Source organism: Micromonospora sp. NPDC049559, assembly GCF_040676675.1.
Classification (GTDB): Bacteria; Actinomycetota; Actinomycetes; order Mycobacteriales; family Micromonosporaceae; genus JBFAPK01.
Genome location: NZ_JBFAPK010000004.1, coordinates 279882 through 336156 on the forward strand (window position 1 = coordinate 279882; position 56275 = coordinate 336156).

Below are 56275 nucleotides of genomic sequence, written 5' to 3' on the forward strand. Positions count from 1 at the left end.
GTACCGGCTGGCCCGGCAGCGGCGGCGCCGCGCGCGGGTGCCGGGTGGGCGGGTCCGGCCGGAGGTGCTGCGGGTGCTCGACCTGATCGTGGACGCGCCCGCGGTGGTCGTGGACCACCGTCTGGACGTGCTCGCCGGCAACCGCCTCGCCGGGCTGCTCTACGGTCGGCCGTTGCCGGGGTTGAACACGGCCCGGCACATCTTCCTCGAGGAGGCCGAGCGCGGCCTGTACGCGGACTGGGAGCAATGCACTCTCGACGTGGTGGGGCACCTGCGGTTGGCCGCCGGCAAGTATCCCGAGGATTCCCGGTTGGCGTCGCTGGTCGGCGAGTTGGCGATGGGCAGTGAGCGTTTCCGCCGGCTGTGGGCCCGTGCGGACGTGCGGGCCCGCGCGCATGGGCGTAAGGCGTACCGGCATCCGCTGGTGGGGCTGTTGGAGCTGCATCAGGAGAACTTCGCGTTGCCGGACGGGTCGGGCATGGAGTTGTTGGTGTTGTCCGCGGCGCCGGGCAGCGCCGCGGCGGACGGGTTGCGTCTGCTCGCGGGCCTGGGCGGGGACGGCGCGGTCGGGCATCCCGTGGTGCGCGCCCGGGTCGGCGAGTAGCGGCGCCCGCGCCGCCGCCGGGGGCGCCGTCAGTGGGACGGCGCTCGGGTCCCGCTGCCTGTTTCGGCGCGGGTGGCGCGTTCTCTCCCCCGGCCCCGGAGGGTCGGCGCGGTCCACGGGGCCGGGTCCGACCGTGTCATCGGCCGCCGGGTGCGGCGGCGGCGCGGGGGTGGGTGGCTGTGGCTTCCGTCAGGCGGTGTCGGCCGTAGGCGCGGACCGTCTCGGTGAGGCGGTAGCGGGGGCCGTCGGGTCCGTCGGTCATGGTGACGAGGCAGCGGTCGACCAGGCGGGCCAGGGTGTGCGGTACGTCGTGGACCTCGCCGGCGGCGGCGTGTTCGGCGCTGGCGAGGGTGTGCCGGCCGTCGCCGGTGGTGGCGAGGCGGCGTAGCAGGGTCTGTTCGGGCGGGGCGAGCAGTCGCCAGCTCCAGTCGAGGGTGGCGCGCAGGGTGCGTTGCCGGACGGGGCCGCCGCGCCGGCCGGTGGTGAGCACGGCGAACGGGTCGTCGAGGCGGGCGGCGAGTTCGGTGACGCCGAGGGTGCGGACGCGGGCGGCGGCCAGTTCGAGGGCGAGCGGGAGGCCGTCGAGGCGGCGGCAGATGGTGGCGACGGCGACGGCGGTGTCGGGGCCGAGGCGGAAGCCGGGTGCGGCGGCGGTGGCGCGGGCGACGAACAGTTGTACGGCGGGGACGGTGTCCACCGCCGGTGGCGGTGCGGTCGGGTCGGGGGTGGGCAGCGGCGGTACGGCCCAGAGGTGTTCGGCGGTGATGGCGAGGGGTTCCTGGCTGGTGGCCAGGAACCGCAGGCCGGGTGCGGTGTGTAGCAGGTGTTCGGCGACGGCGGCGACGGGTTCGATGACGTGTTCGCAGTTGTCGAGCAGCAGCAGTGGGTGCCGGTGGGTGAGGGCGTGGCCGAGCCGGCGCAGGGCGCCGCTGGTGCCGCTGGTGGGGTCGGGCCCGCCGGTGGTGGGGTGTGGGCGGTGCTCGCCAGCCCCGCTCGGCGGATGCGCGTCGGTCCCGGTCGGGTGCAGGGTGGCGGCGATGTGGGCGGCCACGGTGTCGGCGGTGGTGGTGCCCGGGTCGAGGTCGGCGAGGTCGACCAGCCAGGTGCCGTCGGTGGGGGCCGGGTGCGGGTCGCGGGCGGCGGCCAGCGCGAGGGCGGTCTTGCCGACGCCGCCGGGGCCGACGAGGGTGAGCAGCCGTGCGGTGGTGAGCAGGTCGCGTACCCGGGTCAGCGCCTCGGCGCGGCCGATCAGTGGGGTGACGGCGGCGGGCAGGTTCCCGCCGGTGGCGGCCGGTGCCGGCGCGGGGGCGTGGCCGGTGGGCGGCGGGTTCGGGTGTGGTGGGGCGGTGGGCGCCGTGACGGCCCGCAGGGCGGGGTCCTGGTGCAGGATCGCCCGGTGCAGGGCGGTCAGTTCGGGGCCGGGGTCGACGCCGAGTTCCTCGGCCAGGCGTTCGCGCAGCCGGGTGTACGCGGTGAGGGCCTCGCTCTGCCGTCCGGCCTGGTAAAGGGCGCGCAGGTGGGCGGCGTGGAGGCGTTCGCACAGCGGGTGCCGGGCGACGAGGTCGGCGAGTTCGCCGGGGAGCAGGTGGTGTTCGCCGAGGTCGAGGCGGGCCTGGGCCTCGTGTTCCTGGGCGGTGACGTGTTCCTCGTCGAGGCGGGCGGCGACGGGCCGGGCGAAGTCGTGGTCGGCGTGGTCGGCGTAGGCGGGTCCGCGCCACAGGCGTAGCGCGTCGGTCAGCAGGGTGGCGCGGGTGTGCGGGTCGCCGGTGTCGCGGGCCTGGTCGAGCAGGGCGCGGAACCGGGTGGCGTCGACGGTGTCGGGGTCGATCGCGAGCAGGTAGCCGGGTGGTTGCCGTACGACGAGGTGGCGGGCGCCGGGTTCGGCGGTGTCGAGGGCGCGGCGCAGTTGGGAGATCCGGGTGTGCAGGGTGGCGGTGGGGTTGCGGGGTGGCCGGGTGCCCCAGAGGTCGTCGATGAGCCGGTCGGCGGGTACGGGTCGGCCCGGTTGGGTGAGCAGGTCGGCCAGGAGCGCGCGGACCTTCGCCTCGGGGATCGGTACGCGGGTGCCGTCGTCGGTCCAGACGGCCAGCGGGCCGAGCACTCCGAAACGCACCCGGGAAACGGTACTCCCCGGGTGGACCTGCAGCGGGGCGGAAGGAAACCGGAAGTGTCGGCGGGCACGGTGGGCGGTGTCAGCGAGACCGTGGCAGGTGGAGGGCAGTCGGTGTGGTGAGCAGGATGGTCGGTCGGGAGGTTCGGTTGGTGTCCCGCCCGGTGGGGTGGCCGGGGCCGGAGAACTTCGCGGTGGTGCGGACGGGGGTGCCGGATCCCGGCGAGGGGCAGGTTCTGGTGCGTAACCGGTGGATGTCGGTGGATCCGTACATGCGGGGGCGGATGGACGACGGTGAGTCGTACATCGCGCCGTTCGAGGTGGGTGCGGTGCTGGAGGGGCACGCGGTGGGTGAGGTGGTGGCCTCCGGGGCCGCGGGTGTGCCGGTGGGTGCGACGGTGTCGCACTTCGCGGGGTGGCGGGAGTACGCGCTGCTGGACGCGGCCGACGTGGCGGTGGTGGACGTGTCGGTGGCGCGTCCGCAGGATCATCTGCACGTGCTGGGGCAGACGGGGTTGACGGCGTACCTGGCGGTGACGGAGGTGGCGCGGGTACGGCCGGGTGACGTGGTGTTCGTCTCGGGGGCGGCGGGTGCGGTGGGCAGTCTGGTGGGGCAGTTGGCGCGCAGGTTCGGGGCGGCGCGGGTGGTCGGGTCGGCCGGTGGGGCGCAGAAGGCGCGGGTGCTGACGGAGGTGTTCGGGTTCGACGCGGCGGTGGACTACCGGGCCGGTGGGGTGGCGGAACAGTTGGCGGTGGCGGCGCCGGAGGGGATCGACGTGTACGTGGACCACGTCGGTGGGGAGCATCTGCAGGCGGCGATCGGGGCGTTGCGGCCGGGTGGTCGGGCGGCGCTGGTGGGGATGATCAGTGGTTATTCCGCGGCCGAGCCGGTGCCGGGGCCGAGCAACCTGTACGACGTGGTGGTCAAGCATTTGACGCTGCGGGGGTTGCTGGTGACCGAGTACTACGACCGGTTGCCCGGTTACGTGGCGCAGGCGGCGCGGTGGTTGGCGGACGGTTCGTTGCGCAGCCGGGAGACGGTGGTGGAGGGCATCGCGCGGGCGCCGGAGGCGTTTCTGGGGATGTTGGGTGGGGCGAACGTCGGCAAGATGCTGGTCCGGTTGTGAGGGGGGCGGGCCGCGACCGTGGGGCGGCCCGCGACCGCGATCCGCGGGTGCCGGGCCGGGCGCGGGTCAGCGGGTGGGGCGGTCGATGAGGACGGCCAGCCCGTCGAGGACCCGGTGCAGGCCGAAGCGGTAGGCGTGGTCGGGGTCGTGGGCGCTGCCGTGCGCCGTTCCGGCGGCGGTGCCGACCCGGGTGGCGAGGGGGTACGTGTCCGGGTCGAGGTGTCGGGCCAGCAGCGGGCCGGTGGCGGCCCACCACTGGGCGTCGTCCATGGCGGTGGCGCGCGCGGTGGCCCGGGCTTCGATCGTGGCGCGGGCGTTGGCCTGGACGAAGGTGAGCAGGTGGGTGAGGCAGTCGTCCATCTCGACGTCGGTGAGGCCGAGCCCGTCGAGGGCGGACAGTTCGTGTTCGTACTTGGCGATGGCGCCGGGGCCGAGGGTGGGTCGTAGGGTGCTGACGGCCGCCGCCCAGGGGTGGCTGGTGTAGAGGGCGCGGTTGTCGTCGGCGACGGTGGTGAGTCGTTGCCGCCAGTCGGCGCCGGTGAGGGCGGCGCGGGGCATGCGGGCGTAGGCGGCGTCGAGCATGAGGTCGAGCAGTTCGGCCTTGCCGGGTACGTAGGTGTAGAGGGTCATCGGGGAGACCCGCAGGGTCTGGGCGACGCGGCGCATGGTGAGCGCGTCGAACCCCTCGTCGTCGGCGAGGGCGGTGGCGGCGTCGACGACGGCGTCGAGGTCGAGGGCGCGTTGCGGGCCGCGGCGCGGTACGGCGCTCTGGTCGCGCCACAGCAGCGCCAGGGTACGGGCGGGGTCGCCGGCGCCGCTGCGTTCGATCTTCATGGGGTCATTCTCGCGCACCCGGACCCACAACCCCGTACGAAGTACAATGTACGACGTACGGAGTTTCCGACCGTCGGGGAGCACACCACGTGAACATCACCTCCAGCGCCGTCTCGCTCAACGTCGACGACGTCGCCGCCTCCAGCGCGTTCCTGCGCACCCACTTCGGCTTCACCGAACAGCTGGCCGCCGACGGGTTCGCCGCGCTCACCCGCGACGACGCCGGCATGAACGTCGTCTTCCTGCGGCGCGGCCTGCCGACGCTGCCCGCCGACCAGCGCGACACGCACGCCGCCGGGCTGATCCTGGCCTTCGTCGTGGACGACCTGGAGGGCGAGCTGGCCCGGCTGCGCGCCGAGGGCGTCACCATCACCATGCCGCTGACCGTCGAGGAGTGGGGCGAACGGGCCTTCCAGGTCCGCGACCCGAACGGGGTGATCGTCCAACTCGTCGACTGGAACGGCCCCGGACAGCAGCGGTAGCCGCGCCGCGTTCACCGTGCGTGCCCGCACGGTGCCGCCGGTGGGTGCCGGCGCCGGCCCGGCGCCGGCACCCACCGGGCCTCGGCTCAGCCGGGCAGGATCCGCACCTGCCCGGCCTCGAGCTGGTACGACATGCCGACCACCGCGCAACTGCCGGCCCGTACCGCGGTGGCCAGCACCGCCGAACGCTGCGGCAACTGCTGGACCGTGCGCTGGATGTGCAGGTCCACGATCTGATCCACGTCGTCGGCCTGCCGGGCCGCGGCCAACTCCACGCTCGGCACGATCGCCGACACGATCCAGCCCAGATGCCCGACCGGCTCGGCCGGGTGCGCCACCGCCTCCCGGGCCGCCTGCACCGCACCGCAGGAACTGTGCCCCAACACCACCACCAGCGGCGTGTTGAGCACCGTCACCGCGTACTCGATGCTGCCCAGCACCTCCGCGCCCATCGTGTGCCCCGCGGTACGGACCACGAACAGGTCACCCAGCCCCCGATCGAAAATGATCTCAGCGGCGAGTCGGGAGTCCGAACAGCCGAAGACCACCGCGAACGGGGCCTGCGCGGCCGCCAACGCGGCCCGGTGCTCCGCGTCCTGGTTCGGGTGGATCCGGGTACCGGTGACGAACCGGCGGTTGCCCGCCTGCAACTCGGCCAACGCCTGCTCGGGCGTACGCGGCGGACCCTGCGGCCCCGGCGCGGATGGTGCGGTCATCGACCCTCCATGGACGGACGGCTGCGCGACGACCCGCGACACGTCCGCCGCCGCCGGCCACCCGCCGGCACGACACACCGGCGACCGGCCCCGGGGCGGCACACCGCGCGGGCCACCCGCGTCGCGACACTGCGCCGCGGGCCCCACCAGCCTATCCGCGCACCCCACCGCGATGATCACCCACCGGGTCGCGGCGACCGACGTCACCCCCGCGCCACCGGATCGACCCCCGGAACCCGCACGGCGCCGCCGCTCGCGACCCCACGCCACCGGTTCGGCTCAGCCGCGCGGCGCCGCCGCCCGCGCCGCCCGCCGGGCGAACACCTCGTCGCGGCGCTCGGCCATCTCCCGCAACACCGCCTTGCGCCGCCGCCCGGTCAACCGGTCCACGTACAGCCGCCCGTACAGGTGATCCGTCTCGTGCTGCAGGCAACGCGCGAAGTACCCCCACCCCTCGACCACCAGCGGCCGGCCCGCCAGGTCGAACCCCCGCACCACCGCGTGGTCCGGCCGCGACACCGGCGCGTACGGGCCCGGCACCGACAGGCACCCCTCGTCGGACTCCACCAGCCGCCGGCTGCCCGACGGCTCCTCGTCCAGCACCGGGTTGCAGATGTGCCCCACGTGCCGCACGCCCTGGTCGTCCGGGCAGTCCCAGACGAACACCTGCAGGTCCACGTCGACCTGGTTGGCCGCCAGGCCCACCCCCTCGGCCACGTACATGGTGGCGAACATGTCGTCCACCAGCCGCGCCAGCTCCGGCGTACCGAACTCGGTCACCTCCCGGCAGCGGCGGTGCAGCACCGGCTCCCCCACCACCGTGATCCGCCGCACCGTGCCGCGCGCCGCCTCCGGCACGACCCGGGGATAGTCGTCGACCGGCTCCCCCTGCACGCGTACCCGGCGGTCGACGGAACCCTCACGGTCAGACGGTACGGACATCGGCGGCACACCTCTCGGATCACGGACGCCGCGGCCGGCGCCCCGCCCGCCGCGGACACGCGAGCGGACGACACACCGGCCCGGACCAAACGGGACGGGACGGCGCGCGGCACACGACCACCCCGCGCGCTTTGCAAAGTAACACTCTTTGCAAAGCGCGCGGGAGCCGGGCACCCCGGCAACGCACCCCCGGGCGCCACCCCCACCCGGTCACGCCCCGGTCACGCCAAACCCGCCGCCCGCAACGTCAACACCCGCCGATCCCCCGTCACCACCGCCACCAGATCACCGTCCACCACCACCTGCTCCGGCGCCTTCTCCCCCACCTTCGCCCCCGCCGTCACCCGACCCGACGACACCTCCTCCACCCAGATCCGCCACCCCGCATACGCGTCGTACCGCCGCGCCACCAACCGGCCACCCGCCACCGCCACCACCGACGAACCGTCCGGCAACTGCCGCAACCGCCCCCCGTCGAACCCCAACACCCGCGCCCGCTCCACCGAATCGAACGGCGCCCGCCCCCACACCAACGCCCCCTGCGCCACGTACCACGACTCCTCGTCCGACCAGTCCACCGCCGCCGACCACACCTGCACCCCCGTACGCGTGTCCACCGCCACCGTCGCGTGATCCCCCTCCGCCCGACCGTCCACCGCCGCACACACCAGATGCGGACCACACGGCTTCACCCGCTGCACCCGCCGACCCGCCTCCAACGGCAACTGCCACCTGCGCGCGAACCCCTCCGACACCCCGTACCCGGCCAACACGTCCCGCCCCGGCTCCACCCGCGACGACACCTTCCCCACCACCAACCCGTCGAACGCCGTCCACAACTCCTCGTCCACCGGCAACGCCCCACCGGCCCCGGCCGGCCGGCCCGTCGCCACGTCCACCGCCGAACCCCGATGCGTACGCGCGTCCAACTGCACCACCACACCGCCCGCCGCGACCGCGTCCCGCAACCCCACCTCCGCCGCCGGCACCACACCCGCCACCGCCCCCGGCGGCAGCGGCGGCCACTGCCACAACGGCTCCACCCGATGCCCACCCGAACCCAACACCGCGTCGTCACCCGCCCGCGACCACCGCGCCTCACCCGTACGCAGATCCACCCGCGACAACCCCGGACCACCCTCGCGGCCCGACCCCTCCACCACCACGTCCGTGCCGTAGAACGCCACATCCCGGCGCTGCTCCCACGCGCTCTTCCACAACAGGCGACCATCCGCGGCCGACAACACCGCCCGCACGTCCCGACCCCCGTCCGTGGCCGAGCCCTCCCCGTCCACCACCACCAGATCACCCACCCCGGTCAGCCGCAGCTCCGTCGGCTCCACCGGCACCCGCACCGACCACAGCGGCTGCGCCACACCCGGCGCCGTCGACGTCACCTGCGTCCCGCCGCCACCCGCCACCGCCGACACCACCCGACCACCGGCCACCGTCACCCCGCCCGCCCCGGAACCCGGCAGGTCACGGCTGGTCACCTCCGTCAACTCGCCCACCACGTCCGCGCCGTCGCCGGCCAGATTCGCCCCACCCGGCAACGCCCCCGACAACCGGTCCCACACCCCCGCCACCAGCCGCCCACCGGTGCCCAACGCCGCGACACACCCCGCCACCGCCAGCACCGCCACCGACGCCAGCAACGCCCGCCGCACCGGACGACGCCGCCGCGCCGACCCCGGCGACGGCCGTACGGCGACCGGCGGCACCGCGGCACCCGCACCGACCGGAATACCCGCGACCGGTGCCACCGGCGCCGAGGAGAGCGGCGACCCACCCGACACCGCACCGGCCGCCGGCGAACCGGCACCAACCCGGCCCGCCGCCGCGTCCGGCAGGACCGGCCCGGCCGGCGCCGCGACAAACCGCACCGCCCCGAACGCCACCGGCAACTCCGGCTGCTCCGGCACCTCCGGCGCCACCCCCAACCGGGCATGCAACCGCGTCGCCACCAACGGCAGCCGGCTCGAACCACCCACCAACACCAACCCCGCCAACGCCGCCGGCTCCACCCCCGCCCGCTGCACCACCCGCCGCGTCTCGTCCACCGCCCGCGCCACCAACGGACCCGCCACCCGCTCCAACTCCTCACGGGTCAGATGCACCGGCTCGTCCCAACCCGGCACCTGCACCGGCGCGCTCGCCGCACGCGACAACATCTCCTTCGCCGCCCGCACCTCCGCCCAGAACACCTGCCGATCCCGCCGCTGCGCCGCCGACCCCGGAACCCGCAACCGCTCCCACAACCCCGGATCACGCACCCCCACCAACTGCCCCAGATGCGCCACCAACGCCTCGTCGACGTCCACCCCACCCAGGTCGTCCAACCCACCCGTGGCCAACACCCGCAGCCCCGACGCCTCCCGCCGCACCACCGCCACGTCCAGCGTCCCGCCGCCGAAGTCGAACACCCCCAACACGCCACCCACCGGCACCCGCTGCCCCCACACCCCCAGGCAGTACGTCGCCGCCGCGATCGGCTCGTCCACCAACCGCACCTCGCCCAACCCCGCCCGCCGCGCCGCCTCCCGCAGCCGCTCCCGACGCGGACCACCCCAGTCCGCCGGACACGTCACCACCGTCGCCGCCGCCGGGTCGACCCCCGCCACCCGCGCCTCGCCGGCCACCCGACCCAACACCGCCGCCAACAACCCCGACACCGGCACCTCACGCGCGCCCAACAGCACCGCGTCCTCGTCGATCCGGCGCTTCGGCTGCGGCTCGAAACACTCCGGCCGCAACACACCCAGCCGCTGCGCGTCCCGCCCCGTGTGCGTCGCCCCCGCCTCGTCGACGAACACCCCGGACGGCAACAAGGGCGAACCGTCGAACAACAGCGGCCGCGCCGGCTGATCACCGCGCCGTACCACCGCCACCGTGTGCGTCGTACCCAGATCCACCGCAAGCCGCGCCGGCTCGACCACCGAACCCCCTCGGGGCGTACCCGTCAATGCCGCGCCGGATCGTACTTGCCGGCCACGACACGACACCTCCGCCGGTCGGTCAGCCCACATCCACCACCAACGGACGATGATCCGAAATCGTCGACAGCGGCGTCGCCACCGCCGTCACCGGCCCCAACCGCCCCGCTCCCCGCGGATCCACCAACACGTGGTCCAACTGCACTCGCGGCTGGACGGCCGGATACGTCGCCCGGCGCCCCAACGGCCGCCACCGCGACACCAGACCCGCCAAGCCCGCCGGAATGTTCAGGTCCCCCAGCAGCACCCGGGGCGCCGGCAGCGCCCGCAGCGCCCGCACCACCAGCCGCAGCTGCCGCAGGTTCCACCCCGGCACGAACGACAGGTGCGTCGCGGCCACCGTCACCGCCCCGACCGGCGTCTCCACCACCGCCGCCAACACCACCCGCGGCTCGTCGCGCAACAGCATCAACCCGCCCCCGGGACCCGGCACCCACACCGGCGAACGCGTCGGCGCCGGCGACAACCGCCGCACCAGCCACGAACGCACCGGATAGCGGCTCACCAACCCCACGCCGTAACACGGCTCGCCGTGCCCGTCGTCATCGTCGGTCAACCGCCGGAACCCCTCACCCGGCGTACCGACCACCGCCGCGGCGAACCGGTGCGCCGGCGCCCCCAACGCCCGCGCCACCACCGCCGTCTGGTCCAGGTGCCCACTGCGGGACTGGTCCCGGTCCACCTCCTGCAACGCCAGCACATCCGCGTCCAGCGCGCTCACCGCCGCCGCCAGCCGCACCTCGTCGACCAGCCCGTCCTCCAGGGATCGACCATGCAGCAGGTTGAAGGTCACCAGTCGCACTCCTGCAACCCTACGGGCCGATGTGCGACAGTGAGCCGTGCTCGTCAAGGCGCTCTGCTGCTCGACCCTGCTGTTCATCGCCCTCGGCGCCGCCGGAATCTGGCTGCGCCGCCGCCGCGGCCAGTAGGGGCGCGCGTCCCGCAGGGTCTCCGCGAGACCCGCCCGCCCGGACCCGGCCTGAGCCGGCCGCGCGACCGCCCGCCGGGGACCGCGGCCCGCCGGCGGCGAGGTCCACCCGCCAGTCGTTGCTCCGCATGAGCCGCCCCGGCGGGAACTCGAAGTCACACTCCCCCACCAAGGAGAAGCCCGCCCGGCCGCAGACCGCGTTCGACGCCGGGTGGTTCACCGACTCCGAACGCGTGCAGGAACCGGTGGCGTGCCCGCACCTGTTCGTCGGTTTCCGGTTCGTCGCCGCCGGGCGACCGGCGGCGGGCGTGGGGTCGTAGCCCGGCGGTTTTCGGTGTCGGCGAGGTCGGCCACAACCCCTAAAGCATCCTAGGACGTTAATCCGGTGGATGGCGGGATCCGGACTGCCGCCCGGGTGGGCCGGCTTGCCGACGGAGAGAGGGCTGTGCGAGCCTCTTACGTCATCTCTCGGAAAGGGCTGGTCGCGACGCTCGGCATGGTTCTCGGCGACCTCTCCTCTCGCGCTTCGACGCGGGAGCGGTAGCCCCACCTGCCCTGACCCCCACCCGTACCCCGGACGCGGGCGGTATCTCCTGCTCCTCGTCGAAGTGCTCTTCGTGCCCCCGCACGTTCGATCACGAGGAGTACGTGGTGTCCACGATCCGCTGGACCGAGACGAACACCCCCCGTTCCGCCCACTGGCATTCGGAGAGCGCAACCCCACCTCCCCGCCGGGTCGTCGGCGCGGACGACCGCATGAAGGCCGACATCGCCTACCGCCTGGCCTGCGAGAGCACTGCCCTGCTGTGCGGGGCGACTTACACAACGCCCGCCAACTACTACAGGCGATGAGCCGCCGCGTCGACCGGAAACCCGCCCGGCGAGGCGACAGTCCGGCGGAGTCCTTCCGCCTGGCCCGCCAGGCCCGCGGCCACCGTGCCCGCGTGCTGGGCAGGCTCATCGTCCTGCTGGGCGACGACTACCGCCTGAACCTGCGCAGAGCCCCCGACGTGCGACGAGCATGCCACGAGGCATACGGTCCGCCGTCCGCGCCGATGGCCGTCTCGCTCACCGAACTGCTGGGCGTGATCGGAGCGCACCAGTGGCGCACGAAGGGCGTGCGGGTACCGGCCCTCGACGCTCGCGTACACCCGCACTACGGCGTGTTCTCCCCGGTCAGGGCCGAGTACGTCGACCTCGTCGCACACGCACCACTTCCCCCACCGGCCGACTGTCGCGCAGGCCGCCGCATCGCGTTCGACCTCGGGACCGGCACGGGAGTGCTCGCAGCCGTCCTGGCGCGCCGGGGAATCGACCACATCGTGGCCACGGACATCAGCCCGCGTGCCCTGGACTGCGCCCGCGAGAACGTCCGTCGACTACACCTCACCGGGCGCATCCACGTCGTCGGCCCCGGCCTCTTCCCCGACGGGCGCGCGGACCTCGTCGTCTGCAACCCACCCTGGATTCCGGCCCGGCCCACCTCCGCCCTGGAACAGGGCGTCTACGACCCGGGCAGCGGCATGCTCAACAGCTTCCTGACCGGGCTGACCGCGCATCTCGAACCGGGCGGCGAGGGCTGGCTCGTCCTCTCGGACCTGGCCGAGCACCTCGGGCTCCGGACCCGCGGCGAACTGCTGGCCGGCATCGAGGCGGCGGGCCTGCGCGTGGTGGACAGGATGGACGCCAGGCCACGACATCCACGGGCCCGGGACGTCACCGATCCCCTACACGCCGCCCGGGCCGCGGAAGCCACGTCGCTGTGGCGGCTCGCCAGCAGATGACGTGCGGCGCCGGCCGTCGCCGGGGCGAGACAGGGCCCGGGTCCGCCCGTACGGCGGCCGGGCGGACCCGGGGTCCGGGCAGCCGTCGCGAGGGTCGACGGCCCGCTCGGATCGCCGGGTCAGGGGCGGGCGCGCAGCCAGTCCGCGAAGGTCTCCAGCGCCGGCTGCGGGTCCCGCCGCCCTACGCCGACCCGGAAGCGGTCGGTGGGGGTCTCGGTCAGTTCGGAGCGGTAGATGCTCGCCGGCAGCAGCAGCACGCCGGCCTCCTCGACCAGCCGGGTGCAGAACTCCTCCACCCCGTCGCGGCCCAGGTAGCGCGGGAAGGCCACGCAGCCGCCATCGGGCGCCCGCCACTCGAACAGCTCCGGGAACTCGGCGAAGAACGCCGCGAAGACCGGCAGGTTGGCGGCGACGATGCCCCGGTTGCGCGCCAGGATCCGCTCCCGCGCCTTGATCGCGATGCGGGCCAGGATCTCGCTCGGCGCGGAGTTGCAGATGGTGGTGTAGTGCTTCGCGCGCTCCAGCCGGGAGCGCAGCGCCCGGTCCCGGCAGGCGATCCAGCCGACGCGCAGCCCCGGCAGCCCCAGCGACTTCGACGTGACGTTCAGGGACAGGGCCCGCTCGGACAGGTCCGCGGCCTGTGGCAGCGTACGCGCCGGGTCGCGCTCGAGGCCGCGGTACACCTCGTCGCTGAACAGGTGGATCCCGCGTTCGTCGCAGAGCGCGACGAGCCGGGCGAACTCGGCCGGGTCGAGCAGCTTCCCGGTCGGGTTGTTGGGGAAGTTGACCGAGACCACTCGGGTGTTGGGGCGGATCGCGTCGACCAGCCGGTCCAGGTCCAGCGCCCAGTCCCGGGCCGGGTCCAGGGCCACCCCGGTGACCGCGCAGAGCGACAGCGGCACCGTCTCGGCGGCCTGGTAGTTCGGGGTCAGCACCACCGCGTGGTCGTCCGGCCCGAGCAGCACCCGCATGGCCAGGTAGAGCCCCTCCTCGGCGCCGGCGAAGCAGATCACGTCCTCGGCGTCGACGTGGCGGTACGTCGAGGCGATCGCCCGCCGCAGGCCCGGGTCGCCGAAGGTCTCCGTGTAGCCCAGCGAGAGCGTCTCCCAGGCCCGCCGGTCCTCGTCGTCGGCGAGCGCCAGCAGGTCGGCCACCGTCATGGTCTGGGCGTCCGAGGCGGTCAGGTGGTGCCGGGCGGTGAACTCCCACCGGGAGAAGTAGGTCTCCAGCCGGAAGTCGGGCAGTTGGCTCACGCGGGGACTCCTTCGGCCCTGGTCTCGGCGAGCAGGGCGTAGACGGTGGACCGGGACACCTGCAGCGCCTGGGCCACGACCGGGGCCGCGCGGCGCACGGTGAAGATCCCGGCCTGGTCCAGTTCGGCGAGGACGGCGAGCCGGTCCGCGCGGCCGAGGCGTTCGACGGGGCGGCCCCGGGTACGCACGAACGAGCCGACGATCCGCTGCACGCGCTCGGTCCAGTCCTGTTCGAACAGGGCCGCCGGCCGCGGGGTCGAGGGTGCGGCGAAGCCGGCCAGCACCGCGACGGCCTGGTCCAGCGGTGTGCGGTCGAGGTTGACGCAGAGCACCGCCGAGGGTTGGCCGTCCGGGTCGCGCAGCACCGCGCTGACCGAGGTCAGCCGCCGCCCGTCGGCGAGCAGTTTCTCGTACGGGCCGAAGACGTCGCGGGCGGCGGGTTCGAGCTGGTCCAGCTCGCCCAGCAGGGACGGGTCCCCCGCCGTGCGCCGGGTCAGCGGATTCCAGATCGCCAGCACCCGGTCGGCCGCCGCGTCGTGCAGCACCACCTCGGCGTACGGGCCGAGCAGCAGCGCCACCGCGCGGCAGACCGGCGCCCAGCCGCGTACCCGCGGGTCGGACTCGTCTCCCACCGTCTCCACGTCTGGACTGTAATCCCAGACTGGACGATCAGTCCAATCGTGGTCCGCCCGACGGCGGGCGTCGGGAAGCCGCCCCCGGGGCAGGCGCCTACCGGGGCGCGTCCGGGGCCGCGAACCGGCCCGAGCGGATCTCCCGCAGCGCCCGGCGGCGCGCCTCACCGCGCAGCGTGTCGACGTAGAGGCGCCCGTCCAGGTGGTCGGTCTCGTGCTGCAGGGCGCGGGCCAGGAAACCGGTACCGCTGACGGTGACCGGCTCGCCGTACTGGTCGAAGCCGTGGGCGGTGGCGCGCAGGGCGCGCGGGGTCGGGAAGAAGAACCCGGGGATCGACAGGCAGCCCTCGTCGTCGGACTCGGTCTCCGCCGACAGCTCCAGCGTGGGATTGACCAGGTGCCCCCGCGACCCGCCCGCGTCGTAGACGAACACCCGGGCGCTCACGCCGATCTGCGGGGCGGCCACGCCGGCCCGGCCCGGCGCCCCGAGCAGGGTGTCCATCAGGTCGGCGACCAGGTCGCGCAGTTCGGTGTCGAAGCTGGTGACCGGCGCGCAGGGGGTGCGCAGCACCGACTCGCCGATGATCCGGATGGGCCGCATGGTCATGGCCGGAAGGCTAGTCGTTCGCCGCCGGCGCGATCACGGCGCGTGGTATGACTGCCGGAGAAGACGTACCGGGCACAGCGGAACGGGCGGACGATGGCAGCCGGCGAGAGCGAGACGCTGCTGCGCCGCCCCGGCGGCTCGCAGCGCGCGACGTTCCTGGAGCTCTTCCTCGACCTGGTCTACGTCTTCGCCCTCACCCGGGTCTCCCAGCGGCTCATCAACGACTTCCAGAGCGACAACGCGATCCGCTTCTCCGAGGCCGGCCGGACCCTGCTGCTGCTGCTCGCGCTCTGGATGCTCTGGACCATGACCGCCTGGATGACCAGCCGCTTCGACCCGGAACGGTCGAGGGTGCAGGTGATCGTGGTGCTCACCATGTTCGGCAGCATGGTGATGGCGGTGACCCTGCCGCAGGCGTACGGGGGTCAGGCCCTGCTCTTCGCCGGCGCGTACGTGGTGCTGCAGGTCGGCCGGCCGCTCTGCCTGGGGCTGACCCTGCGCGGCGACTCCCGGCAGAACATCTCCTGGCGGCTGGTCTTCTGGTTCTCCCTGAGCGGGCTGTTCTGGATCGCCGGGGCGCTGGTGCCCGACCAGTACCGGTGGCGGTTCTGGCTGACGGCGGTGGTGGTGGACTACGGCGGTCACGCCCTGCGCTGGCCGACCCCCAGGGTCGGGCGGGTACGCGGCTCCGAGTGGGGGTTCGCCGGCGAACACCTCGCCGAGCGGTACCAGCAGTTCGTCCTGATCGTGCTCGGCGAGTCGATCCTGGTCACCGGCCTGCGCTTCAGCGGCGGCCGGTTCGTCGTCGCCACCACCGTCGCGTTCGTGCTCTCCTTCCTCACCACGGTGATGCTCTGGCGGATCTACTTCCACCAGGCCGGGTTCCTGCTCGCCGAGGCGATCACCGGGGCCCGCGACCCGGGCCGGTTCATCCGCTCGGCCACCTACACCCACCTGCTGATGGTCGCCGCGATCCTGGCCAGCGCCGTCGGGTTCGAACTGGTCATCGCCGACCCGGGCGCCGACCCGACACCGGGTTGGGTCGCCGTCATCGTCGGCGGTCCCGCGCTGTTCGTGCTCTCCCGGGTGCGCTTCGAGTACGAGGTCTTCGGCCGGATCACCTGGTCCCGGCCGGTCGGCGTGGGGTTCCTGCTGCTGGTCTCCCCGGCGATGCTGCTGCTGCCGGCGCTGGCCGTGGGGGGTGTCGCCGCGGGGGTGCTGACGGCGCTGGCCGTCTACGACGGGTTCCGCCAGTGGGGGCGGCCCCGGGACCCGGCCTCCTCACCCCTGTAGCCGGCCCGCCGTCGCCACGACGGGCCGCAGCGGCATCGCCGCGGCGAGTCGGCGGGGCGGCGCGTCAGGCGGGCTGGCCGGCGGGGGCGGCGTCGCCGAGGTCCAGGAAGACCGTCGGTGCCCGGTTGGCCAGCACCACCTCACCGAGCAGCGCGGCGAGCGTGTCGCGGTCGGCGTCGCCGAGCCCCGCGGTCAGCGCGTCGACCCGCCGGCAGGTCTCGTCGTAGAACCTCGCCACGACCGCGCTCCCCTGCTCGGTGAGCACGACCCGGACCGCGCGGCCGTCCCGGGGGTCCGGCTCGCGGCGGACCAGTCCGCGCCGCACCGCCCGGTCCACCAGGCCGGTGAGGCTGGACTTCTCCAGCCCCAGCACCGCGCCCAGCTCCGTCATGCCGTACGGCTGGGACATCAGCACGCAGAGCAGCTGCCCCTGCTGCACCGTGAGGCCGTACTCCCGGCTGGCCTGCGCGTAGACGGCGTTGACCAGGAACGCGGAGCGTACGAGCGCCGCGACGACACCCATCTCGCCGTCGGTGGCCTTCCCCATGCCGCCAGCGTACGTGGCGGACGGTTCTCGGCACGAACCATCCGCGGGCGCTGCCGGAGACGAGCCGGGGACGGGCGCGCGGCGACGGGGGCCGGGACCTACCCGGGCGGCGTGACCGCGTTCCCCGCCAGCCTCGCCCGCAGCGGCGCGGCCTTCGCGGCCGCCTCGGCGACCTCGGCGTGCGGGTCGCTGCCCCAGGTGATGCCGCCGCCGGCCCAGAGGTGCAGCCGCTCGGCGTCGGCCGCCGCGGTACGGATCGTCAGGCCCAGGTCGAGGTGATCGGGCCCGATCCAGCCGAGCGCGCCCATGCTCGCGCCCCGGCCGACCGGTTCGAGGGCGGCGATCTGCTCCAGCGCGGCGAGCTTCGGCGCGCCCGTGACCGAGCCGCCCGGGCAGACCGCCCGCAGCAGCTCCGGCAGGCCCATCCCGTCGTCGAGCACGGCCGAGACGGTGGACTCGGCCTGCCACAGGTCGCACCAGCGGCGGATGCCGTACAGCTCGTCGACCCGGACCGAGCCGGTGCGGGCCAGCCGGGCCAGGTCGTTGCGGGCCAGGTCGACGATCATGACGTGTTCGGCGCGCTCCTTCGGGGAGGCGAGCAGCTCGCGCCGGCCGGCGGCGGTGGCGGGCCGGGTGCCCTTGATCGGGCGGGTGCGGACCCGCCCGGCCGAGACCTCGACGAGGGTCTCCGGGGAGGCGCAGCCGACCGCCCAGCCGGGGCCGGACAGCACGCCGCCGTACCGGGCGCCGGGCAGCGCGGCGAGCCGGGCCAGGGCCGGCAGCGGGTCACCGGCGTACCGGGCCGAGGCGTGACCGACCACGTTGACCTGGTAGACGTCGCCCCGGCCGATCGCGGCGCGGGCGCGTTCGACGGCGGCGGCGTGGGCGGCCGGGCTCCAGCTCTCCACCCAGTCGCCGAGCCGCCAGCCGGCCGCGGCGGCGCCCGTCCCCGGCGCGTCACCCTCCCCCACGGCGGCGTCGCGGGGACCGCCGGAGAACGGCGCGGGCGGTGGCGGCGGCCCGGAGCCGTCGCGGGCGTGCTCGTAGACGACCGCAACCAGGTCCGGTACGGCGGGCGCCGGGCTGGCCGCCCCGGTCGGCGCGCCGACCAGCCGGGCGCCGGCCGCGGCCGAGACGAAGACGGCCGCGCCGCAGACCGTACCGGGATCGTGGCGGGCCGGACGGGCGCCGAGCCGGGTCAGCTCTCCGACCGGCAGCCCGTGCGCGGCGAGCAGCTCCGCCAGCAGCGCGGCCGGGTCGCCCGGGTCGCCGACCCGCCACCGCAGCCGGTCCCGCTCGCGCAGCCGCCCGGCGCAGCGGGTCGGCGCGGCGGGCATCGGCGGGCGCTGATCTGGGAGCGCTTCCACGACGGAAGTACCGACCTCCCTCATCCGAAGAGCCGATTCTTGCGTATTTCCACCCGGACCCGTTCGTTGAAGTTTGTTTTCCCTTGGTACTGTGCGTGATTGGTCATGTGAACCATGCCACAGCGCCCCCACAGTCCGGAGACCCACGATGTGTCAGCATCAACCGACCTGTCCCTCCGCAGAAGCGACCGACCGGGAGGCTGCCCGCGTCATCGCCTGCTTCCGTGAGCAGGGATGGAGCCTGCTCTGCAATGGGGTGATCGTTTTCGAGGACACCGGCGAGCTGCTGCCGGACGGCCGGACGATCGCGCCGCACCGCGGCCCCGCCCGACACGCCCTCGTCGCCTGACGTCGACACCCTCGGTAACGACCCGGGTGCCGAGCCGGCGGGCCAGCAGAACCCCCGCTGACCCGCCGTAGCGCCGGCCCCGACCCCGCCCCGGCGGAGCGCGGAACCGCCGCCGGGAGCCACGCCTCGGGTCCGCCCGGGCGGCAACGTCGCCGCCCGCCGGCCGCGGCCCGGGCATCCGTCGCGCTCTAGGCGAACGCCGCCGGCGGCGGACAGGAGCAGACCAGGTTCCGGTCGCCGTACGCGCCGTCGATGCGCCGCACCGGCGGCCAGTACTTCGCCATCCGGTCGACCCCACCCGGGTACGCGCCCACCGAGCGCGGGTACGGGTGCGGCCACTCGTCCCCGCTGACCATCACGGCCGTGTGCGGCGCGTTGCGCAGCGGGTTGTCCGCGGCCGGCCACTCGCCCGAGGCGACCCGGTCGATCTCCTCCCGGATCGCGATCATGGCGTCGCAGAAGCGGTCCAGCTCGGCCAGGTCCTCACTCTCGGTGGGCTCCACCATCAGCGTGCCGGCCACCGGGAACGACATCGTCGGGGCGTGGAAACCGTAGTCGATCAGCCGCTTGGCCACGTCGTCGACGGTGATCCCGGTCGCCTTCGTCAGCGGCCGCAGGTCGAGGATGCACTCGTGCGCGACCAGGCCCTTGTTGCCGGTGTAGAGCACCGGATAGTGGGCCCGCAGCCGGGTGGCGACGTAGTTGGCCGCCAACACGGCCACGCCGGTGGCCCGGGTCAGCCCCTCCGCGCCCATCATCCGCAGGTACGCCCACGGAATCGGCAGGATGCCGGCCGAGCCGTGCGCCGCCGCCGAGATCACCGGCCGGCCGCCGCCGGCCCCGAGCGGATCGCCCGGCAGGTACGGCGCCAGGTGGGCGCGGACGGCCACCGGGCCGACCCCCGGACCGCCCCCGCCGTGCGGGATGCAGAAGGTCTTGTGCAGGTTCAGGTGTGACACGTCGGCGCCGAACAGGCCCGGCTTGGCGAAGCCGACCAGCGCGTTGAGGTTGGCGCCGTCGACGTAGACCTGCCCACCCGCGTCGTGCACCTTCGCGCAGAGCGAGGCGATCCCTGTCTCGTACACGCCGTGGGTGGACGGGTAGGTGACCATGATCGCGGCGAGCGTCTCCCGGTGCGCCTCGATCTTGTGGTCGAGGTCGACCAGGTCCACGTCGCCGTTGTCGTCGCAGGCCACCACGACCACCCGCATGCCGGCCATCACGGCGCTGGCGGCGTTGGTGCCGTGCGCCGACGACGGGATCAGGCAGACGTCCCGGTGGGCCTCGCCCCGGTCGCGGTGGTAGGCGCGGATCGCCAGCAGACCGGCCAGCTCACCCTGCGAGCCGGCGTTGGGCTGCACGCTGACCGCGTCGTAGCCGGTCACCTGGGCCAGCCACCCCTCCAGCGAGGCGATCAGCTCCCGGTAACCGGCGGTCTGCCCGGCCGGCGCGTACGGGTGGATCGCGGCGAACTCCGGCCAGCTCACCGCCTCCATCTCGGTGGTCGCGTTGAGCTTCATGGTGCACGACCCGAGCGGGATCATGCCCCGGTCCAGGGCGTAGTCCAGGTCCGCCAGCCGGCGCAAATAGCGCAGCATCGCGGTCTCCGAGTGATGGGTACGGAAGACCGGGTGGGTGAGGAAGTCGCTGCTCCGGGCCAGCCCGGCCGGCAGCGCGGACGGCGCCCGCTGCGGCGCCACCCGGGCGGTGTGCCCGGCGACGGTGCCGAACGCGTCCCAGACCGCCGCCAGGTGCGCCTCGGTGGTGGTCTCGTCGCAGGAGATCCCGACCCGGTCGGCGTCGACCAGCCGCAGGTTGATCCCCGCGGCGGCGGCCGCGGCGACCACCTCGGCGGCCCGGCCCGGGATCCGGGCCAGCACGGTGTCGAAGAACGCCTCGTGCACCACCTCGACCCCGTCGACGGTCCGCAGCCCGGCGGCGAGGGTCGCGGCCCGCCGGTGGGTCCGCTCGGCGATGGCCCGCAGCCCGTCCGGGCCGTGGTAGACCGCGTACATGCTGGCCATCACGGCGAGCAGGACCTGGGCGGTGCAGATGTTGCTGGTCGCCTTCTCCCGGCGGATGTGCTGCTCGCGGGTCTGCAACGCCAGCCGGTAGGCGGGGTCGCCGGCCGCGTCGCGGGAGACGCCGACCAGGCGGCCGGGCAGCATCCGCTCCAGGCCGCCGCGCACCGCCAGGTAGCCGGCGTGCGGACCGCCGAAGCCCATCGGTACGCCGAAGCGCTGGGTGGTGCCGGCGGCGATGTCGGCGCCGATCTCCCCGGGCGGGCGCAGCAGGGTCAGCGCCAGCAGGTCGGCGGCGACGGTGACCAGGGCACCCGCGGCGTGCGCGGCCGCCACCAGGCCGGCGTGGTCGCGTACCGCCCCGGAGGCGCCCGGGTACTGCAGGTGCAGCCCGAACAGCTGCTCCGGCAGCGGCTCGCGCTCCAGGTCCACCACCCGCACCTCGATGCCGAGCGGCTCGGCCCGGGTGGCGATGACCGAGATGGTCTGCGGCAGCGCGTCGGCGTCGACGACGTACACGTTGCTGGCGCTCTTGGCGGCGCGGCGGGCGAGGGTCATCGCCTCGGCCGCGGCGGTCGCCTCGTCGAGCATGGAGGCGTTCGCGGTGGCCAGCCCGGTGAGGTCGGTGACCATCGTCTGGAAGTTCAGCAGGGCCTCCAGCCGGCCCTGGCTGATCTCCGGCTGGTACGGGGTGTACGCGGTGTACCAGGCCGGGTTCTCCAGCACGTTGCGCCGGATCACGGCCGGCGTGTGCGTACCGTGATAGCCCAGCCCGATCATCGACACCGCGACGGTGTTGCGGGCGGCCAGCGCGCGCAGCTCGGCGATCGCCTCCGCCTCGGTCGCCGGGGCCGGCAGGTCCAGCGTGCCGTGCCAGCGGATCACCTCGGGGATCGCGGCGTCCATCAGCTCGTCGGTCGAGGCGTAGCCGACGGTCTCCAGCATCCGGCGCTCGCTGTCGGCGTCCGGGCCGATGTGGCGGTCGGAGAAGGGCGGGGGTGCGGTCATCGGGGCGCCTCCGGGGCGAGGTCGACAGGTCGGCCTCCCCCTCTGTCGCGGCCACGCTCGCGCGCGGTGCTCCAGAGCGCCTGCCCCCGCGGTCCTTTTGCCTGAGAGGTTCCGGGGAGGATTTGCCCCTTCGGCGCCACCCCGGTCGGTACGGGGCGGTCTCTCCCACGAGGGTGGTACCGGCACCGGCAACGCTACCAGTGGCTCCCGCCGCCGTCGGTGGCCACCGTTGCCGCTGTGGCCCCTGGTACCCCCGCGAGCGCTGGGACGGGCTCGCCAGGCGCCCCGCCCGCGGACCCAGGTCGGGCCCGTGACGGGGAGATCATAGGGTGAAGGCGTGACCTACCAAGCCGCGGACGACCGCTACGACTCGATGACCTACCGGCGCGCCGGCCGCAGCGGCCTGCGCCTGCCGGCCATCTCGCTGGGCCTGTGGCACAACTTCGGTGACGCCCGCCCGTGGGAGCGGCAGCGCGACATCTGCCGCCGCGCCTTCGACCTCGGCGTGACCCACTTCGACCTGGCCAACAACTACGGCCCGCCGCCCGGCTCCGCCGAGGAGAACTTCGGACGGATCCTCGCCACCGACTTCGCCCCGTACCGGGACGAGCTGGTGATCTCCACGAAGGCCGGGTACAACATGTGGCCCGGCCCGTACGGCGAGTGGGGCTCCCGCAAGTACCTGGTCGCCTCGCTGGACCAGTCGCTGCGCCGGCTGGGACTGGAGCACGTCGACATCTTCTACAGCCACCGGTTCGACCCGGACACCCCGCTGGAGGAGACGATGGGCGCCCTGGACGCGGTGGTACGCGCCGGCAAGGCCCAGTACGTCGGCATCTCCAACTACAACTCGGAGCAGACCGCGCAGGCCGCCGCGATCCTGGCCGAGCTCGGCACGCCCCTGCTGATCAACCAGCCGTCGTACTCGATGGTGAACCGCTGGCTGGAGCGCGACGGCCTGCTCGACACGCTGGAGCGCGTCGGCGCCGGGGCGATCGCGTTCAGCCCGCTGGCGCAGGGCCTGCTGACCGACCGGTACCTCGAGGGCATCCCCGCCGACTCGCGGATCGCCACCAGCGTCTTCCTCAACGAGGACGCACTGAACGAGACGACCATGGCGAAGGTGCGGGCGCTCGGCGCGATCGCCGCCGGCCGCGGCCAGTCGCTGGCCCAGCTCGCCCTGGCCTGGGCGCTGCGCGACCCGCGGATGACCAGCCTGATCATCGGGGCCAGCAGCGTGGCCCAGCTGGAGGCGAACGTGGCCGCCCTCGACAACCTGGACTTCGGCGACGACGAGCTGGCCGAGATCGACAAGTACGCCACCGAGTAGTGGCAGTGCGGCGGCGGCGGGCGGTGGGCTCGCCCCCACCCGCCGCCGCACCCGTTGCCCGGCGCGGCCCCGCCGCTCGGTCGTGGACCCGCTACCGCTGCTCGTGCCGGGAGAGCGCCGCCAACCCGTTCCCGTCGTGGTCCCCGGCCAGCGCGGCCGGGGTGGCCTCCCGGGCGATCCGGTCCATGGTGCGGGCCAGGTGCTCGCTGCCGTCGTCCAGGTGCCGGGCCGCCGCCTGCATGTGCGAGATCATCATCTCGCCGAAGATCCGCAACGCCTCCCGGGTGGCGGTGGTGTCGTCGAAGGTGGGACCGGCGGAGGCGCGGTAGTTCTGCACCGCCCGCTCGGCCTCCTGACGCGCCTCCTCGACCGCCGCCTGCATATAGCTCTCGTACTGCACCCGCGCGTACTCGGCCACCCGGCGGGCGTAGTCGTGGGCCTGCGCGATGATCTGCTCGGCCTCCCGCTGCGCCGCCGAGAGGAGGTTCACCTCCTTCGCGGCGGGCAGCTTCGCCTGCGGATTCGTGCTCGGCAGCACGCCGTGCCGGTGCAGCTCGACGTGGTCGTGCAGCCGCGCGTTCTCCGCCCGCAGGTCGGCGATCTGCGTGGCGAGCAGGTCCAGCTCGTCGGCGACCTGCATCCGGAACCGGTCCACGTCCTGGTGGTCGTAGCCCCGGCGGGCGAACGAGGCGCTGTCGAACTCCCAGCGCCGCACCCGGTCGGCGGTCAGCCGGATCTGTACCGCGCTGCCGGGTGCGCTGGCGTCGTACCTGCTGATCTGGCCTGCGCTCATTGCGCGCCTCCCTGTGCCTCGGGACGGGTGGACGGGTCCAACCCGCCGCCGGCGATCCGCCAGGTCGGGCCGTACCACTCCTGCCCGAACATCTCGTGGTGCAGCTGCGCCGGGTGGTAGCCGAGACGGCTCAGCGTGTTGACCGCCCCGTGCACCATCTCGTCGGAGCCGCACAGGTACACGTGCCGCGAACGCCAGTCGCCGTCGGCCAGCGCCCGGTCGATCACCTGGGCCGACTCCCCCGGCCGCGGCGACTCGTTGCCGGCCACGTACGTCACCCGCAGCCACGGGCAGGACGCGGCCAGCTTGTCGATGGCCTCGCTGTCGTAGAACTCCAGCCGGGAACGGGCACCCACGTACAGGTCGACCCGGCGCCGGCCGCCCTCCGCCGCGACCTGCTCCACCAGCGACTTGATCGGTGCCCAACCGGTGCCCTGGGCGAGCAGCAGCAGGTCGCCGCCCGCGGAGTGCTGCAACGACAGCTGCGAACCGACCGGGGAGGCCAGGTGCAGCTGGTCGCCGACGCTGGTGCCGTACACCAGCCGGGAGCTGACCGCACCACCCGGCGCGGCCCGTACGTGCAGCTCCAGCGTGCCGTCCATCCGGGGCGCGTTCGCCGGCGAGTAGTACCGCCAGGCCCGCGCGGCCGGATTGGAGACGCCGATCGACTGGCCGGGCGTGAACGGCAGCAGGTACTGCGGGCGCAGCGTCAGCACGGCGATGTCGAACGAGCGCCGCTCGTGACCGATGACCTCACCGACCCACCACGGCGGCGCCACGTTCTCCGCCGCCGCGGCCGCCTCGGTCATCACCTGGGCGACCAGCCCGTACGCCGCCGTCCAGTCCTGGGCCAGCTCCTCGGTCCACTGGTCGCCGAGGAAGTACTGCAGGGTGGCGAGCAGCGCCTCGCCGACGGCCGGATAGTGCTCCGCCCGTACCGCGAACTTGCGGTGGTCGGCGCCGAGGTGCTGCAGGAAGCCGACCAGCTGATCCACCTGGTCCACATTGGAGACAATGTGCCCCAGCGCGGTCACCAGCCGGTCCCGCTGGCCGGCCATGTTCGTCGGAAACATCTGCCGTACCTCGGGGTTGACGAGGAACAGCGTGGAGTAGAAGTAGAGCGGCACCTGGTCGCCGTGCGCGGCGACCAGGGCCCAACTCTGTTTGAGCCTGGCAGTGTCCACGATCAGGTCCGGTTGGCCACTACCTGGTCCTGGACCTGGGCGAGGACGGTCTGGACGTCGGCGAGGATGTCCGCCGGCACCCCGAGCCCGGCCAGGGTCGCGTGCAGGTGCCCGCCGACCTTGGCGTAGTGCTCGACCGGGATGTTGAGCGGCTGGTGCGCCTCGGCGAGCGGGCGACCGGTGTAGCCGTTCGGTCCACCCAGGACGGTGGTGAGCATCAGCACCTGGTGCCGGCGCAGCTGCTCCAGGTCGACCTTCTCGAAGTACCCGGTCAGGTCCGGGTCGGCCAACACCCGCTCGTAGAACTGGTCCACCGCGAGCTTGATCGCAGGCGAGCCACCGATGCGCTGGTAGTGCGACTGCCCGCTGTTCGCGGCGTCGTCCACGGCGGACGACTCGGCGCTACTCGAACCAGTTTCGGTCACTGTATTTCCTTCCGGCGTCGGGGGCGCGCGAGATGAGGCGCGAGGGGGGTGACGGCAGGTCGCCAGTCCGCAATCCGACAGTCAACGCAACCGCGTGTCGGACGATAGCGTGCGAACCCGATGATGTCAGCCCGCCCCGCCCCAAATAAGCCCAGGGGTCTCCAACCCCCGGACACCCGCCGTGACCAGGGGCGCACGCCACCACCAAGCGTTCCCGAACCGTCGCTCAGCGCGCCGCCGATCCCGCCGGCTCCGCCACCGAGTGTCCACTATCCGTCGCGCAACGCGTCGTCGACCCCCCGCTCCCGCGGACCGAGGAAGACCGGATCCCGACCGGTCACCACGTCGTACGCGGCCTTCACCGCGGCGAACCTCTCCCGCACGCTCGCCCGCAGCCAGGAAAACCGGTACCGGCTCACCGACTCGTCGCCGACACCCACCGCGTCGAGCCCCGCGTCACGGCACAACGCCACCGCCCGGTCGACGTGGAAGCTCTGCGTCACCACGATGAGCCGCCGCACCCCGAAGACCCGCAGCGCCCGCTGACACGAGTCGTACGTGTCGAAGCCCGCGTGGTCCTCGACGACCCGCTTCTCCGGCACACCTCGGGCGACCAGGTACCGGCGCATCGCGCCCGGCTCGTCGTACCGCCACTGACCGTGGTCGCCCGAGACGAGCACCGCCCGCGCCTTGCCGAGGTCCAGCAACCGCTTCGCCAGATCCAGCCGGGCCGCCAGGAACGGCGACGGTGTGCCGTCCGGATACACCTGCGCACCCAGCACCAGCACGACCGGGGCGGCGGGCACCCCGGCCACGCTGTACACGTGGTCGCGCGCCTCCCGGCGGATCCACAGCAGGCTGCCGGCGACCAGCAACCCGCAGACCAGTACGCCGGCCAGACCGACCCGGAACAGCCGGCGCAGCCACCGGCGGCGACGTCCGACACCGCCGGACGCGGCGGGTGACGGCTTCTCCGGTTCGGGCGACGATGCGAGGGACATGCCGCAATTCTGCGGTAACGGCCCAACCGACGTCGCACCCGCCGGCGCGTGGATCCGCGCGCCAGCGCGCCGGGCAGGCGTTCCGCGATGATTGGTGCGCCGGGTGATGCGGCCCGCGACCGGAGCCCGGCGCGCGGGATCAGCCGGCGCGCCGCCGGGCCCGGCGGGCCGCCAACTCGTCGCCGACCGCCTCCGGCGCCGCCACAGGCAGCTCGGCCGGCGGCGCACCGGCCGGCTCGGCCGGCAGATGCGACAACGAACCCTGGATCTCCTTGAACGCCCCGGCGATGGCGATGCCGAACACGCCCTGACCGCCCTGGAGCAGGTCCACGACCTCCTCCGGCGAACGGCACTCGTACACCGTGGTGCCGTCCGAGATCAGCGTGATGCCGGCCAGGTCACCGACCCCGCGCACCCGCAGCGTCTCGATCGCCTTGCGGATGTTCTGCAGCGAGACCCCGGCGTCCAACAGCCGCTTGACCACCTTCAACACGACCAGGTCGCGAAACGAGTAGAGCCGCTGGGTGCCGGAACCCGACGCGTCCCGGATGCTCGGCACCACCAGCGCGGTACGCGCCCAGTAGTCCAACTGCCGGTAGCTGATCCCCACCGCGTGACAGGCCGTCACCCCGCGGTATCCCACCGTGTCGGCGTCGTCCAGGAACCCGTCGCCCGGTTCCGCCGTTGCGGCTCGACGGTCATCTGACGGACCCGGCTCAGGGTCCTGCCGCTCGTGCATCCGACAACCTCCCCGCCAGTGCGGTGCCACGTCGTTTCTACCGACCGGCACCCCTCGACAAGGCAACCCTATAGCTCCGGAGAGGGCTTACCCGGCAGGATTTGCCGCGACACGCCGCCAGGCGAACCGCGGGACACGCCGCAACGGCCCGTACGGGCACGGCACCACCGACGAGAAAAGCCCGCCGGTGGGCCACCACGACCACGCCGGCGAGCTACCGCGAACCGTCAGCCCGCGAAGTCCTCCGGCCGAACCTGCTCCAGGAACTCCCGGAACTTCTCGACCTCGTCCTCCTGCTCGTCCGGAATCACGATGCCCGCCTCGCTGAGCACCTGCTCCGCACAACGGATCGGCGCACCGACCCGCAACGCCAACGCGATCGAATCGCTCGGCCGGGCCGAAATCCGCAACCCGTCACCGATCAACAGGTCCGCGTAGAAGACGTTCTCCTTCAACTCCGTGATCTCCACCGCCCGCAGCGGCGCCTCAAGCGCCGCCAGGATGTCCCGCAACAGATCGTGGGTCAGTGGCCGGGCGGGCTTGACGCCCTGCTGTTCGTAGGCGATCGCGGTGGCCTCCACCGCACCGATCCAGATCGGCAGGTAGCGATCACCCTCAACTTCCCTGAGCAGGACGATCGGCTGGTTACTGGGTAGCTCCACCCGAACCCCGACCACGCTCAGCTCGCGCACCGCCGCCTCCGTGTCGTTGTCTTCATGCCCCGTACCGCACCCCTTCCCTGCACGGTACACGGGCCGCGAGACAGTCGTCCCACGCGCGTTGCTCACATCCCGCGGGCACGGGATGGGTTTACCCCGCGAAGCCTACGGCACTCCCGCACCCGCAGATCTTTCCGGCGGAGCCCCGCGGGGCCGCTCAGCGGCCCCACCGTCGACTCAACGGCCCAGCGTCGACCGCAACCCCACCCGCATCAGCGCCGCGTGCAACTGCTGCGAGAGCCCGACCAGCTCCCGCGCGGTCTCCGCCGCCCGGGCCCGCGCCGCCGGATCGTTCTGCCGGGCCAACGGCGCGATCAGCTGCGCGAAGAGACCCACCTCACGATCCGCCGCGGTACGGAAACCACGCAGGTGCCGCGGCTCCAACCCGTACGCGGCCAGCCCCGCCACCGCCTGCGCGATGATCAGCGCCTCGCCGTCGTACCAGCCCGGCGGGCTGGACACGATCATCCCCAGCCGCTCCAGCTCGCCCAGCGTGCCCTCCGCCAGACCGGTACGCTCGACCAGCTCGGTCCGGCTCAACAGGGCGTCCGGCGCGGCGTCGTCCTCCCGGTCGGCGTCCCGCCCCGGCAGCTCCCCCTCCGGCCCGACCGCGACCAGGGCGGGCCGCTGCCGGGCCACCGGATCGTCCTCCCGGTCGAGCCGGGCCAGCTGGTCACGGATCACCCGCAGCGGCAGGTACTGATCCCGCTGGGCGGTCAGCACGAACCGCAACCGCGCCACGTCGTCCCAGCTGTACTTCCGGTAGCCGGCCGGTGTGCGCTGCGGCTCCACCAGCCCCTCGGCCTCCAGGAACCGCAGCTTGGAAATGGTCGTGTCGGGGAACTCCACCCGCAGATGCGCGAGCACCTCGCCGATACTCATCAACGGCTGGACCCCGGCGGCCGCAGAGGCCGCCGCCGCCGCGCGCTTGTTCACCCCCGGCCGGCCTCCTCCTCGGGTCGCGGCCCGGCGATGAACACCAGCCGGAACTTACCGATCTGCACCTCGTCGCCGTTGCTCAACGTCGCGGCCTCCACCCGCTCCCGGTTGACGTACGTGCCGTTGAGGCTGCCCACGTCCCGGACCGTGAAAGTACCGCCGTCGCGGTGGAATTCGGCGTGCCGGCGTGACACCGTCACGTCGTCGAGGAAGATGTCACTGTCGGGGTGACGCCCACTGGTGGTGACATCGTGGTCCAGCAGGAACCGGGCGCCGGCGTTCGGACCACGCCGGACGACGAGCAACGCCATACCGGGCGGCAACGAGCCGGACATCCGGCTCGGCACCACATCGGCGTCCGGCCCCTCCAGCACTTCGTCAAGCGAACCGAGATTCAGCGTCGATGTGACGTCGAGCGGGGGGAACTCGTCGTCTGGGCGCGTCATGGGACCACCTCACGGATCTGTTCGGTCGGCGTCGGGTAATGGCGGGTCTGGCCGCCGGGCATCGAACTCCCGGCGGCTGGCTCCCCGTGCCTGGGTAGGCATTTCCGCAACGCGTGACTATCGGATTCTCGGTCGACTGGGCGAGCCTAGCCAGCGCCGAAAAACAGGGCAACCGGACGCGCGGACACAACCGGTTCGGGCCCGACCGCGCTCAGCTCTGGGTCAGCTCGCGGTAGGCGTCGGCGGTGAGGAGCCCGGCCACCGAGTCCGGGTCGGCCGGAGCGATCTCCACGAGCCAACCCGACCCGTACGGGTCGGTGTTGATGATCTCCGGGGTGTCCCCGAGTTCGGCGTTGCGGGCCACCACCGTGCCCGAGACCGGCGCGTAGATCTCCGAGACGCTTTTGGTCGACTCGACCTCGCCGAACGACTCGCCCGCGGAGACCACCGCGCCCTCCTCGGGCAACTGGACGTAGACGATGTCGCCGAGCGCGTCCTGCGCGAAATGGGTGATGCCCACCCGCACCGGTCCGCTGCCGTCGCCGGCCACCCACTCATGCTCGGCGGTGTACCGCAGGTCCTCAGGAATCACCAGACACGCGTCCTTCATCGTCGCACTTCACCGGGTGCCGAACCGGCGGACCGGCCCGGCCCGCGCCCGGTCAAGAAACCGGGCGCGCGTGTTTCAAGTTCGTCGGCGCGTTGACGGCGACCACGTCGACCACCTCACGCTCCTGGACGATCACGTTACCGCCGTCCCCGTTGACCGACGCGACCACCCCACCGGGAATGTTCAACGCCGTACGCATCGTGGTCGGATCACCGATCACCGTGATCGTGTACGGTCCGATCAACCGCCGCCCGCTGACCGTGATGCCGTTCTCCGCGTCCAGGAAGTAGGTGGAGGCGATCACCCGTACCGTCGCCCCGCCCCGGTCACTGATCTGCATCGCCTCGGCCCCCGCGCCGCGCAGCTCCTGCACCGCGTCCAGCAACGTCGAGGCCCGGATCGGGCTGGCCGCCGCCGAGAACTGGATCGTCAGACCCGGACCACGGGCCGGCAGCGTACCGGCCAGGATGCCCAGCTCGTCCGCCCGCCGGGTCGCCTCGTCCAGCGCCGCCTGCCGACCCTCGGCACCCGAGGTCAGCTGCCGCTGGCTGTCCTCCAGCCCACCGATCTCCTGCCGCAGCCGGGACTCCTGCGACTCCAGGTCCGACAGGATCCGCACCAGGTCGTCCTGCCGCGTCGCCGCCAGCGTGGGATCCGCCGAACTGGTCTTGAGCTGCACCACCAGCGTGAAGCCCAGCAGGGCGAGCAGCACACCGATCATCCCGCCGGCACCGGTCAACCGCGGCCGGGTCAGCCCCAGCCGCACCCAGACACTCTCCTCCGCCGCCGACTCGGCCCGGCCGGACTCCGCCCCCGCCGCGCCGTCACCGGCGTCGTCACCCGCCGCCGCGTCCGGACGCCCGGTACCCCCGGCCGCCGCCGCGCCGGCCGCGCCGTCCCCGCCGGCACCCGCCGACGGGCGCTCCTGCGGCTCCTCGTCCTCGCCGAGATCCGTACGCTCGGTCGGATCGCTCCAGTCCAGCAGCTCGGTGCTCTCGTCCGCGCTGTCGGCCGCGGCGGCGCTGGCCGGCGGCTCCGCCACGGCCCCGCCCAGCGCACCGGGCTCGACCACCGCCGGGCCGACCCCGTCCGCCGGCGGCGCGTCCGGCCGCGGATCGGGCGGCACCGCCGGACCGGAAGCCTGCGCCGACGGCGTGGCCGCACCGGCCGACGGAGTCGCCGCAGACGGCCGTCCCAGGGGCCGCGTCGGCTCGTCGTCGCCCGGCCAGCCCGTCTCGGAATCCCTGCGTTCGTCAGTCATCGCCTCGAACCTACGCCCGGAAGAGGTGCCGGCGGATGGCCGCCACGTTGCCGAAGATACGAACACCGAGGACGACCACGACGCCGGTGGACAACTGCCCGCCGACCCCGAGCTGGTCCCCGAGATAGACGATGATGCCCGCCACCAGCACGTTGGAGATGAAGGACACCACGAACTGCTTGTCGTCGAAGATGCCGTCCAGCTTCGCGCGTACCCCACCGAACACCGCGTCCAACGCCGCCACCACGGCGATCGGCAGGTACGGCAGCAGCGCGGGCGGCACCGTCGGATCGAGCCACACGCCGAGCCCCACACCTACGATCAACGCGAGCACAGGGATCATCGGCCGCCTCCGGAGGATTGTCGGCCCGCACCGGACGGCTGCGGGCTGCTGGACCGCCCCGCGCCCGACGGCGAGCCGCTCGGCTGGGGCACGGGCTTCGCGTAGTTCAACTGGGGCGCGGCCGCGGCCGGCAGGGTCAGGTCGTCGACGCCGCGTACCCCGAAGGACATGCCGTGCTCGGACGCCACGCTCGTCAGCAGGCGGGCCGCCGCGCTGGCCCGGAACGCCTTCTCCATCCCGCCGGGACCGATCGCGGAAACCTCGTACGGGCCCGTGACCGGCCGGAAGTCCACCAGGATCGCCTCGCCGGCCGCCCGGATCGTCGAGGTCGCGGTGAGCCGCTGACCGTTGATCGAGATCGCCTCGGCGCCGCTGCTCCAGAGCGCGTTGGCGATGTTCTGCAGGTCGCTGTCGAGCACCCGCCCGAGGTTGTCGCCGCTGCGGGCCCCGGTCACCGCGTCCGCCTTGGCCGGCGCGTCGGCCACCCGCACCACCACCCCGTCGCCGCGGACCCGGCCGAGACCCGTGGCGGCCTCCAGATCCCGCAGCCGCGCGGCGTCGCTGCCGGTCAGCGCCGCGTCGCGCTGCTTGGCCACCTCAGCCCGCAACCGGTCGGCCTGGTGCGTCAGCTGGTCGGTCTCCGCCTCCCGCTGCTTGATCTGCGCCACCAGGCCGGCGCGTGCCTGGGCGCGGTTCGGCTCGTCCTCCATCGTCTGCCGGTACGCGATCGCCAGCAGGAACCCGAGCGCGAGCAGGGTGACCACGGTCACCGTCCGCAGCGCGTCGCGGCGCCAACCGGTCACCGCGGCCCCGCTGCGCCGCCGGGCGGCGGCATCCGCGTAGCCCGGGTCGAGCGGATTGCGGAACAGCTCGGTGAGGAAGTCGGGGGCGAACGTGCGGTCGCGCGCCGGCGCCCCGGGCGAGCGGGGAGCGGTCACGGCGCACCCGTCCGGGCCGCCCGGGCGAGACGGATCAGGTGGGCGGCCTCGACCAGGTAGAGCACCCCGGCCGCCCAGTAGAGCACCAACCCCCACCAGGCCAGGCTCCAGCCGATCGCCCCGGCCACCGCGCTGGCCCCCGGCACCGCGGCCGCCAGCAGCAGCGTCGGGAAGGCGGCGAGCAGGATGAAGGTGGCCGTCTTGCCCAGGTAGTGCACCGGCGGCGGGCCGTAGCCGTACCCGCGCAGCACCAGCAGCCGCAGCCCGAGCAGCAGCTCGCGGGCGAGCAGCGCCACCGTGAACTGCCACGGCACGACCTCGCGGATGGTGAGCGCGACCAGCGTGGCCAGGATGTAGAGCCGGTCGGCGAGCGGGTCGAGCAGCTCCCCGAGGCGGCTCACCTGCCGCAGCCGGCGGGCGACGTACCCGTCCACCCAGTCGCTGGTGCCGCCGACGGCCAGCACGATCACCGCGGCGACGTCCGCGCGCGGACCGAGCAGCAGGTAGAGGAAGAGCGGTACGCCCAGCAGGCGGGCGAAGCTGATCAGGTTCGGGATGGTGAGGACCCGGTGGCCCGGTTCCGCGGACCGGTCGACGGTGCCATCGGAGGGCTGGGCAGCTGCTTCCCGCGCCGGCCGACGCGACACCGAACCTCCCTCCGCGGCACGGTCCGGTACCCCGCCGCGCGGCAGCGGGCGGTCCGGAAACCGAGGCGCGCTCCGGCCGGTGGCCGAGGACCGCACTGGTCCCCCGGCGACGCCGGCTCATCGATGCGGCCCCCGGCGCTCGGCGCTCCAACACGCCCGGGGCTGCTGTATTGCGGAGCCACTATATCCGGCGCGAGGAGATCTCAAAGGACGTGGCGCGGCCGGTGTCGAGGTCGTGGTGGCCCAGGTACGGGTGAGCCTCCGCACAGCCCGTACAGCATCCTAGGACACTAGCTGGTTCGGGTGGCTCGGGCCGGGACGCGGTACCCCCGTCAGCCGCTCATGCTGGCCCGGCCGAAGAGCACCGCGTACCCGGAGGGCAGCTGGCTGAGCACGTCGTTGAGCTCGCCGCCGGTGACCGCCTCGGCGACCGTGGAGAGCACCGCGCTCGCGTCCCACTGGGCGGTCTGCTCGGTGGCGCCCGTGCCCGTGGCGATCCGGGCCAGGAACTCCTGTACGCCGAAGGGCACCGCCGGACCCGCCTGCTCGGTCAGCCACGCACCGGCCGGCAGCGGCAGCTGCGCCGCCAGGTCCTCGGCCTCGTCGAAGTTGAGCCGCTGCGCGAGCACCCCGAGCACCAGCCGCGTCACCCGCTCCGCCTCCTGCCGGTCCCCGTACTCGCCGCGCTCGCGCACCCGCGCCACGAACTCGTCGTACTTCATTGGCTGCACCTCCGTCGCGGCGCCGCGGTCACCCGGACCGTCGGCGCGGGCCAGGCCGGTCGAGAGGCGTTACCCGCGCGGCCGGCGATGATGCCTGCCGCGCCGGCACGGGCGCGACCGCTCCCCCGCCGGGCGCCGCCCCCGGCCCCGCCAGCGGCCGGGCTCACCAGGGCCGACCGGCCGCCGTCGCCGGGCCGACCAGCGCCCCGGTGCGGTCCAGGTGGGCCCGCGCCGCCTCGATCGCCTCCGGCGTGTCCGGGAAGAGCCGGCCGGCGGTACGCAGCCGCCCCAGCAGCCCGATCGCGTCGAGGGTCCGTTCCAGCCCTCGTGGCACGCCGGAGAGCAGCACGAGCATCCCCCGGTGTTCGAGCCGTTCGACCGCGTCCCGCAGCACCGTCGCGCCCGTACCGTCGACGGTGGAGACCCGCGACATGCGCAGGATGACCACCCGCACGTCGGCCACGTCGGCCAGTTCCAGCAGGAATCGGTGCGCCGCCGCGAAGAAGAGCGGCCCGTCGACGCGGTACGCCACGATGTGCTCGCGGAGCAGGGCCGCCTCCTCGGCCCGGTGGTCGCCGACGTCGAGCGGTACCTCCTCGAGCCGGGTCACGGACGCGATCCTCCTGATCGCCAGCGCGCCGGCCAGCACCAGCCCGATCCCGACGGCGACCACGAGGTCGAACGCGAGGGTGGCCAGGGCGGTGAGCGTCATGACGAGCGCGTCGGAGCGGGTCGAGCGGGCCAGCGCCGCCAGGGAGCCCACCTCGACCATGCGGACCGCGGTGGCCAGCAGGACCCCGGCCAGCGCGGCCAGGGGGACGTACGCCACCACCGGGGAGGCGACCAGCATGATCACCGCCAGCGCCGCCGCGTGGGTCAGGGCCGCGAGCCGCGAACGGGCGCCGGAGCGCACGTTGACGGCGGTACGGGCGATCGCCGCGGTCGCCGGCACGCCCCCGAAGAGCGGGGTGACCAGGTTCGCCACCCCCTGGCCGAAGAGTTCCCGGTCCGGGTCGTGGCGCTGGTTGACGGTCATTCCGTCGGCCACCGTCGCCGACAGCAGGCTCTCCAGCGCCGCGAGCGCGGCCACGGCCAGCGCGGACGTGAGCAGGGTCGGTACCGCACCGGGGTCGAGGAAGGCCAGGCTGGGCGCCGGCAGCGTGGTCGGCAGCTCGCCGACGGTGGCGACGTCGAGCGGCAGCACCCGGGCCGCCAGCGCGGCCAGGCCGACCGCGACCAGCGAGAACGGCACGGTGGGGCGCCACCGCGCGCCGGCCAGCAGCACCCCGGCGACCGCGACCGCCAGGCCCAGCGCGGGCCAGCGCGGCTGTCCGGCGAAGTCGGCCAGCGCCCGGCCGGCCACGACCACCACCTTCTCGCCCGGTGGGGTGGGCACGCCGAGCGCGGCCGGTACCTGCTGCAGGAAGATGACGGCGGCGATGCCCACGGTGAAGCCCTCGACCACCGGGACCGGCACGTAACGCACGTACCGGCCGGCCCGGGCGAACGCCAACGCGACCAGGACTACCCCGGCCAGCAGGCCGACGGTCAGCACGCCGCCGGGACCGTACCGCGCCACGATCGGTACCAGGACCACCGTCATCGCCCCGGTCGGGCCCGACACCTGCAGGTTCGACCCGCCGAAGAACGCGGCCAGGGCGCCGGCGACGATCGCGGTCGCGAGTCCGGCGGCGGCGCCCAGTCCGGACGCGACACCGAAGCCCAGGGCCAGCGGAAGGGCCACCACCGCCACGGTGAGCCCGGCGACGAGGTCCCGGCCGGGTTGCCGGCGCATCGCCGCGAGGTCCGCCCGGGTCGGCAGCACCCCGGTGATCCGGGCCAGGCAGGCACGCGGCACCGCGGCGACCCTCACCGGCGGGCCACGGCCGCAGCGTCGGCGCCGTCGCCCGGCTCGGACGCGCCCTCGACGGCGGCGTCACGCGACTCGCCCGGCTCGGGCGCGCCGTCCACGGCGTCGTCACGCAGCTCGTCGAGCAGTTCGGCCTGGCCGACGAGCATCTCGGTCAGGAACCGGCGCGCGGCCCGCATCAGGTCGGCCACGTCCGGCCCGGCCAGGGCGTAGACGACGGCCGAGCCCTCCCGCCGGGAGGTCACGATCCCGGCCCGACGCAGCACCGACAGCTGCTGGGAGAGGCTGGACGCCTCGATCTCCACGTCGGCGAGCAGATCGCGTACCGCCATCGGTCCGTCGCCGAGCAGTTCCAGCACCCGGATCCGGACCGGATGCCCGAGGGTACGGAAGAACTCGGCCTTGCGCTGGTACAGGGGTACGGGCACCGGGGCTCCCCGCCTTCACCAATCGACCAATTGAAGAGATCTTCATTTCATCATGTCCGCCACGGAGCCGGCCGGGGCCCCCGGCCGTACCATCCCGGAATGGATCTGGGACTGGACGGACGCGCCGTCGTCATCACCGGCGCCAGCCGAGGACTCGGCTGGTACGTCGCACGGCGGCTCGCCGCGGAGAACTGCGCCCTCGCCATCTGCGCCCGCGGCGCCGAACCGCTGCACGAGGCGGCGCGGCGGCTGCGCGACGAGTACGGCGTACCGGTGCACGCCGAGGCCGTCGACGTCACCGACCACGACCGGCTCACCGCCTTCGTCGAGCGCTCCGCCGAGACGCTGGGTGGGCTGCACGGGCTGGTGGTCAACGCGGGCGGCGGGCGGGGCGGGCTGCTGGACGCCTCCACCCCGCAGGACTGGGCGGCGGTCTTCGACGTGAACGTGGTGCACGCGGCGACGGCCGTCCGGGCGGCCGCACCCCACCTGGCGGGCGGCGGCTCCGCCGTACTGATCTCGTCGATCTCCGGCTGGAAGCCGGCGCCCAGCGCCCAGTACGCCGCCGCGAAGGCCGCGATGATCCACATGAGCGCTTCGCTGGCCCGGGAACTCGGCCCGCGCCGGATCCGGGTCAACGCCGTCTCGCCGGGCTCGCTGCTCATCCCCGGCGGCGGGTGGGATCGGTTCCGCGCGGAGCGCCCCGACGAGTACCAGCGCTTCCTGGCCGAGTTTCCGACCGGTGAACTCGTCGACCCCGACGACGTCGCGGCCGTCGTGGCGTTCCTCCTCTCCGCGCGCGCCCGCGCGGTCAGTGGCGCCAACATCCCCGTCGACGCGGCGCAGAACGCCCCGAGCGCGCTCGGGTACTGACGGGGCACGGCTACCTGCCCCCACCCGGGCTGACGCCAAAGGACGTGCGCACCGGCGGCCGGCCGTGGTACCGGCTCGGCGGTATCGGCCCGCGCGGGGCGCGGCGCTGGGCATAGTGGCGGGATGAGCACCCTCACCGACGCGCCCGTGGTCGTCGGGGTGGACGGCTCGCCGGCCGGGCTGCGGGCGGTACGGCTCGGCGCCGCCGAGGCCGCCCTGCGCCGGCGCCCGCTGCGGCTCGTGCACGCCTTCATCTGGAAGGTGCTCGGGGTCGCCGCCGGGCGGCCGGAGGGGGGCCGGCCCGACGAGGGGCTGCGGCCCCAGGCCGAGCGGATGCTGGACGAGGCGGTGGCGGTCGCGCGCGAGGCCGCGCCGGGGCTGCCGGTCGGCGGCGAGGTGCTCGACGGCGAGGCCGCCGCCGTGCTGCTGCGCGAGTCCACCCGCGCCACCATGATCGTGCTCGGCGACGGCGGGCTCGGCCGGTTCACCAGCCTGCTGGTCGAGTCGGTGGCGATCCAGGTGACGGCGAAGGCCGACTGTCCGGTGCTGGTGGCGCGCGGCGAGGAGCGGCCCGGTCCGGTGGTGGTGGGGGTCGACAGCTCACCGGTCTCCGAGCTGGCGGTCGACTTCGCCGCCCAGGAGGCGTCGTTGCGCGGCACGGAGCTGGTGACCGTGCACGCGTACACCCACCCGGAGTCGGTCGGGCCGGGCGACCTGCAACCGTTGGTGTACGACCCGCGCGCGCTGCGCGGCGACGAGGAGCGGCTGGTCGCCGAGGCGACCGCCGGGCTGGCCGACCGGTACCCGGACCTGGTGGTGCGCCACGAGGCGGTCCGGGGCCGGCCGGCACCGACGCTCGTCGACAGGTCCGGCGAGGCCGCGCTGGTGGTGGTCGGCGCGGTGGGCCGGGGCAGCGTCACGGGACTCCTGCTCGGTTCGGTGAGCCAGGCCCTGCTGCACCACGCCCGCTGCCCGCTGGCGATGGTGCACGGACTCCCCGAGGGCATGGCCTGACCCGGGGCGGGTAGTCGGCGGGTACGTGCACGGACCACGCTGGGAGGCCGAGATGCCACGTCCAAGGCCGGGCAGCCGCCCGTACGACACCGATCGCGCGCGGCTACGCAAGAACATCGAGAACTCGGGGCGCGCCGCCGACGCCGAGGCCAACGAGGCGGCCAACCGCCTGCTCCAGGAGGACCGGGGGCAGACCGGCGTGGTACGCGGCGAACGCGGCCTGGGCCCGAAGGGCGAACGCGGCCGGGGCGAGCGCCGATGAGCTGGCGGCCCAAGCCGGCGACCCGGCTCGGCGGGGCCCGGTCGCGCGCCGGGCACGCCGACCGGTCGTACGGGCACGACCTGTGCGACGCGCTCATCGCCGGGGCGGTCGGCACGGAGACGCTCAACGTGGCCACATACCTCGACATGGCCGTCCGCGGCCGTCCGTCGAGCAGTGCGCCGGAGGAGAGCGTACGGAAGATCACGGGAGTGTTGCACCTACGGCTCGGCCCCGAGGACCGGGCGGCGAACCGCCGCTCGGCCCTCGGGGCGCTGCTCGGCTACGGCGTCGGGGTGAGCGTGCCGGTCGTGCTCACGCTGCTGGTCGGGCCCCGGCGGGTGCCGCTGCCGGTCGCCGCCGGGCTGCTCGGCGCCGGGACGATGCTCGCAACGGACGCCGGGCTGGCCGCGTTGCGGGTGAGCGACCCGCGCAGTTGGAGCGGTGCCGACTGGCTCAGCGACGCGGTACCGCACCTCGCCTACGGCTTCGCCGCGGCCCTCACGCTGCGCCGGCTCGGCCTGATCCGGCGCATCTGGACCTGAGCGGGACCCCCGCCGCGGCGGCCCGGTCCGAAGATGAACGCGACTCGGGCGGGCCGTGCCGGAGTGTCCGGACCGGCGTCGACCGCGTGGCAGACCTGGCCGGCGGCGCGGCACCCGGTCCCGGGCGCGGCGCCGCCGGCAGGGATCGTTCGACTCACTCCTGGCGGGCCTCGCCCCGCTCGGCCGCCGGGCGCGGCGTCGGGCCGTACGGGGACAGCTGGTCCGGCGGTACGGGCCGGCCCTGCCCGCCCCGCGCACCCGGTCGGCGGTCGCTCGGGTCGGGTCCCTTGGCGTCCTGCACCAGCGGGTTCTTCTCGTTCCGGCGCATCTCCGGCTGCTGCACGTTGGGCATCGTGCTCTCCTTCCGCCCACGGACGCGCCGCCGCGGAACCGCGTCGGCGCGGTAGGTTCCGGTTACCCGCCGGGCCGGCGGCCATGCCGAGCGGCGTCCGCCGGTGCCGCGCCGGCTCCCAGCGGGGCGGATAAGTGCCGGCGGCGCGGGTATGGGCAGCGGATGGCCGACCAACGCGCACTGGTCAAAACCCTGCTGGACCGGCACGGACGGCTCTACGCCGAGGACGCCGGCATCCCGCTCGCGGACCGCCCGGCCCCGCTGTACCAGCTGCTGGTGCTCGCCACGCTGCTGAGCACCCGGATCCGGGCCGGCGTGGCGGTCGCCGCCGCCCGCGAACTCTTCCGGGCCGGTTTCCGTACGCCCCAGGGCATGGAGTCCGCGACCTGGCAGGAACGGGTCGACGCGCTCGGGCGGGGCCACTACCGGCGGTACGACGAGCGGACCGCGACGATGCTCGGCGCCGGGGCCCGGCTCTGCCTGGAGCGGTGGCGGGGCGACCTGCGGCGGCTGCACCAGGAGGCGGACGGCGACCGGTCCGCGCTGCGCCGGCTGCTCACCGAGTTTCCCGGGATCGGCCCGACCGGCACGGACATCTTCCTGCGCGAGGCGCAGGCGGTCTGGGGTGATCTGCGGCCGTTCACGGACCGCCGGATGCTGGCCGGGGCGCGCCGGCTCGGCCTGCCGGCCGCGGCGGAGAACCTCGCGGGGCTGGTGCCGGGCAAGGACTTTCCCCGGCTCGCCTCCGCGCTGGTGCGGGTCTCGCTGGGCGAGGAGTCCCCGGGCGAGCTGGCCCGGGCGGTCCGCGGCACGCGCTGAGCGCGCTGGCTCAGCTCGCCGGCTTGCCGGGTTTGGTGAGGAACCAGACAACGACGCCCGCGACCACCCCGAGCACCACGAGCGCGCTGGTCACGCCCCTGCCCTCGTTCGAGGTGGCACCGAAGTAGATCACCAGCACCGCCGTCGCGACGGCGAGGAAAGTTCGCAATTCCCTGTTCTTCACGCAAATACGCTAGGGCCGGACAGAGCCCCCCGTACGCCGATCCGGGTGGCGGTCCCCCGCCGGGCGGACCGCGCCGGTCGCGCCGTCCCGGGCGCGGGCATGGACGGCCTCCCCGGCGGGGCATGGACGACCTCCCGGCGGGAACGCGTACGGTCGCGGCGCGGTCCACCGCGTACGCCGCGCGGCGCCGGTCGTCGGGCCACCGGCCCGGCGGGGTCGTCCGGCACCGCGCCCGGACAGGTCGTCCGACACCGCCCGGGAGGAGAACGAGTCATGAGTGCCGAGGCCCCGCTCGCGGGCACGACGGTCGCCTTCCTCGCCACCGACGGCGTCGAGGAGGTCGAGTACCTCCAGCCGCGCGCCGCGGTCGAGCGGGCCGGCGGCCTGGTCGAGCTGGTCTCGACCAGGATGGAGCCGATCCGGTCGGTCAACGGCGACCTCACGCCGGCGGGCAGCTACGAGGTCGACCGCACCGTGGACCAGGCCGACCCGGACGGGTACGACGCGCTGGTGCTGCCCGGCGGGACGGTCAACCCGGACCGGCTGCGGATGGACGCGGACGCGATGCGCTTCGTCAACTCCTTCTTCCTCGACGAGAAGCCGGTCGCCGCGATCTGCCACGGACCGTGGTCGCTGGTGCAGACCGACGTCGTCCGGGGGCGGACGCTGACCTCGTACCCGAGCCTGCGCGCCGATGTCACCAACGCCGGCGGGACCTGGGTCGACGAGCCCGTGCACGTCGAGTCCGGGCTGGTCACCAGCCGGTCGCCGGCGGACCTGCCGGCGTTCTGCGCGAAGCTGGTGGAGCTGTTCGCCCAGGGCCGCGAGTCCGGCGGGATGTTGCCCGGCTGAGCCGGCGAGATGTTGCCCGGCTGAGCCGGCGAGATGCGGCCCGCCCGGGCCGGCCGGGAAAGATTCATGATCGCCGAAGGGGGCCGCCAGGGCCGGCACACATTCCGACGCGCCGACTCGTAAAGTCGCCCGGTGACCGAAATCCGGACGGCCGTCGACCTACAGCATCCCGCGGGTCGCGCCTGGCGCGCACTGACCGACCGGCGCCTGCTGCCCCAGTGGTTCGCCCCCACCGACCTGGAGCCCGAGATCGGTGCGCAGTTCCGGTTCGAACCGCTGGAACTGCCCGGGATACCGGGACCGATCGAGGGCGAGGTGACCGAGCTCGACGAGCCGCACCGGATCGTCATGCGCTGGTACGAGGGCGACGTCCAGAGCCTGGTCATCTACGACCTGCGCCCCCGGCCGGAGGGGTGCCAGCTGGTGCTGCGGGAGTACTGCGAGGACGGCGAGTGGCCGCCCGAGACGCGCGACCTGCGGGAGCAGACCTTCGAGGGGCTCCTCACCGGACGGTTGCCCGCCGTGCTGGACTGGCTCGCCTTCCGCGAGGTGGATCTCGCCGACGAGACACCGGCCGACGAGCCGACCACCGCCGAGATCGCGGCCGGACAGTCGCGGCGGCGGCGCCGGATCGCCGCGCTGGCCGCGGTCGGCGTGGTCCTGGTCGGCGGCGCGGCCGTGGCCGGCACCGTCTGGGGCGGCGGCGGATCCCCGCAGGCCACCTCGTCGGCCAGCGCGTCGGCGGAGGCGACCAGCGACGGCGGGGACGCCCCCGCCACCACCAGCGCCGCCCCGAGCCGCACGCCCCGCAGCCCGTCGCCGAGCGCCTCGCCCACCGCCTCGGCGACGCCCAAGCCGTCGAAGTCGGCGGCGGGCGCGCCGGCACGGGCGGTGCTCAGCGGCCGGTACGCCACCGTGGCCGACGAGCTGGCCGACTACACCGGCGAGGTCGTCATCAGCAACAGCGGTCGCGCCGCCGGAACCGGTTGGACCGTCACGATCACGCTGGCCGGCGGTGCGAAGCTGAAGGGGACCAGCGGAGCCAGCGGCCGGCAGGATGGCCGGACGGCGACCTTCAGCGGCGCCGCGGTCCCGGCCGGCGGCACGCTGCGCTTCACCTTCACCGTGGAGAGCGGGCTGCTCGGGGCCAAGCAGCCGCAGGGTTGCGCGGTCAACGGCCAGCGCTGCGCCGGGCTCTGACCCGACGCCGGACGCCGACCCGCCGGGCGGGAACCCGGTAACGGATCGGCCGGGCTGCTACCTCGGTGGCCGGTGTCGGCCGCGGCCGGCCCGGGGACACGGCCACCGGAAACGCGGAACCTCCGGCGGAGCTCCCGGTGTGGGAGTTCCGCCGGAGGTCCGGTGCCCGCGTCGCGGCCGATCGGTCAGTGCGCGAAGGCCGGGACCACCAGCTCCGCGGCGTCCTCGTCGCCGTCGAAGCCGCTCTCGCTGACCGTGCCGTCCTGCCGTCCGATGTTGACGAAAGTGAACGCGACCAACGCCGAGGCCAGCAGGATGCCGGCCGCCCACCAGATGGCGGTGGCGTACCCGTGCACGGCGGCCTGGTTGACCAGCCGCGGATCCCCGCCGTGGGCGGCGAGCCACGAGGTGGTGGCGCCGGCCGCGACGGTGTTCAGCAGCGCGGTACCGATCGAGCCGCCCACCTGCTGCGAGGTGTTCACCATCGCCGAGGCGACGCCCGCGTCCCGGGGCTGGACCCCGTACGTGGCGAGGCTCATCGCCGGCATGAAGGCGGTACCCATGCCGAGGCCGAGCAGGATCTGGCCGGGCAGGATCAGGCCGACGTAGGGGCTGTCGACCCGCAGCTGGGTGAGGACCAGCATGCCCGCCGCCGCGACGAGGAAGCCGGGACCCATCAGCAGCCGGGGCGCCACCCGGTTCATCAGCCGGGCGCCGATCTGCGTCGAACCGATGATCATGCCGCCGACCATGGGCAGGAACGACAGGCCGGTGACGACCGGGGTCCAGCCCTTGACGATCTGCAGGTAGAAGGTGAGGAAGAGGAACAGGCCGAACATGCCGATCACCGCGAGGCCGAGCGAGATGTAGACGCCGGCCCGGTTGCGCTCGGTGAGCACCCGCAGCGGCAGCAGCGGGTGGCTGGTGCGGGACTCCACCAGGACGAAGCCGGCGAGCAGCACCGCCGCGGCGGCGAACGAACCGAGGGTCCAGCCGGCGGTCCAGCCGTCGCTCTCGGCCCGGGTGAAGCCGTAGACCAGGGAGATCAGACCGGTCGTGGCGAGCACCACGCCGGGCACGTCGAGCGGGTTGCGGTTGCGCGAGCCCGCGGCGTCGCGGATGAACAGGTACGCGCCGGTCGCGGCGATCACCGCGAACGGGATGTTGACGTAGAGCGCCCAGCGCCAGTTGAGGTACTCGGTCAGCACGCCGCCGAGGATGAGGCCGACCGCGGCGCCACCGCCGGCGATCGCGCCGAAGACGCCGAACGCCCTGGCCCGCTCGCGGGCCTCGGTGAAGGTCACGGCCAGCAGCGACAGCGCGGCCGGCGCGAGCAACGCCCCGAAGACGCCCTGGAGGGCCCGGGCGCCGAGCAGCATGCCGGTGTTGACCGCGAGACCGCCGATGGCGGACGCGCCGGCGAAGCCGAGCAGGCCGATCGTGAAGATCCGCTTACGCCCGACGATGTCGGCCAGCCGGCCGCCGAAGAGCAGCAGGCCGCCGAAGGCCAGCGTGTAGGCGGTGATCACCCACTGCCGGTTGCCGTCGCTGATGCCCAGGTCCCGCTGGGCCGCGGGCAGGGCGATGTTCACGATGGTGCCGTCGAGGACCACCATCAACTGGGCCAGCGAGATGAAGAAGAGCGCCGTCCAGCGCCGTGGATTGGCTTCCACTGTCACAGACACAAGAAATCCCCGTACTAGGATATTTGACGAAAAATCGAACAATCGAGATACGGCGGTGGGCAGGGGACGCTGCTCACGGATGGTGGCGGTGCCGACCGGAGGGCGCGACCGGGCGCCGGCCCGGGACGGGGCCGGTGGAACCGTCGCTACGACCGGATGGAGGTCAGATGCTCCCGGGCGTCAGCTGTTCCTGGGCCGGCGCAGGCCGAGGAGTCGGCGGCCGGATTCGAGCATGTACCGGCGCAGCGTCTCGTCATCGAGGGCGCTGAGCGCGGGCTTGGTGATGGCGGCGGCGATCCCGCAGAGCGCCAGCTCGGCGTTGACCTGCCCGGCCGGGCCGGGATGGTGCGCGCAGAGCAGTTCGCGCGGTTGCTCCAGCAGGATGGCGCCGTCCGCCCGGCCGTCCAGCAGAGGTTTGACACAGGGTTCGGCGGCGATGAAGGCGATCAGCGCCCGGTGCCGGATCGCGAGGTCGACCCAACCGGTCAGCATCGCCTCCGCCCGCGCGCTCGGGGTGTGCAACGCCGCCGCCGCCGCGATCACCCTCCGGGCCTCCTCGAAGACCGGTTCGATCACCGCCGCGAGGATCTCGTCGCGGGTCTTGAAGTGGTGGTAGACCGCCGCCTTGGTGATGCCCAGCCGGTCCGCGATCATCTGCAACGAGGTGCCCGCGAAGCCGTGCCCGGTGAACAGCTCCAGCGCGACCCCCACCAGCCGGTCCCGGGTGTTGCCGGTGGTGGTCGACTCACCCGCCTGCATGGTGGTCACGCTGCCTCCTTCGCCGTTCACGCGACCACACTAACTTGCCGATCGGCAAGCCGCCAGCCTGCCGAACGGCTAGGAGCTGCCTGTCGTACGTTAGGTATCTCACTTGCCGATCGGCAAGGCTGATGCCTGTCGATCGGCAGGCTGCGCCCTGTCGATCGGCTAGGTGAAGGCTCGTCGATCGGCACGCGTCGCCCTGCCGGTCGGTCGGCAGCCGCTACCGGTAGAGCAGGTACGGCCTGCGGCGACGGTCGAAGGCGGCCAGCTCGTCGGACCAGGCGCCGACCACATCCGCCACCTCCGCGCCCGCGTCGATCATGGTGCGCAACCGCGGCGACCCGGTCAGCTTGTCGACCCAGTACGGCCGCGCGGCGTCCCAGCTGTCCATCCGCCAGGCGAAGGCCGGGTACCGGCGCGCCTCGACCAGCATCGCCACCGCGGTACGGATCGGGTCGTACCGGGCCGGGTCGACGACCTGTACCTCCACGCCGGCGCAGGCCTTGTCGAGCAGCTGCGGCTTCTGCCCGGCCGCCGTCGGCACGAAGTACGCCTCGCGGAAGCGCACCCCCGGCAGGTTCCGGGCCGCCAGCCGGTCGCACCAGTGGTAGTCGAAGTCGGTCGCGAGACCGCCGACGAGCTGGAACGGCCGGGTGGTTCCCCGTCCCTCGGTGATCGAGGCGACCCCCTCGAAGAGGCAGGTGCCGGGATAGGCGAGCGCGGTCTCCGGAGTCGGCATGTTCGGGCTCGGCAGCACCCAGGGCACGCCGGTGTCGGCCGCCAGCCGGTCCCGGCGCCAGTTGCGCAGCCCCACCACGTGCAGGTCCACGGGGCGGCCCGCCTCGGCCGGCACGAACTCGCCGTTGAAGAAGCGGGCCAGCTCGCCGACGGTCATGCCGTGCTGCTGGACGATCTCCTTCTTGCCGACGCCCGAGGTGTAGGCGGTGGTCATCATCGGCCCGTACGCCCGGCCGCCGATCGGGTTCGGCCGGTCGAGCACGACGTACCGGCGACCGAGCCGGGCGGCGGCCACCATCGAGTCGTACATGGTCCAGACGTAGGTGTAGAAGCGGGCGCCGACGTCCTGGATGTCGAAGACCACCGTGTCGACGCCGGCCCGGGTGATCAGGTCGGCCCACGTCTGCTGGGACGCTCCGTACGCGTCGTACACCGTGATGCCGGTGCGGGCGTCCACCCCCGTGCCCTCGCTGCCGCCGGCCTGCGCCGAACCCCGGAAGCCGTGCTCCGGCCCGAACGCCGCGACCAGCCGCACCCGTCCTGAGCCGTGCATCAGGTCGACCAGGTGCCGGTAGTCCGCGTCCACGCCGGTCGGGTTCGACAGCACCCCGACCCGCTGCCCCGCCAGCGCGGCGAAGTCCGACTCGACCAGCACGTCCAGCCCGGTACGGACCCGCCCGCCGCCGGCGCCCGGGCCACGGTGCTCGCCCGCGCCGTGCTCGCCCGCGCCACCGTCCTCGGCGGCTGCGGCCGGGCCGGCACCGGCGACGGTGGCGGTCGCGGCGGCGCCGAGGGCGGTCGCGGCGGCGGTACCGGTCAGGAACGTCCTGCGCTGCATGGCGTGCCTCCTCGAGGGTCACCCGGGCGGCGGCGCCGGGGAGCAGCGCGGCCGGCGGTCACCCCGGAAGTTACCTACGCCACATCGACCAGGTCAAGAAGGAAAGCTTCGCCGCCTGCGGCCGTCAGGCCTCCTCCAGGTCGTCCAGCTCGATGCTCTGCACCATCAGCCAGCGGGCCAGCGCCGGCATGCCGAACAGCCACAGCGGGGCCGACTCGGTGGTGCCGCTGGTCGCGTAGATGGCGAAGCGCAGGTCCGGCGCGCGGATGACCTCGATCCGCCAGCGGTGGTTCTTGTCCCGCCACACCGCCGCTGGGTCCATGCGGCCAGGCTAGTGTGCCGCCGCGCGGCGCCGGCCCGGTTTCCGGGAGCGCCACCCGGGCGCTCAGCCGCGCCGGACCACCACCCGCGCGTCGTCGGGCAGCCGCCGCGTCGCGCCGGTACGGTCCAGCAGCTCCAGCAGCGGCACGGCGACCCGGCGGGTGGTGTCGAGCGCCTGGCGGGCCTGGCTCATCGTGAACGGCTGCGGCAGCACCGCGAGCCGGCGCACCGCGTCGTGCGGCGCGTCGGGCAGCAGCACCACGTTGTCGGCGAGCCGCAGCAGCACGCCCGCGCGCACCGCCGCTCCGATCTCCCGGGGGCCGAGCGCGAGCTGCACCAGCCGCGCCGACTCGGGCGCGCGGAACGGATGCCGGGCCAGCTCGGCGCGGACCCGGTCGACCGCCCGTGCCACCGGCTCGGGCAGCTCCCCGACCGCGTCGGCCGGCCCGACCCGGCCGTCGCGGTGCACCAGCGGCGCGGCCACCAGCGCCTCGACCAGCGCCCGGTCCGACAGGCCGAGCAGCCGGCGCAGCGTCTCCACCGGCACCCCGGGTTCCAGCGGGTGGGTGGCGGTGTAGCGGGCGACCTCGGCCCCGAGCCGCCGGCCCAGCTCCCGCCAGTGCCCCGGGTCGGCGTACCAGTCCGCGACGACGGGACGGCCGGTGACCGGCACCCCCATCCGGTCCAGTTCGCCCCGGCGCGCCAGCCCGCGTCGCCGCAGCTCGGCGGCCTCGGCCGGCCGGCCGTCCAGTCCGGCCAGGACGGTGGCCCGCGCCCGCGCCGCGCCCCGGCCCGCCAGCGGGGGCGGTACGACGTCGAGCACCGTCACGCCGCCGGTCACGTACCGCCGGCCCGGATCGCGCAGCAGCCCCCGGTCCCCCACCCGCAGCGGCAGCGGGCGGGCCAGCCGCAGCCGCAGCGTGTCCCCGCCCAGCGGCCGGACCCGCACCGCCACCCCGGCCGAGCCGAGGTGCAGCGTCAACGTGGCCGGCAGGTCGGCGGCCCGGTCCCCGCTCAGCCGCACGTCGACCAGGTCGGTCGGTTGGAACCGGCCGGGGGTCAGCAGCGCGTCGCCCCGGCCGACCAGCTCGCGGGGCACCCCGCGCAGGTTCACCGCCACCCGGCAGACGCCCTCGACGCGTTCCGCGGCCCGGCCCAGCGACTGCACCGCCCGGACGCGTACCGTCCGGCCGGTCGAGCTGAGCTCCAGCTCGTCGCCCGTGGAGAGCCGCCCGCCGGGCAGCGTCCCGGTGACCACGGTGCCGCTGCCCCGTACCGTGAACGAGCGGTCCACCCAGAGCCGCACCGGCTGCCCGGCCGGCGGTACCGGCAGCCCGGCGGCCAGCCGGTCCAGGGCGGCCCGCAGCTCGGGCAGGCCCGCGCCGCTCACCGCGCTGACCGCCACCGCCTCGACGCCGGCCAGCGAGGTGCCGGCCAGCTCCTCCCGGGCCGCCGCCAGCACGGCGCCCGGGTCGGCGAGGTCGCAGCGGGTCACCACGAGCAGCCCGTGCCGCACGCCGAGGGCGTGCAGCGCCGCGAGGTGCTCGGCGGACTGCGGCATCCAGCCCTCGTCGGCGGCGACCACCAGCAGCGCGGCGGGCGCCGGACCGACCCCGGCGAGCATGTTCGGTACGAACCGCTCGTGGCCGGGCACGTCGACGAAGGCGACGACGCGACCGGAGGGCAGGCTCGTCCAGGCGAAGCCGAGGTCGATGGTCATGCCGCGGCGGCGCTCCTCGGCCCACCGGTCCGGTTCCATCCCGGTCAGCGCCCGGACCAGGGTGGACTTGCCGTGGTCGACGTGTCCGGCCGTCGCGACGACCTGCACCTCAGCCCCCCGCCCGGGCGGCGAGCGCGTCGGCGGTGGCCCGGATGGCGTCGCGCAGCGCCGCGTCCCGCTCGGCCGGCACGCAGCGCAGGTCCAGCAGCAGCCGGCCGCGCTCGACCCGGCCCAGCACGGGCGGGTCGGCCCGGCGCAGCGGCGCGGCGTACTCGGCCGGCAGGGCCAGCGCCCAGGAGTCCAGCTCCACCCCGGGCGCGCCCCCGCCGCCCACCACGGCCCGGGCGGCGACCACCTCGGCCTTGCCGCCGGCCCCGGCCGCCTCGTCGCGCAGCCGCTCGGCCCGCTCCCGCAGGGTCCGGGCGGGGGTACGCAGCGCGCGGCGGGTCGGCGTGTCCGGGTCCCGCAGGGTCGCCTCCAGCGCGGCCAGGGTGAGCTTGTCGACCCGTACCGCCCGGGCCAGCGGGTGCCGGCGCAGCCGCTCGACCAGTTCGGCCGCGCCGAGCAGCAGGCCGGACTGGGGCCCGCCGAGCAGCTTGTCGCCGCTGGCGGTCACCAGCGCCGCGCCGGCCCGCAGCGCGCTGGCCGCGTCCGGCTCGTCCGGCAGCAGCGGATCGGGGGCCAGCAGGCCGGAGCCGATGTCGACGACCACCGGTACGCCGAGCGTGGCGAGCTGGCGCACCGGCACGGCGGCGGTGAAGCCGCGTACCACGAAGTTCGACGGGTGCACCTTGAGCACGAAGGCGGTGGCCGGGCCGATCGCGGCGGCGTAGTCGGCCGGCGTGGTCCGGTTGGTGGTGCCCACCTCGCGCAGCCGCGCCCCGGTGCAGGCCAGCAGGTCCGGCAGGCGGAACCCGTCGCCGATCTCCACGAGCTCGCCGCGGCTGACCACGATCTCGCGGTCGGCGGCGAGCGCGGTCGCCGCGAGCGCCAGCGCGGCGGCGCCGTTGTTGACCACGTGCACGCCCTCCGCGTCCGGTACCGCCGCCGCCAGCGCCGCCAGCGCGGACCGGCCGCGCCGCGCCCGGCGGCCGGTACGCAGGTCCAGCTCCACGTCGGTGTGCCCGGCGGCGGCGACGACGGCCGCGACGGCGGCGGCCGACAGCGGCGCCCGCCCGAGGTTGGTGTGCAGTACCACGCCGGTGGCGTTGACGACCGGTCGGGGCGCGGCCGGCGCGTCGGGCAGGGCGGCGACGGCGGCGGCCGGTACCTCCTCGGGGTGGATCTCGCCGCGCCGGGCGCGTTCCTGCGCGAGCGTGACCAGCGCCTTCACCCTTGGCCGGCCCAGCTCGGCCACGGCGGCCCGCAGCCGCGGATCGGCGAGCACCGCGTCGGTACGGGGCACCCGGCGTCGCGGATCGGCCACGGTTTCCCCCATGCGCGCCACCTCTCCCGTTCGCCGCCGGGCGCGTCCCGTCCGGGGCGCTCGCCGCGTCCGGGGCGTACGCGCGGGACGTGGTCCCCGCCGACCGGCGGGGCCTGCTGGCGGAGGCGGACGGGAATCGAACCCGCCCGGCCCGGGTCCCGGGCCACACCGGTTTTGAAGACCGGGAGGGGCACCAGCCGCCTGAACGCCTCCACCGAGCACTTAACCACAGCGGATCTCCGTCGGGCGGCGAAAGCCGCACTCCGGGCAAGGTCCCCCCGAAGGGGTGCCCCGCCGGCGGTCAGCGCGGGCCGGCCGCGTCCTGGCCGCCCTTGCTGCGCTCGTCCGGGATCGGCGTGCTCTGGACGCCCTCGGGCGTGGTCGGCCGCGCCTGGCCGCGCAGGTAGAGGAACCAGTAGAAGCCGGCGACGAAGAGCCCGCCGCCGGCCAGGTTGCCGCAGAAGGCGAGGACGAGGTTACGCACGACGTTGCCGATGCCGATGCCCGAGACGTTGGCGAACATCGCCGCCGGAAGGAAGAACATGTTGGCGACCACGTGGTCGAAGCCGAGCGCCACGAACGCCATGATCGGGAAGAAGATCGCGAGGATCTTCCCCGCGATGTCCTCGGCCGCGTACGCCATCCAGACGGCGAGGCAGACCAGCCAGTTGCAGCCGACCGCGCGCAGGAAGATGGCGACGTCGGACTCGGTCACCGCCTTGCCCTCGGCGACGGCGGCGAGCTTGGCGAAGGTGAGCGCGCCCCCGGACCCGGCTGGGGAGTGCGCGGATCCGATCACGCCGGTCTTCACCGCGAACAGGTAGGCGACCAGCAGCGCGCCGATCAGGTTGCCGAGGGTCACGAGCACCAGGCTCAGCGCGACCCGCCCGCCCGTCGTCCGGCGCGAGGTCAGCGCGAGCGGCAGCAGCGCCATGTTCCCGGTGACCAGCTCGGAACCAGCGATGACGACGAGGATCAGACCGGTGGAGAAGACCGCCCCGAAGAAGAGGGTGGAGAGGTTCCCCCAGCTGCTGACCGGCATTCCGGCGGTGACGACGACGCCCAGCAGCCCGGCGAAGGCGATGTAGGCGCCGCCCAGGATCCCACCGGCGAGCATCCGCCCGGGCGAGAGGTTCGCCTTGACGACGCCGGCGTTGACCGCCGCCGTCGCGATCTGGTCAGGTGTCCTGAAGGCCATGGTTTCCCCCCTTGATGGTGTGACCCTGCTGTTGCTGAGCCGTCCGCTCGGGGGGCGTCGAGGAGTGTCGGCTCGGTCCTGGCCCGACGCGGGCCGTCCGCTCATCCGCCGGGCGCGGCCGGTCCCCCGGTCGGCGTCGCCGCCCGCCGGGCATGTCGCTCCCGCTGCGGTACGACCGTGTACTTCGGGTCCCGGGCGGAGACGAGACCGGCCTCGAAGACGCCGAACCGGACCGCCAGCGACGAGGCGACCAGGAGGGCGCCGGAGAGCGCGGAGACGACGCGGTTGCGGTGCCCGAGCAGCGCGCCGGCGGCACCGGCGGCCAGCAGGAACCGGCCCGCGCGCAGCAGCCGGCCGGCCCGGCCGGTCCGGTACGGTTCGCTGGTCAGCCCCATCCGCTCCAGCCGGTGGCCGCCGGCCATCTCCACGGCGGCACCGGCGAGCGCGAGCCGCCGGGCCGGGGCCGCCTCGCCGACCGGTACGCCCAGCAGGGCGGCGCCGGCGCTGGCCACCAGCGCGCTGCCGGCGAAGACGAACGGCAGCTGCGGGTACGCGTCGTGCCAGGACGGCACGGCCGTGTCGGCGAGGAGCACGCCGGTGTACGTGGCCAGCGCGGGCGCGAACGCCGCCGCGGTGTACCCGGCCACGTCGCCGCTGATCGGCAGGGCGCGGCGGAGCAGCCCGAGCGGTCCACGCCGGGGTAGCCAGGGCGCCAGTTCGGAGACCGCCGCCACCCCGGCGGCCGGGCCGAAGCCCACGAGGATCCAGGTCCCCATCGACATCGGCGAGGTCGGCTTCGCGACCCGGAGCATGTGGTGGAACCGCTGCGGCCGGCCCAGGTCGTTGATCAGGAAGTAGGTGCTCGCGCCGAGGGCGGCGAGCGAGGTCACCCGGGTGAAGGCGCGCAACCGGGGTGCGCCGGTGATCCGTGCCCCGGCCGCGAGCAGCGCGGACCCGGACGCGAGCCCGCCGCTGAACAGGTACGAGGGGATGTCCCGCTTCCACACCGGCGCCTTCAGGATCGGCCGGCCGTAGTACGAGGCGAAGTCGGCCGGCGGCACCACGATCCGGTCGCCCGAGCGGCCCGGCGCGCCGGCGGTACCGGACGCCACGGCGCGCCGGCTGGCGCCCGAGCCGTGCGGGACGCTCGCCTCGCTCGGCGCCGGCAGGTCCGGCATGCCGGAGCCGCCCACGCTGAGCCAGGGTCCGCTGCGGGCGCCCCGCTCCCGCTCCGGCCAGTCCTCGCGCGGGGCGGTCATCAGAGCGGCCCCGGCAGGAACGCGACGACCGCGGCCGTCGCCATGGCGAGCGCGGCGGCGCCGGCCCAGCGCCACATGCTGGGCAGGTCCCGGGTGGTCACCACCGGATCGGGCGGCAGACCGTACACCTCCGGGTCGTCGAGCAGCAGGAAGAAGGCGCCGTCGCCGCCGACCCCGTCGTCCGGGTCGTGGCCGTAGAGCCGCGCCTCGGTGACGCCGGCCGCGTGCAGCTGCTCGACCCGCGCGGCGGCCCGCTGGCGCAGGTGCTCCAGCTGGCCGTACTGGATCGACTCGGTCGGGCAGGCCTGGGCGCAGGCGGGGGTCCGGCCGGCGCCGATCCGGTCGTAGCAGAGGGTGCACTTCCAGGCGCGCCCGTCGCCGCGGCGCTGGTCGATCACGCCGTACGGGCAGGCCGGGATGCAGTAGCCGCAGCCGTTGCAGATGTCCTCCTGCACCACCACCGTGCCGAACTCGGTGCGGAACAGCGAGCCGGTCGGGCAGACGTCCAGGCAGGCGGCGTGGGTGCAGTGCTTGCAGACGTCCGACATCATGAGCCAGCGCAGTTCGCCGCGCTCCTCGGGGCCGCGCTGGCCGGGCAGCGAGGCCGAGGGCATGCCGAGGAACTCCGGCCCGCCGGCCATGCGGGCCGCGGCTCCCGGCTCCGTCGACGTCGGCAGGCCCGGCTTGGTGCCGGTGTCCGCGCGGGTGATCGCGCCGATCTCGGCGGTCACCGGGCTCACCGGCGGCCCGGTCGGGCTCTGGGCGTACGGCGCCTCGTGCGCCCCCGTACGGCGGGGCTGCTCGACGAAGGCGACGTGCCGCCACGAGTTGGCGGTCAGCGCGCCGGTGTTGTCGTACGACATGCCGAGCAGGTCGTAGCCGGACTCCGGCACCAGGTTCCACTCCTTGCAGGCCACCTCGCAGGCCTTGCAGCCGATGCAGACGCTGGTGTCGGTGAAGAACCCCATGCGTGGCGGCGGTTCGACGTAGCCGGCGTCGGTCGCCGGGTCGACCGGCCCGGCCAGCTTCTCGTGCGCGGTGCTCACCCCTGCCCCTCTCCTGTCCCGTCGCCGCCCGTGCCGCCGGCCTCCCCGGCGGTCCCGGACTCCGGGCTCGGCCCGCCCGCGGCGCGGGCGGACTCCGCGGTGTCGGTGGTCACGACCCGCTGGTGGTAGTTGTCGGCGATGCCGGCCCGGCGGCGGTAGTCGGCCACGTACTCCAGCAGCGCCGCGCCGATCGGGCGGCGGCCGGCCCGGACGTCGCAGGTGCCCACCTTGCTCTCCTGGATCAGTACGTTCGGGTCGAGGACGATGCCGAACAGGTCGTTCGCCGAACCGCCCCGGGTCAGCCCCTGGTAGCCCCAGTGGTACGGCAGCCAGATCTGGTGGATCACCCGGTCCTCGATGCGCAGCGGCGCCACCCGGTCGGTGACCAGCACCTTCGCGTCGATCGCCGAGCGGGAGGTGACGACGTGCGCCCAGCCGAGGTGGCTGAGCCCGCGTTCCCGGGCCAGCTCGGGCGAAACCTCCATGAACATCTCCGGCTGCAGCTCCGCCAGGTGGCGCACGTTGCGGCTCATCCCGCCGGCCGTGTGGTGCTCGGTGAGCCGGGCGATGGTGAAGATGTACGGGAAGACCTCGGTGTGCGGGTGCGGCGGACTGGGGTTCATCGGGTTGTCCGGCCGGTCGTAGATCTTGCGAGCCGGGTTGGCCTGCTGGCCGTAGAGCGGGTTGCGCACCGGCGACTCGGCGGGCTCGTAGTGGGTGGGCAGCGGCCCGTCCACGCCGCCGGCCGGCGCGTAGAGCCAGCCCTTGCCGTCGCCCTGCATGATGAACGGGTCGTCGCCGGCGAGCGCCTCGACGCCGCTGGCGCCCTCCGGCGGCCGGTAGTCCGGCGGCTTGGTCGGCTCGAAGTCGGGCACGTCGTGCCCGGTCCACCGGCCCGCCTCGGCGTCCCACCAGACGTACGCCTTGCGCTCGCTCCAGGGCCGGCCCTGCGGGTCGGCGGAGGCGCGGTTGTAGAGCAGCCGCCGGTCGGCCGGCCAGGCCCAGCCCCACTCTCCGGCCACCCAGTTCTGCTCCCGGCCCGGCTTGCGGCGGGCCGCCTGGTTCACCCCGTCCTTGTAGACCCCGCAGTAGATCCAGCAGCCGCCGGTGGTCGACCCGTCGTCCTTCATCTCGGCGTACGACGACAGCGGCCGGCCGGTCGCCCACTCGTACCCGTTGATCTCGCGGAGCACCGCCTCGGCGCTCGGCTCGGCGTTCGGGCCGTGGGTCGGGTAGTCCCACTTCAGCTCGAGGATCGCGCGGTCGCGGGGCAGCCGGGACGAGGAGAGCCGGTCCCGCAGGATCCGCCCGAGGTGGTAGAAGAACCACAGCTCGGAGCGGGCGTCGCCGGGTGGTTCGACGGCCTTCTCCCGCCACTGCAGCAGCCGCTGGGTCTGGGTGAAGGTGCCCTCCTTCTCCACGTGCGAGGCGGCGGGCAGGAAGAAGACCTCGGTACGGCACTCCTCCGGCACGATCTCGCCGGTCTCGATCTCCGGGCTGTTCTGCCAGAACGTCGCGCTCTCGATCAGGAACAGGTCCCGGACCACCAGGAAGTCGAGGTTGGCCAGGCCGAGCCGCTGGGCCCGGGCGTGCGCCGAGCCGACCGCCGGGTTCTGCCCGAGCAGGAAGTAGCCCTTCACCTTGCCGTCGATCATGTTGAGCACGGTCTGGTAGGTGCCGTGGTCGCCGGTCATCCGCGGCATGTGGCCGTAGCAGAAGTCGTTCTCCGGGGTCGCCGAGTCGCCCCAGTACGACTTCAGCAGGCTCACCGCGTACGAGCGGGCGTTGTTCCAGAACCCCTTCTGGCCCGGGTGCCGGATGCTGTCCACCCACTTCTCGAAGGTGTCGTGGTTGGCGTGGTGCGGCATCGGCAGGTAGCCCGGCAACAGGTTGAACAGCGTCGGTACGTCGGTGGAGCCCTGGATGCTGGCGTGCCCGCGCAGCGCGATGATGCCCCCGCCCGGGCGGCCCACGTTGCCCAGCAGCAGCTGGATGATCGCGCCGGTACGGATGTACTGGACGCCGACGGTGTGCTGCGTCCAGCCCACCGAGTAGACCAGCGCGGTGGTGCGCTCCCGGCCGGAGTTCTCCGTCCAGGCCCGGGCCACCTCCTCGAACTTCTCCCGGGGGATGCCGCAGACCCGCTCGACCATCTCCGGCGTGTAGCGGGCGTAGTGCCGCTTGAGGATCTGGTACACGCAGCGCGGGTGTCGCAGCGTCTCGTCCCGCATCACGTCCGGGCCCACCGGCGGGCCGTGCGACTCGTGCCGCAGCCCGGCGGCGGTGTCCCGCTCGGTCCCGGTGTCGTGCGAGCCGCCGTCGCGCTCGGAGCCCCGGTACTGCCAGCTGGAGGTCTCGTAGCTGGCCGTGTCCGGGTCGTAGCCGGAGAAGAGCCCGTCGAGTTCCTCGGTGTCGCGGTACTCGTCGCTGACGATCGTCGCCGCGTTGGTGTAGGCGACCACGTACTCGCGGAAGTCGAGCTCGTTCTCCAGGATGTAGTTGACGATCCCGCCGAGGAACGCGATGTCGGTACCGGCCCGGATCGGCACGTACACGTCGGCCATCGCGCTGGTACGGGTGAACCGCGGGTCGACGTGGATGAGCTTGGCCCCGCGCGCCTTCGCCTCCATCACCCACTGGAAGCCGACCGGGTGCGCCTCGGCCATGTTCGAGCCCTCAATGATGACGCAGTCGGAGTTCGCGAGGTCCTGCTGGAACCCCGTGGCGCCACCGCGACCCAGGCTGACCCCCAGACCGGGGACCGTGGCGGAGTGTCAAATCCGCGCCTGGTTCTCGATCTGCAGCGCGCCGATCGCGGTGAACAGCTTCTTGATGAGGTAGTTCTCCTCGTTGTCCAGCGTCGCCCCGCCGAGACTGGCGATGCCGAGCGTGCGGTTCAACGGCCGGCCCTCGTCGTCGACGGCCTCCCAGGTCTCCTCGCGCGCCCTGAGCACCCGGTCGGCGATCATCTCCATCGCCGTGGGCAGGTCGAGCTCCTCCCAGGCGGTGCCGTACGGCCGCCGGTAGAGCACCTTCTGCTGGCGCAGGTCGCTGCCGACCAGCCCGTTGCTCGCCGCGCCCTTCGGGCAGAGCCGGCCGCGTGAGATCGGGCTGTCCGGGTCGCCCTCGATCTGGGTGACGCGCCCGTCGGAGACGTACACCCGCTGGCCGCAGCCGACGGCGCAGTAGGGG

Annotated in this window: 56 protein-coding genes, 1 tRNA gene and 1 riboswitch (2 of these 58 only partly in view); of the genes, 16 read left to right on the plus strand and 41 right to left on the minus strand. The window is 74.2% G+C overall.

Going from position 1 to position 56275, the window contains the following annotated elements; all coding sequences use genetic code 11:
• Positions 1-604 carry the 3' portion of a helix-turn-helix transcriptional regulator gene (locus AB0J86_RS08590; RefSeq protein WP_363854589.1) on the plus strand. The gene continues 245 nt to the left of window position 1, outside the view, so only the last 604 of its 849 coding nucleotides appear in the window; its start codon lies beyond the left edge, outside the window; the stop codon is at positions 602-604.
• 136 nt (positions 605-740) lie between these two features.
• Here the strand turns inward: AB0J86_RS08590 and AB0J86_RS08595 are convergent, their stop codons facing one another.
• The gene (locus tag AB0J86_RS08595; RefSeq protein WP_363854591.1) at positions 741-2717 is read right to left on the minus strand and encodes a BTAD domain-containing putative transcriptional regulator; all 1977 of its coding nucleotides are present in this window, start codon (positions 2715-2717) and stop codon (positions 741-743) included.
• Between the two features lie 116 nt (positions 2718-2833).
• On the opposite strand from AB0J86_RS08595, the gene AB0J86_RS08600 reads away from it, so the two are divergent.
• Entirely contained in the window at positions 2834-3841 is a 1008-nt protein-coding gene (locus AB0J86_RS08600; protein ID WP_363854594.1) for an NADP-dependent oxidoreductase, read from the plus strand.
• Between the two features lie 66 nt (positions 3842-3907).
• Here AB0J86_RS08600 and AB0J86_RS08605 read toward each other — a convergent pair whose 3' ends face one another.
• Entirely contained in the window at positions 3908-4675 is a 768-nt protein-coding gene (locus AB0J86_RS08605) for a TetR/AcrR family transcriptional regulator (protein ID WP_363854597.1), read from the minus strand.
• A gap of 89 nt (positions 4676-4764) precedes the next feature.
• Here AB0J86_RS08605 and AB0J86_RS08610 point away from each other — a divergent pair, with 89 nt between their 5' ends.
• A complete protein-coding gene (locus tag AB0J86_RS08610) occupies positions 4765-5157 on the plus strand; it encodes a VOC family protein (protein ID WP_363854600.1) in 393 nt (130 codons plus the stop codon).
• A gap of 86 nt (positions 5158-5243) precedes the next feature.
• Here the strand turns inward: AB0J86_RS08610 and AB0J86_RS08615 are convergent, their stop codons facing one another.
• The 4 genes from AB0J86_RS08615 to AB0J86_RS08630 all read right to left on the minus strand — a co-directional run bounded on the left by AB0J86_RS08615 (position 5244) and on the right by AB0J86_RS08630 (position 10610).
• On the minus strand, positions 5244-5873 hold the full coding sequence (locus tag AB0J86_RS08615; protein WP_363854603.1) for a carbonic anhydrase: 630 nt from the start codon (positions 5871-5873) through the stop codon (positions 5244-5246).
• Between the two features lie 279 nt (positions 5874-6152).
• Positions 6153-6815, minus strand: coding sequence for a peptide deformylase (gene def, locus AB0J86_RS08620; protein WP_363854606.1), 663 nt, complete (start codon positions 6813-6815; stop codon positions 6153-6155).
• A 221-nt stretch (positions 6816-7036) separates the two neighbouring features.
• A complete protein-coding gene (locus AB0J86_RS08625; protein ID WP_363854609.1) occupies positions 7037-9751 on the minus strand; it encodes an Hsp70 family protein in 2715 nt (904 codons plus the stop codon).
• Positions 9752-9830: 79 nt separating this feature from the next.
• Positions 9831-10610, minus strand: a complete 780-nt coding sequence (locus AB0J86_RS08630; protein ID WP_363854612.1) for an endonuclease/exonuclease/phosphatase family protein — start codon at positions 10608-10610, stop codon at positions 9831-9833.
• 254 nt (positions 10611-10864) lie between these two features.
• Here AB0J86_RS08630 and AB0J86_RS08635 point away from each other — a divergent pair, with 254 nt between their 5' ends.
• The 3 genes from AB0J86_RS08635 to AB0J86_RS08645 all read left to right on the plus strand — a co-directional run bounded on the left by AB0J86_RS08635 (position 10865) and on the right by AB0J86_RS08645 (position 12520).
• Positions 10865-11056: a hypothetical protein gene (locus AB0J86_RS08635; protein ID WP_363854615.1), complete on the plus strand. Its 192-nt coding sequence runs from the start codon at positions 10865-10867 to the stop codon at positions 11054-11056.
• Positions 11057-11387: 331 nt separating this feature from the next.
• Positions 11388-11588 (plus strand): hypothetical protein, encoded by a 201-nt coding sequence (locus AB0J86_RS08640; RefSeq protein WP_363854617.1) that lies wholly within the window; start codon positions 11388-11390, stop codon positions 11586-11588.
• Positions 11589-11680: 92 nt separating this feature from the next.
• Entirely contained in the window at positions 11681-12520 is an 840-nt protein-coding gene (locus AB0J86_RS08645; RefSeq protein WP_363854620.1) for a class I SAM-dependent methyltransferase, read from the plus strand.
• 119 nt (positions 12521-12639) lie between these two features.
• On the opposite strand, the gene AB0J86_RS08650 is transcribed toward AB0J86_RS08645, so the two are convergent.
• The 3 genes from AB0J86_RS08650 to AB0J86_RS08660 all read right to left on the minus strand — a co-directional run bounded on the left by AB0J86_RS08650 (position 12640) and on the right by AB0J86_RS08660 (position 15012).
• Positions 12640-13773 carry an aminotransferase class I/II-fold pyridoxal phosphate-dependent enzyme gene (locus tag AB0J86_RS08650; RefSeq protein ID WP_363854623.1) on the minus strand — a complete coding sequence of 378 codons (1134 nt, stop codon included), beginning with the start codon at positions 13771-13773 and terminating at the stop codon, positions 12640-12642.
• On the minus strand, positions 13770-14414 hold the full coding sequence (locus AB0J86_RS08655; protein ID WP_363854626.1) for a PAS domain-containing protein: 645 nt from the start codon (positions 14412-14414) through the stop codon (positions 13770-13772). The genes AB0J86_RS08650 and AB0J86_RS08655 overlap by 4 nt, the downstream gene beginning before the upstream one ends.
• 88 nt (positions 14415-14502) lie before the next feature.
• Complete coding sequence (locus tag AB0J86_RS08660) at positions 14503-15012, minus strand: peptide deformylase (protein ID WP_363854629.1); 510 nt, start codon at positions 15010-15012, stop codon at positions 14503-14505.
• A 93-nt stretch (positions 15013-15105) separates the two neighbouring features.
• Between AB0J86_RS08660 and AB0J86_RS08665 the strand changes: the two genes are divergently transcribed.
• Entirely contained in the window at positions 15106-16305 is a 1200-nt protein-coding gene (locus tag AB0J86_RS08665) for a low temperature requirement protein A (RefSeq protein WP_363854632.1), read from the plus strand.
• A 64-nt stretch (positions 16306-16369) separates the two neighbouring features.
• Here the strand turns inward: AB0J86_RS08665 and AB0J86_RS08670 are convergent, their stop codons facing one another.
• Together AB0J86_RS08670 and AB0J86_RS08675 are read right to left on the minus strand one after the other, a co-directional pair.
• Complete coding sequence (locus AB0J86_RS08670) at positions 16370-16852, minus strand: MarR family transcriptional regulator (RefSeq protein WP_363854634.1); 483 nt, start codon at positions 16850-16852, stop codon at positions 16370-16372.
• Positions 16853-16950: 98 nt separating this feature from the next.
• Entirely contained in the window at positions 16951-18189 is a 1239-nt protein-coding gene (locus AB0J86_RS08675; protein WP_363854637.1) for a chorismate-binding protein, read from the minus strand.
• A 178-nt stretch (positions 18190-18367) separates the two neighbouring features.
• Between AB0J86_RS08675 and AB0J86_RS08680 the strand changes: the two genes are divergently transcribed.
• Complete coding sequence (locus AB0J86_RS08680; RefSeq protein ID WP_167189506.1) at positions 18368-18568, plus strand: DUF5999 family protein; 201 nt, start codon at positions 18368-18370, stop codon at positions 18566-18568.
• Positions 18569-18756: 188 nt separating this feature from the next.
• Here the strand turns inward: AB0J86_RS08680 and gcvP are convergent, their stop codons facing one another.
• Entirely contained in the window at positions 18757-21597 is a 2841-nt protein-coding gene (gcvP, locus tag AB0J86_RS08685; protein ID WP_363854640.1) for an aminomethyl-transferring glycine dehydrogenase, read from the minus strand.
• Between the two features lie 79 nt (positions 21598-21676).
• Positions 21677-21775, minus strand: a riboswitch (glycine riboswitch).
• Positions 21776-21934: 159 nt separating this feature from the next.
• Here gcvP and mgrA point away from each other — a divergent pair.
• Positions 21935-22927: an L-glyceraldehyde 3-phosphate reductase gene (mgrA, locus tag AB0J86_RS08690; protein ID WP_363854643.1), complete on the plus strand. Its 993-nt coding sequence runs from the start codon at positions 21935-21937 to the stop codon at positions 22925-22927.
• Between the two features lie 91 nt (positions 22928-23018).
• Here mgrA and AB0J86_RS08695 read toward each other — a convergent pair whose 3' ends face one another.
• The 16 genes from AB0J86_RS08695 to AB0J86_RS08770 all read right to left on the minus strand — a co-directional run bounded on the left by AB0J86_RS08695 (position 23019) and on the right by AB0J86_RS08770 (position 35992).
• Positions 23019-23720 (minus strand): cell division protein DivIVA, encoded by a 702-nt coding sequence (locus tag AB0J86_RS08695; protein ID WP_363854646.1) that lies wholly within the window; start codon positions 23718-23720, stop codon positions 23019-23021.
• The gene (locus AB0J86_RS08700) at positions 23717-24904 is read right to left on the minus strand and encodes a globin domain-containing protein (protein ID WP_363854649.1); all 1188 of its coding nucleotides are present in this window, start codon (positions 24902-24904) and stop codon (positions 23717-23719) included. Before AB0J86_RS08700 ends, AB0J86_RS08695 begins: the two co-directional genes overlap by 4 nt.
• 2 nt (positions 24905-24906) lie before the next feature.
• Complete coding sequence (locus AB0J86_RS08705; protein ID WP_363854651.1) at positions 24907-25329, minus strand: group 1 truncated hemoglobin; 423 nt, start codon at positions 25327-25329, stop codon at positions 24907-24909.
• Positions 25330-25598: 269 nt separating this feature from the next.
• Entirely contained in the window at positions 25599-26330 is a 732-nt protein-coding gene (locus tag AB0J86_RS08710) for an ElyC/SanA/YdcF family protein (RefSeq protein WP_363854654.1), read from the minus strand.
• A gap of 139 nt (positions 26331-26469) precedes the next feature.
• The gene (locus tag AB0J86_RS08715; protein ID WP_363854657.1) at positions 26470-27069 is read right to left on the minus strand and encodes a MerR family transcriptional regulator; all 600 of its coding nucleotides are present in this window, start codon (positions 27067-27069) and stop codon (positions 26470-26472) included.
• 227 nt (positions 27070-27296) lie between these two features.
• The gene (locus AB0J86_RS08720; RefSeq protein ID WP_363854661.1) at positions 27297-27761 is read right to left on the minus strand and encodes a bifunctional nuclease family protein; all 465 of its coding nucleotides are present in this window, start codon (positions 27759-27761) and stop codon (positions 27297-27299) included.
• A gap of 204 nt (positions 27762-27965) precedes the next feature.
• Positions 27966-28670 carry a MerR family transcriptional regulator gene (locus AB0J86_RS08725; RefSeq protein WP_363854784.1) on the minus strand — a complete coding sequence of 235 codons (705 nt, stop codon included), beginning with the start codon at positions 28668-28670 and terminating at the stop codon, positions 27966-27968.
• A gap of 50 nt (positions 28671-28720) precedes the next feature.
• Complete coding sequence (locus tag AB0J86_RS08730) at positions 28721-29173, minus strand: FHA domain-containing protein (protein WP_363854664.1); 453 nt, start codon at positions 29171-29173, stop codon at positions 28721-28723.
• Positions 29174-29384: 211 nt separating this feature from the next.
• Positions 29385-29765 carry a glycine cleavage system protein GcvH gene (gene gcvH / locus AB0J86_RS08735; protein ID WP_363854667.1) on the minus strand — a complete coding sequence of 127 codons (381 nt, stop codon included), beginning with the start codon at positions 29763-29765 and terminating at the stop codon, positions 29385-29387.
• 70 nt (positions 29766-29835) lie between these two features.
• Positions 29836-30909, minus strand: coding sequence for a DUF881 domain-containing protein (locus tag AB0J86_RS08740; protein WP_363854670.1), 1074 nt, complete (start codon positions 30907-30909; stop codon positions 29836-29838).
• A 145-nt stretch (positions 30910-31054) separates the two neighbouring features.
• Positions 31055-31387 (minus strand): small basic family protein, encoded by a 333-nt coding sequence (locus AB0J86_RS08745; protein ID WP_363854673.1) that lies wholly within the window; start codon positions 31385-31387, stop codon positions 31055-31057.
• On the minus strand, positions 31384-32325 hold the full coding sequence (locus AB0J86_RS08750) for a DUF881 domain-containing protein (RefSeq protein ID WP_363854676.1): 942 nt from the start codon (positions 32323-32325) through the stop codon (positions 31384-31386). Before AB0J86_RS08750 ends, AB0J86_RS08745 begins: the two co-directional genes overlap by 4 nt.
• Positions 32322-32882 (minus strand): CDP-alcohol phosphatidyltransferase family protein, encoded by a 561-nt coding sequence (locus tag AB0J86_RS08755; protein ID WP_363854787.1) that lies wholly within the window; start codon positions 32880-32882, stop codon positions 32322-32324. Before AB0J86_RS08755 ends, AB0J86_RS08750 begins: the two co-directional genes overlap by 4 nt.
• A gap of 422 nt (positions 32883-33304) precedes the next feature.
• Complete coding sequence (locus AB0J86_RS08760) at positions 33305-33694, minus strand: DUF2267 domain-containing protein (RefSeq protein WP_363854679.1); 390 nt, start codon at positions 33692-33694, stop codon at positions 33305-33307.
• 163 nt (positions 33695-33857) lie between these two features.
• Positions 33858-35489 (minus strand): SulP family inorganic anion transporter, encoded by a 1632-nt coding sequence (locus tag AB0J86_RS08765; protein WP_363854790.1) that lies wholly within the window; start codon positions 35487-35489, stop codon positions 33858-33860.
• A 74-nt stretch (positions 35490-35563) separates the two neighbouring features.
• Positions 35564-35992 (minus strand): metalloregulator ArsR/SmtB family transcription factor, encoded by a 429-nt coding sequence (locus AB0J86_RS08770; RefSeq protein ID WP_363854682.1) that lies wholly within the window; start codon positions 35990-35992, stop codon positions 35564-35566.
• A 99-nt stretch (positions 35993-36091) separates the two neighbouring features.
• Here AB0J86_RS08770 and AB0J86_RS08775 point away from each other — a divergent pair, with 99 nt between their 5' ends.
• The 4 genes from AB0J86_RS08775 (at position 36092) to AB0J86_RS08790 (ending at position 38683) form a co-directional block, all read left to right on the plus strand.
• On the plus strand, positions 36092-36865 hold the full coding sequence (locus AB0J86_RS08775; protein ID WP_363854685.1) for an SDR family oxidoreductase: 774 nt from the start codon (positions 36092-36094) through the stop codon (positions 36863-36865).
• A 123-nt stretch (positions 36866-36988) separates the two neighbouring features.
• Complete coding sequence (locus AB0J86_RS08780) at positions 36989-37879, plus strand: universal stress protein (protein WP_363854688.1); 891 nt, start codon at positions 36989-36991, stop codon at positions 37877-37879.
• Positions 37880-37931: 52 nt separating this feature from the next.
• The gene (locus tag AB0J86_RS08785) at positions 37932-38141 is read left to right on the plus strand and encodes a phosphatidylethanolamine-binding protein (RefSeq protein ID WP_363854691.1); all 210 of its coding nucleotides are present in this window, start codon (positions 37932-37934) and stop codon (positions 38139-38141) included.
• Complete coding sequence (locus AB0J86_RS08790; RefSeq protein ID WP_363854694.1) at positions 38138-38683, plus strand: hypothetical protein; 546 nt, start codon at positions 38138-38140, stop codon at positions 38681-38683. Before AB0J86_RS08785 ends, AB0J86_RS08790 begins: the two co-directional genes overlap by 4 nt.
• 154 nt (positions 38684-38837) lie before the next feature.
• On the opposite strand, the gene AB0J86_RS08795 is transcribed toward AB0J86_RS08790, so the two are convergent.
• Positions 38838-39035 (minus strand): hypothetical protein, encoded by a 198-nt coding sequence (locus AB0J86_RS08795; RefSeq protein WP_363854697.1) that lies wholly within the window; start codon positions 39033-39035, stop codon positions 38838-38840.
• A gap of 162 nt (positions 39036-39197) precedes the next feature.
• Between AB0J86_RS08795 and AB0J86_RS08800 the strand changes: the two genes are divergently transcribed.
• Positions 39198-39854, plus strand: a complete 657-nt coding sequence (locus AB0J86_RS08800; protein WP_363854699.1) for a hypothetical protein — start codon at positions 39198-39200, stop codon at positions 39852-39854.
• Positions 39855-39864: 10 nt separating this feature from the next.
• On the opposite strand, the gene AB0J86_RS08805 is transcribed toward AB0J86_RS08800, so the two are convergent.
• Positions 39865-40038: an amidophosphoribosyltransferase gene (locus AB0J86_RS08805; RefSeq protein WP_363854702.1), complete on the minus strand. Its 174-nt coding sequence runs from the start codon at positions 40036-40038 to the stop codon at positions 39865-39867.
• A 273-nt stretch (positions 40039-40311) separates the two neighbouring features.
• On the opposite strand from AB0J86_RS08805, the gene AB0J86_RS08810 reads away from it, so the two are divergent.
• Together AB0J86_RS08810 and AB0J86_RS08815 are read left to right on the plus strand one after the other, a co-directional pair.
• Positions 40312-40890 carry a type 1 glutamine amidotransferase domain-containing protein gene (locus AB0J86_RS08810; RefSeq protein WP_363854705.1) on the plus strand — a complete coding sequence of 193 codons (579 nt, stop codon included), beginning with the start codon at positions 40312-40314 and terminating at the stop codon, positions 40888-40890.
• 132 nt (positions 40891-41022) lie between these two features.
• Positions 41023-42090: an SRPBCC domain-containing protein gene (locus AB0J86_RS08815; RefSeq protein ID WP_363854708.1), complete on the plus strand. Its 1068-nt coding sequence runs from the start codon at positions 41023-41025 to the stop codon at positions 42088-42090.
• Positions 42091-42275: 185 nt separating this feature from the next.
• On the opposite strand, the gene AB0J86_RS08820 is transcribed toward AB0J86_RS08815, so the two are convergent.
• The 11 genes from AB0J86_RS08820 to fdh all read right to left on the minus strand — a co-directional run.
• Positions 42276-43769, minus strand: a complete 1494-nt coding sequence (locus AB0J86_RS08820; RefSeq protein ID WP_363854711.1) for an MFS transporter — start codon at positions 43767-43769, stop codon at positions 42276-42278.
• A gap of 186 nt (positions 43770-43955) precedes the next feature.
• Positions 43956-44534, minus strand: coding sequence for a TetR/AcrR family transcriptional regulator (locus tag AB0J86_RS08825; RefSeq protein ID WP_363854792.1), 579 nt, complete (start codon positions 44532-44534; stop codon positions 43956-43958).
• A 223-nt stretch (positions 44535-44757) separates the two neighbouring features.
• A complete protein-coding gene (locus AB0J86_RS08830; protein ID WP_363854714.1) occupies positions 44758-46113 on the minus strand; it encodes a DUF1343 domain-containing protein in 1356 nt (451 codons plus the stop codon).
• Between the two features lie 124 nt (positions 46114-46237).
• Positions 46238-46435, minus strand: a complete 198-nt coding sequence (locus tag AB0J86_RS08835; protein ID WP_363854717.1) for a hypothetical protein — start codon at positions 46433-46435, stop codon at positions 46238-46240.
• A gap of 63 nt (positions 46436-46498) precedes the next feature.
• Positions 46499-48262 (minus strand): selenocysteine-specific translation elongation factor, encoded by a 1764-nt coding sequence (gene selB, locus AB0J86_RS08840; RefSeq protein WP_363854720.1) that lies wholly within the window; start codon positions 48260-48262, stop codon positions 46499-46501.
• A 1-nt stretch (position 48263) separates the two neighbouring features.
• Positions 48264-49592 carry an L-seryl-tRNA(Sec) selenium transferase gene (gene selA, locus AB0J86_RS08845; protein ID WP_363854722.1) on the minus strand — a complete coding sequence of 443 codons (1329 nt, stop codon included), beginning with the start codon at positions 49590-49592 and terminating at the stop codon, positions 48264-48266.
• Between the two features lie 105 nt (positions 49593-49697).
• Positions 49698-49793, minus strand: a tRNA-Sec gene (locus AB0J86_RS08850).
• 88 nt (positions 49794-49881) lie between these two features.
• Complete coding sequence (locus tag AB0J86_RS08855) at positions 49882-50778, minus strand: formate/nitrite transporter family protein (RefSeq protein WP_363854725.1); 897 nt, start codon at positions 50776-50778, stop codon at positions 49882-49884.
• A 101-nt stretch (positions 50779-50879) separates the two neighbouring features.
• A complete protein-coding gene (nrfD, locus tag AB0J86_RS08860) occupies positions 50880-52037 on the minus strand; it encodes an NrfD/PsrC family molybdoenzyme membrane anchor subunit (protein WP_363854728.1) in 1158 nt (385 codons plus the stop codon).
• Positions 52037-53005: a 4Fe-4S dicluster domain-containing protein gene (locus AB0J86_RS08865; RefSeq protein WP_363854794.1), complete on the minus strand. Its 969-nt coding sequence runs from the start codon at positions 53003-53005 to the stop codon at positions 52037-52039. The genes nrfD and AB0J86_RS08865 overlap by 1 nt, the downstream gene beginning before the upstream one ends.
• 74 nt (positions 53006-53079) lie before the next feature.
• Positions 53080-56275, minus strand: the 3' portion of a protein-coding gene (gene fdh, locus AB0J86_RS08870) for a formate dehydrogenase (RefSeq protein ID WP_363854731.1). The gene runs 152 nt beyond the window's last position; 3196 of the gene's 3348 nt are visible here — the last part of the coding sequence; the start codon falls outside the window, past its right edge; its stop codon occupies positions 53080-53082.

Bases quoted from the DNA above. Each gene is read 5' to 3' on its own strand.
- AB0J86_RS08605 (WP_363854597.1), bottom strand. From the start codon at position 4,675: ATGAAGATCGAACGCAGCGGCGCCGGCGACCCCGCCCGTACCCTGGCG.
- AB0J86_RS08615 (WP_363854603.1), bottom strand. From the start codon at position 5,873: ATGACCGCACCATCCGCGCCGGGGCCGCAGGGTCCGCCGCGTACGCCC.
- def (WP_363854606.1), bottom strand. From the start codon at position 6,815: ATGTCCGTACCGTCTGACCGTGAGGGTTCCGTCGACCGCCGGGTACGC.
- AB0J86_RS08635 (WP_363854615.1), top strand. From the start codon at position 10,865: ATGAGCCGCCCCGGCGGGAACTCGAAGTCACACTCCCCCACCAAGGAG.
- AB0J86_RS08660 (WP_363854629.1), bottom strand. From the start codon at position 15,012: ATGACCATGCGGCCCATCCGGATCATCGGCGAGTCGGTGCTGCGCACC.
- AB0J86_RS08665 (WP_363854632.1), top strand. From the start codon at position 15,106: ATGGCAGCCGGCGAGAGCGAGACGCTGCTGCGCCGCCCCGGCGGCTCG.
- AB0J86_RS08670 (WP_363854634.1), bottom strand. From the start codon at position 16,852: ATGGGGAAGGCCACCGACGGCGAGATGGGTGTCGTCGCGGCGCTCGTA.
- AB0J86_RS08675 (WP_363854637.1), bottom strand. From the start codon at position 18,189: ATGCCCGCCGCGCCGACCCGCTGCGCCGGGCGGCTGCGCGAGCGGGAC.
- AB0J86_RS08680 (WP_167189506.1), top strand. From the start codon at position 18,368: ATGTGTCAGCATCAACCGACCTGTCCCTCCGCAGAAGCGACCGACCGG.
- gcvP (WP_363854640.1), bottom strand. From the start codon at position 21,597: ATGACCGCACCCCCGCCCTTCTCCGACCGCCACATCGGCCCGGACGCC.
- AB0J86_RS08695 (WP_363854646.1), bottom strand. From the start codon at position 23,720: ATGAGCGCAGGCCAGATCAGCAGGTACGACGCCAGCGCACCCGGCAGC.
- AB0J86_RS08710 (WP_363854654.1), bottom strand. From the start codon at position 26,330: ATGTCCCTCGCATCGTCGCCCGAACCGGAGAAGCCGTCACCCGCCGCG.
- AB0J86_RS08715 (WP_363854657.1), bottom strand. From the start codon at position 27,069: ATGCACGAGCGGCAGGACCCTGAGCCGGGTCCGTCAGATGACCGTCGA.
- AB0J86_RS08725 (WP_363854784.1), bottom strand. From the start codon at position 28,670: ATGAGTATCGGCGAGGTGCTCGCGCATCTGCGGGTGGAGTTCCCCGAC.
- AB0J86_RS08730 (WP_363854664.1), bottom strand. From the start codon at position 29,173: ATGACGCGCCCAGACGACGAGTTCCCCCCGCTCGACGTCACATCGACG.
- AB0J86_RS08745 (WP_363854673.1), bottom strand. From the start codon at position 31,387: ATGATCCCTGTGCTCGCGTTGATCGTAGGTGTGGGGCTCGGCGTGTGG.
- AB0J86_RS08760 (WP_363854679.1), bottom strand. From the start codon at position 33,694: ATGAAGTACGACGAGTTCGTGGCGCGGGTGCGCGAGCGCGGCGAGTAC.
- AB0J86_RS08765 (WP_363854790.1), bottom strand. From the start codon at position 35,489: ATGCGCCGGCAACCCGGCCGGGACCTCGTCGCCGGGCTCACCGTGGCG.
- AB0J86_RS08775 (WP_363854685.1), top strand. From the start codon at position 36,092: ATGGATCTGGGACTGGACGGACGCGCCGTCGTCATCACCGGCGCCAGC.
- AB0J86_RS08780 (WP_363854688.1), top strand. From the start codon at position 36,989: ATGAGCACCCTCACCGACGCGCCCGTGGTCGTCGGGGTGGACGGCTCG.
- AB0J86_RS08785 (WP_363854691.1), top strand. From the start codon at position 37,932: ATGCCACGTCCAAGGCCGGGCAGCCGCCCGTACGACACCGATCGCGCG.
- AB0J86_RS08790 (WP_363854694.1), top strand. From the start codon at position 38,138: ATGAGCTGGCGGCCCAAGCCGGCGACCCGGCTCGGCGGGGCCCGGTCG.
- AB0J86_RS08795 (WP_363854697.1), bottom strand. From the start codon at position 39,035: ATGCCCAACGTGCAGCAGCCGGAGATGCGCCGGAACGAGAAGAACCCG.
- AB0J86_RS08800 (WP_363854699.1), top strand. From the start codon at position 39,198: ATGGCCGACCAACGCGCACTGGTCAAAACCCTGCTGGACCGGCACGGA.
- AB0J86_RS08810 (WP_363854705.1), top strand. From the start codon at position 40,312: ATGAGTGCCGAGGCCCCGCTCGCGGGCACGACGGTCGCCTTCCTCGCC.
- AB0J86_RS08825 (WP_363854792.1), bottom strand. From the start codon at position 44,534: ATGCAGGCGGGTGAGTCGACCACCACCGGCAACACCCGGGACCGGCTG.
- AB0J86_RS08830 (WP_363854714.1), bottom strand. From the start codon at position 46,113: ATGCAGCGCAGGACGTTCCTGACCGGTACCGCCGCCGCGACCGCCCTC.
- AB0J86_RS08835 (WP_363854717.1), bottom strand. From the start codon at position 46,435: ATGGACCCAGCGGCGGTGTGGCGGGACAAGAACCACCGCTGGCGGATC.
- selA (WP_363854722.1), bottom strand. From the start codon at position 49,592: ATGGGGGAAACCGTGGCCGATCCGCGACGCCGGGTGCCCCGTACCGAC.
- AB0J86_RS08855 (WP_363854725.1), bottom strand. From the start codon at position 50,778: ATGGCCTTCAGGACACCTGACCAGATCGCGACGGCGGCGGTCAACGCC.
- nrfD (WP_363854728.1), bottom strand. From the start codon at position 52,037: ATGACCGCCCCGCGCGAGGACTGGCCGGAGCGGGAGCGGGGCGCCCGC.
- AB0J86_RS08865 (WP_363854794.1), bottom strand. From the start codon at position 53,005: ATGGGGTTCTTCACCGACACCAGCGTCTGCATCGGCTGCAAGGCCTGC.